The sequence below is a fragment of the Streptomyces bambusae genome, from assembly GCF_020532645.1.
In the GTDB taxonomy this organism is placed as follows: domain Bacteria; phylum Actinomycetota; class Actinomycetes; order Streptomycetales; family Streptomycetaceae; genus Streptomyces; species Streptomyces bambusae.
In genome coordinates this window covers 1-57671 of the sequence record NZ_JAJAUZ010000013.1, presented here as the reverse complement: position 1 = coordinate 57671, position 57671 = coordinate 1, and the positions used below count along the sequence as shown (strand labels likewise).

45 protein-coding genes (1 of these 45 running past the window's edge) are annotated in these 57671 nt (G+C 73.0%); 11 read left to right on the top strand and 34 right to left on the bottom strand.

Features of this window, described 5'->3' with window-relative positions; genetic code table 11:
- Nucleotides 1–2030, top strand: the 3' portion of a protein-coding gene (gene mgtA / locus LG634_RS11920; RefSeq protein ID WP_226733707.1) for a magnesium-translocating P-type ATPase. The gene continues 691 nt to the left of window position 1, outside the view; 2030 of the gene's 2721 nt are visible here — the last part of the coding sequence; its start codon lies beyond the left edge, outside the window; its stop codon occupies nucleotides 2028–2030.
- Nucleotides 2031–2117: 87 nt separating this feature from the next.
- Here the strand turns inward: mgtA and LG634_RS11915 are convergent, their stop codons facing one another.
- From LG634_RS11915 to LG634_RS11895, 5 genes are all read right to left on the bottom strand, one after another.
- Nucleotides 2118–3053: a carbohydrate ABC transporter permease gene (locus LG634_RS11915; protein WP_226733706.1), complete on the bottom strand. Its 936-nt coding sequence runs from the start codon at nucleotides 3051–3053 to the stop codon at nucleotides 2118–2120.
- A 13-nt stretch (nucleotides 3054–3066) separates the two neighbouring features.
- Nucleotides 3067–4011 (bottom strand): carbohydrate ABC transporter permease, encoded by a 945-nt coding sequence (locus tag LG634_RS11910; protein ID WP_226733705.1) that lies wholly within the window; start codon nucleotides 4009–4011, stop codon nucleotides 3067–3069.
- A gap of 39 nt (nucleotides 4012–4050) precedes the next feature.
- Entirely contained in the window at nucleotides 4051–5511 is a 1461-nt protein-coding gene (gene ngcE, locus LG634_RS11905; RefSeq protein WP_226733783.1) for an N-acetylglucosamine/diacetylchitobiose ABC transporter substrate-binding protein, read from the bottom strand.
- A 310-nt stretch (nucleotides 5512–5821) separates the two neighbouring features.
- A complete protein-coding gene (gene acnA / locus LG634_RS11900; protein ID WP_226733704.1) occupies nucleotides 5822–8536 on the bottom strand; it encodes an aconitate hydratase AcnA in 2715 nt (904 codons plus the stop codon).
- 154 nt (nucleotides 8537–8690) lie between these two features.
- On the bottom strand, nucleotides 8691–9698 hold the full coding sequence (locus LG634_RS11895; protein ID WP_226733703.1) for a LacI family DNA-binding transcriptional regulator: 1008 nt from the start codon (nucleotides 9696–9698) through the stop codon (nucleotides 8691–8693).
- A gap of 153 nt (nucleotides 9699–9851) precedes the next feature.
- Here LG634_RS11895 and LG634_RS11890 point away from each other — a divergent pair, with 153 nt between their 5' ends.
- The 4 genes from LG634_RS11890 (at nucleotide 9852) to LG634_RS11875 (ending at nucleotide 15600) form a co-directional block, all read left to right on the top strand.
- Nucleotides 9852–11768, top strand: coding sequence for an amidohydrolase (locus LG634_RS11890; protein ID WP_226733702.1), 1917 nt, complete (start codon nucleotides 9852–9854; stop codon nucleotides 11766–11768).
- A 181-nt stretch (nucleotides 11769–11949) separates the two neighbouring features.
- Entirely contained in the window at nucleotides 11950–13479 is a 1530-nt protein-coding gene (locus LG634_RS11885) for a helix-turn-helix domain-containing protein (protein ID WP_226733701.1), read from the top strand.
- A gap of 154 nt (nucleotides 13480–13633) precedes the next feature.
- Nucleotides 13634–14092, top strand: a complete 459-nt coding sequence (locus tag LG634_RS11880; RefSeq protein WP_226733700.1) for a lamin tail domain-containing protein — start codon at nucleotides 13634–13636, stop codon at nucleotides 14090–14092.
- A 113-nt stretch (nucleotides 14093–14205) separates the two neighbouring features.
- Entirely contained in the window at nucleotides 14206–15600 is a 1395-nt protein-coding gene (locus LG634_RS11875; protein WP_226733699.1) for a cytochrome P450, read from the top strand.
- Between the two features lie 27 nt (nucleotides 15601–15627).
- On the opposite strand, the gene LG634_RS11870 is transcribed toward LG634_RS11875, so the two are convergent.
- Complete coding sequence (locus LG634_RS11870; RefSeq protein WP_226733698.1) at nucleotides 15628–17178, bottom strand: MFS transporter; 1551 nt, start codon at nucleotides 17176–17178, stop codon at nucleotides 15628–15630.
- Between the two features lie 138 nt (nucleotides 17179–17316).
- On the opposite strand from LG634_RS11870, the gene LG634_RS11865 reads away from it, so the two are divergent.
- Complete coding sequence (locus LG634_RS11865) at nucleotides 17317–19371, top strand: S9 family peptidase (protein WP_226733697.1); 2055 nt, start codon at nucleotides 17317–17319, stop codon at nucleotides 19369–19371.
- A gap of 82 nt (nucleotides 19372–19453) precedes the next feature.
- Here the strand turns inward: LG634_RS11865 and LG634_RS11860 are convergent, their stop codons facing one another.
- The 14 genes from LG634_RS11860 to LG634_RS11795 all read right to left on the bottom strand — a co-directional run bounded on the left by LG634_RS11860 (nucleotide 19454) and on the right by LG634_RS11795 (nucleotide 35781).
- Nucleotides 19454–20485: an ABC transporter ATP-binding protein gene (locus LG634_RS11860; RefSeq protein WP_308072447.1), complete on the bottom strand. Its 1032-nt coding sequence runs from the start codon at nucleotides 20483–20485 to the stop codon at nucleotides 19454–19456.
- The gene (locus LG634_RS11855) at nucleotides 20482–21495 is read right to left on the bottom strand and encodes an ABC transporter ATP-binding protein (RefSeq protein ID WP_226733696.1); all 1014 of its coding nucleotides are present in this window, start codon (nucleotides 21493–21495) and stop codon (nucleotides 20482–20484) included. The genes LG634_RS11860 and LG634_RS11855 overlap by 4 nt, the downstream gene beginning before the upstream one ends.
- Complete coding sequence (locus tag LG634_RS11850; protein WP_226733695.1) at nucleotides 21495–22481, bottom strand: ABC transporter permease; 987 nt, start codon at nucleotides 22479–22481, stop codon at nucleotides 21495–21497. The genes LG634_RS11855 and LG634_RS11850 overlap by 1 nt, the downstream gene beginning before the upstream one ends.
- The gene (locus tag LG634_RS11845) at nucleotides 22478–23422 is read right to left on the bottom strand and encodes an ABC transporter permease (RefSeq protein ID WP_226733694.1); all 945 of its coding nucleotides are present in this window, start codon (nucleotides 23420–23422) and stop codon (nucleotides 22478–22480) included. Before LG634_RS11845 ends, LG634_RS11850 begins: the two co-directional genes overlap by 4 nt.
- A 29-nt stretch (nucleotides 23423–23451) precedes the next feature.
- A complete protein-coding gene (locus LG634_RS11840; protein WP_226733693.1) occupies nucleotides 23452–25197 on the bottom strand; it encodes an ABC transporter substrate-binding protein in 1746 nt (581 codons plus the stop codon).
- Between the two features lie 205 nt (nucleotides 25198–25402).
- On the bottom strand, nucleotides 25403–26119 hold the full coding sequence (locus LG634_RS11835; protein ID WP_226733692.1) for a GntR family transcriptional regulator: 717 nt from the start codon (nucleotides 26117–26119) through the stop codon (nucleotides 25403–25405).
- Between the two features lie 41 nt (nucleotides 26120–26160).
- The gene (locus tag LG634_RS11830; protein ID WP_264203021.1) at nucleotides 26161–27087 is read right to left on the bottom strand and encodes an ornithine cyclodeaminase family protein; all 927 of its coding nucleotides are present in this window, start codon (nucleotides 27085–27087) and stop codon (nucleotides 26161–26163) included.
- A gap of 95 nt (nucleotides 27088–27182) precedes the next feature.
- Entirely contained in the window at nucleotides 27183–28223 is a 1041-nt protein-coding gene (locus tag LG634_RS11825; RefSeq protein ID WP_226733780.1) for a proline racemase family protein, read from the bottom strand.
- Entirely contained in the window at nucleotides 28211–29215 is a 1005-nt protein-coding gene (locus tag LG634_RS11820) for a proline racemase family protein (RefSeq protein ID WP_226733691.1), read from the bottom strand. Before LG634_RS11820 ends, LG634_RS11825 begins: the two co-directional genes overlap by 13 nt.
- A gap of 54 nt (nucleotides 29216–29269) precedes the next feature.
- Nucleotides 29270–30181 carry a dihydrodipicolinate synthase family protein gene (locus tag LG634_RS11815; RefSeq protein ID WP_226733690.1) on the bottom strand — a complete coding sequence of 304 codons (912 nt, stop codon included), beginning with the start codon at nucleotides 30179–30181 and terminating at the stop codon, nucleotides 29270–29272.
- A gap of 208 nt (nucleotides 30182–30389) precedes the next feature.
- Entirely contained in the window at nucleotides 30390–31862 is a 1473-nt protein-coding gene (locus LG634_RS11810; protein ID WP_226733689.1) for an FAD/NAD(P)-dependent oxidoreductase, read from the bottom strand.
- Nucleotides 31846–32154, bottom strand: coding sequence for a (2Fe-2S)-binding protein (locus LG634_RS11805; RefSeq protein WP_226733688.1), 309 nt, complete (start codon nucleotides 32152–32154; stop codon nucleotides 31846–31848). Before LG634_RS11805 ends, LG634_RS11810 begins: the two co-directional genes overlap by 17 nt.
- Nucleotides 32151–33329, bottom strand: a complete 1179-nt coding sequence (locus LG634_RS11800) for an NAD(P)/FAD-dependent oxidoreductase (protein WP_226733687.1) — start codon at nucleotides 33327–33329, stop codon at nucleotides 32151–32153. Before LG634_RS11800 ends, LG634_RS11805 begins: the two co-directional genes overlap by 4 nt.
- Nucleotides 33330–33408: 79 nt before the next feature.
- Nucleotides 33409–35781 (bottom strand): collagenase, encoded by a 2373-nt coding sequence (locus LG634_RS11795; protein WP_226733686.1) that lies wholly within the window; start codon nucleotides 35779–35781, stop codon nucleotides 33409–33411.
- A 142-nt stretch (nucleotides 35782–35923) separates the two neighbouring features.
- On the opposite strand from LG634_RS11795, the gene LG634_RS11790 reads away from it, so the two are divergent.
- A complete protein-coding gene (locus tag LG634_RS11790; protein WP_372482412.1) occupies nucleotides 35924–37357 on the top strand; it encodes an aminopeptidase P family protein in 1434 nt (477 codons plus the stop codon).
- Nucleotides 37358–37502: 145 nt separating this feature from the next.
- Here the strand turns inward: LG634_RS11790 and LG634_RS11785 are convergent, their stop codons facing one another.
- Together LG634_RS11785 and LG634_RS11780 are read right to left on the bottom strand one after the other, a co-directional pair.
- Nucleotides 37503–37901, bottom strand: a complete 399-nt coding sequence (locus tag LG634_RS11785; protein ID WP_226733684.1) for a RidA family protein — start codon at nucleotides 37899–37901, stop codon at nucleotides 37503–37505.
- Nucleotides 37898–39007: an acyl-CoA dehydrogenase family protein gene (locus LG634_RS11780; protein ID WP_226733683.1), complete on the bottom strand. Its 1110-nt coding sequence runs from the start codon at nucleotides 39005–39007 to the stop codon at nucleotides 37898–37900. Before LG634_RS11780 ends, LG634_RS11785 begins: the two co-directional genes overlap by 4 nt.
- 327 nt (nucleotides 39008–39334) lie before the next feature.
- Between LG634_RS11780 and LG634_RS11775 the strand changes: the two genes are divergently transcribed.
- The 3 genes from LG634_RS11775 to LG634_RS11765 all read left to right on the top strand — a co-directional run bounded on the left by LG634_RS11775 (nucleotide 39335) and on the right by LG634_RS11765 (nucleotide 42720).
- Nucleotides 39335–40939 (top strand): AMP-binding protein, encoded by a 1605-nt coding sequence (locus tag LG634_RS11775; protein ID WP_226733682.1) that lies wholly within the window; start codon nucleotides 39335–39337, stop codon nucleotides 40937–40939.
- Between the two features lie 4 nt (nucleotides 40940–40943).
- A complete protein-coding gene (locus LG634_RS11770) occupies nucleotides 40944–41777 on the top strand; it encodes a PaaX family transcriptional regulator (RefSeq protein WP_226733681.1) in 834 nt (277 codons plus the stop codon).
- Between the two features lie 130 nt (nucleotides 41778–41907).
- Nucleotides 41908–42720 (top strand): GNAT family N-acetyltransferase, encoded by an 813-nt coding sequence (locus LG634_RS11765; protein WP_308072441.1) that lies wholly within the window; start codon nucleotides 41908–41910, stop codon nucleotides 42718–42720.
- Between the two features lie 17 nt (nucleotides 42721–42737).
- Here LG634_RS11765 and LG634_RS11760 read toward each other — a convergent pair whose 3' ends face one another.
- From LG634_RS11760 to LG634_RS11720, 9 genes are all read right to left on the bottom strand, one after another.
- Nucleotides 42738–45002: a bifunctional salicylyl-CoA 5-hydroxylase/oxidoreductase gene (locus tag LG634_RS11760; protein WP_226733679.1), complete on the bottom strand. Its 2265-nt coding sequence runs from the start codon at nucleotides 45000–45002 to the stop codon at nucleotides 42738–42740.
- A gap of 2 nt (nucleotides 45003–45004) precedes the next feature.
- Nucleotides 45005–45832, bottom strand: a complete 828-nt coding sequence (locus tag LG634_RS11755; RefSeq protein WP_226733678.1) for an enoyl-CoA hydratase family protein — start codon at nucleotides 45830–45832, stop codon at nucleotides 45005–45007.
- 60 nt (nucleotides 45833–45892) lie between these two features.
- The gene (gene argF / locus LG634_RS11750; RefSeq protein WP_226733677.1) at nucleotides 45893–46897 is read right to left on the bottom strand and encodes an ornithine carbamoyltransferase; all 1005 of its coding nucleotides are present in this window, start codon (nucleotides 46895–46897) and stop codon (nucleotides 45893–45895) included.
- 130 nt (nucleotides 46898–47027) lie between these two features.
- On the bottom strand, nucleotides 47028–48257 hold the full coding sequence (locus LG634_RS11745; protein ID WP_226733676.1) for an arginine deiminase: 1230 nt from the start codon (nucleotides 48255–48257) through the stop codon (nucleotides 47028–47030).
- Between the two features lie 50 nt (nucleotides 48258–48307).
- A complete protein-coding gene (locus tag LG634_RS11740; RefSeq protein ID WP_226733675.1) occupies nucleotides 48308–48754 on the bottom strand; it encodes a hypothetical protein in 447 nt (148 codons plus the stop codon).
- A 220-nt stretch (nucleotides 48755–48974) separates the two neighbouring features.
- Entirely contained in the window at nucleotides 48975–51521 is a 2547-nt protein-coding gene (locus LG634_RS11735) for a polynucleotide kinase-phosphatase (protein WP_226733674.1), read from the bottom strand.
- Nucleotides 51518–52987, bottom strand: coding sequence for a 3' terminal RNA ribose 2'-O-methyltransferase Hen1 (locus LG634_RS11730; protein WP_226733779.1), 1470 nt, complete (start codon nucleotides 52985–52987; stop codon nucleotides 51518–51520). Before LG634_RS11730 ends, LG634_RS11735 begins: the two co-directional genes overlap by 4 nt.
- A 43-nt stretch (nucleotides 52988–53030) precedes the next feature.
- The gene (gene mmuM, locus LG634_RS11725) at nucleotides 53031–53909 is read right to left on the bottom strand and encodes a homocysteine S-methyltransferase (RefSeq protein ID WP_226733673.1); all 879 of its coding nucleotides are present in this window, start codon (nucleotides 53907–53909) and stop codon (nucleotides 53031–53033) included.
- On the bottom strand, nucleotides 53909–54856 hold the full coding sequence (locus LG634_RS11720) for an LLM class F420-dependent oxidoreductase (protein ID WP_226733672.1): 948 nt from the start codon (nucleotides 54854–54856) through the stop codon (nucleotides 53909–53911). The genes mmuM and LG634_RS11720 overlap by 1 nt, the downstream gene beginning before the upstream one ends.
- 204 nt (nucleotides 54857–55060) lie before the next feature.
- Here LG634_RS11720 and LG634_RS11715 point away from each other — a divergent pair, with 204 nt between their 5' ends.
- Nucleotides 55061–55333: a hypothetical protein gene (locus tag LG634_RS11715; protein ID WP_226733671.1), complete on the top strand. Its 273-nt coding sequence runs from the start codon at nucleotides 55061–55063 to the stop codon at nucleotides 55331–55333.
- A gap of 46 nt (nucleotides 55334–55379) precedes the next feature.
- On the opposite strand, the gene LG634_RS11710 is transcribed toward LG634_RS11715, so the two are convergent.
- The 3 genes from LG634_RS11710 to LG634_RS11700 form a co-directional block, all read right to left on the bottom strand.
- On the bottom strand, nucleotides 55380–55889 hold the full coding sequence (locus LG634_RS11710) for a DUF6099 family protein (protein ID WP_226733670.1): 510 nt from the start codon (nucleotides 55887–55889) through the stop codon (nucleotides 55380–55382).
- A gap of 125 nt (nucleotides 55890–56014) precedes the next feature.
- Nucleotides 56015–56347 (bottom strand): nucleotide pyrophosphohydrolase, encoded by a 333-nt coding sequence (locus LG634_RS11705; RefSeq protein WP_226733778.1) that lies wholly within the window; start codon nucleotides 56345–56347, stop codon nucleotides 56015–56017.
- A gap of 173 nt (nucleotides 56348–56520) precedes the next feature.
- Nucleotides 56521–57671, bottom strand: a 1151-nt coding sequence (locus LG634_RS11700) for an AAA family ATPase (RefSeq protein WP_226733669.1), incomplete at its 5' end; no start/stop codon positions are given.

The window sequence follows — 57671 nt, the reverse complement described above, 5'->3', positions numbered from 1 at the left end:
CCACCGACCCGGTGGAGGCGGGCAACCTGTGCCTGATGGGCACGTCGGTGACCTCCGGCACCGCCACGGGCGTGGTCGTCGCGACCGGTGGCGCCACGTACTTCGGCTCGATGGCCGGGTCGCTCACCGGCGAGCGCCCGCAGACGAACTTCGACCACGGCGTGCGCAAGGTCAGCTTCCTGCTGATCCGGTTCATGCTGGTGATGGTCCCCGTGGTGTTCGCGCTCAACGGGCTCACCAAGGGCGACTGGGACGAGGCCTTCCTGTTCGCCGTCGCGGTGGCGGTGGGCCTGACCCCCGAGATGCTGCCGATGGTGGTCTCCGCCAACCTGGCCCGCGGCGCGGTCGCGATGGCGAAGCGCAAGGTGGTCGTCAAGCGCCTCAACGCCATCCAGAACCTGGGTGCCATGGACGTGCTGTGCACCGACAAGACGGGCACCCTCACCGAGGACCGGATCGTCCTCGACCGCCACCTCGACGTGACCGGCGCCGAGGACGGCGAGGTCCTGGAGTACGGGTACCTGAACGCGCACTTCCAGACCGGGCTGCGCAACCTGATGGACCGGGCGGTCATCGACCGGGTCTGCGAGGCCGAGGAGGTTGTCGTCGACGCACGGTTCTCGATGGTCGACGAGATCCCCTTCGACTTCGCCCGCCGCCGGATGTCGGTGGTGCTCCGCCGCAACGGACTGCCCGACGCCGCCGGCCGCCCCGACCACGTGATCGTCACCAAGGGCGCGGTGGCCGAAGTGCTCGCACTGTGCACGCATCTGACGCGCCGTGGCGAACGGTCCGCGCTCACCCCGGAGAAGCGCGCCGACGTCACCGGCATCGCCGACGGCCTGGGGCGCCAGGGCCTGCGCGTGCTGGCGGTCGCCACCCGGACCGTCCGGTCGCCGAAGGACGTCTACACGGTGGCGGACGAGGCGGACCTGACCCTGGTCGGCTTCCTCGCCTTCCTCGACCCGCCGAAGGCCAGTGCGGCCGCCGCCCTGCAGGGCCTCGCCGGCAAGGGCATCGCGGTCAAGGTCGTGACCGGGGACAACGAGCTGGTCGCCGAGCGGGTCTGCGCGGACGTCGGCATCGACGTCGGCCGCGTGGTGCTCGGGTCCGAGATCGACGGGCTCGACGAGGCGGAGTTGCGCGCTCTGGCCGCCGGTACCACCGTGTTCGCCAAGGTGAACCCGGTGCAGAAGGCGCGGATCGTACGGGCGCTGCAGGCCGGCGGGCACACCGTCGGGTTCCTCGGCGACGGCATCAACGACGCGGCCGCACTGCGCGAGGCGGACGTCGGCATCTCGGTGGACACCGCGGTGGACATCGCGAAGGAGTCGGCGGACATCATCCTGCTGGAGAAGGACCTGACGGTCCTGGAGCAGGGCGTGGTGCAGGGCCGCACCACCTTCGGCAACACGGTCAAGTACATCAAGATGACCGCGTCGTCGAACTTCGGCAACGTCTTCTCGGTGCTGGTGGCGAGCGCGTTCATCCCGTTCCAGCCGATGCTCGCGATCATGCTGCTGGTGCAGAACCTGGTGTACGACATCGCCCAGCTGGCCACGCCGTGGGACCGGATGGACGAGGAGTACCTGCGGCGGCCGCGGAACTGGGACGCCCGGGGCATCGGCCGGTTCATGGTGACGATCGGACCGGTCAGCTCGGTCTTCGACATCGCCATGTTCCTGATCATGTGGAACGTGTTCGGTGCGGACAGCGAGGCGCACCAGGCCCTGTTCCAGTCGGGCTGGTTCGTCGAGGGGCTGCTCTCGCAGACCCTGGTGGTCCACATGATCCGGACACGGAAGATCCCGTTCGTGCAGTCCCGGGCCTCGTGGCCGGTGCTGGTGATGACGGTGCTCGCGGTGCTGACCGGGCTCTGGCTGCCGTTCTCGCCGCTGGCCGGGGCGCTGGGGTTCGTGCCGCTGCCGGCCGCGTACTTCCCGTGGCTGGTGGGCGTCCTGCTGTCGTACTGCGCGCTGACGCAGCTGGTGAAGACGGCGTACGTCCGGCGGTTCGGCAGCTGGCTGTGACCGCCGCACGGCCGCGGCCCCCGCTCCCCCGCGGTGTGCGAGGGGGAGCGGGGGCCGCGGGATGCCTGCGGGCGGTGCCGGACCGGGCTACTTCAGGGTGGCCGAGGTGAGGCCGGCCTGGATCTGGCGCTGGAAGGAGAGGTAGACGACCAGCATCGGGATCATGGCGATGGTGACGCCTGCGAAGAGCACGGGCAGGTCGGTCTCGTAGCCCATCTGGTACTGGAGCTGGACGAGTCCCTGGGTGAGCATGTACCGCTCGGGATCGCTGCTGCTCTGGGGCTGCATCAGCACGGCCGGGAGGATGTACTGGTTCCACTGGCCCAGGGTGTTGAATATCCCGACGCTGATCAGGCCGGGCTTGGCCATGGGCAGCATCACCTGGAAGAAGATCCGGGTGTGCGAGGCCCCGTCGATCACGGCCGCCTCGTGGACCGCGGTGGGCAGGGTGCGGAAGAACGAGTGCATGAAGAACACGGTGAACGGCATCGAGTACGCGACGTACACGAGGATCAGGCCGTGGTACGTGTTCAGCATGTCGAAGCGCTTGACCATGAAGAACAGCGGCACGAGCGCCAGGAAGACGGGGAACATCGCCCCGCTGACGAAGAAGTAGTAGACGAGCCGGTTCCCGCGGAACGGGTAGCGCGCCAGGACGTACGCGGCCATGGAGCCGAACAGCATGGTGAGCGGGACCGAGAACACCATCACGATGAGGGTGTTGGTGAAGTAGTCACCGATGCCCTTGTCCCAGGCCCGGCCGAAGGCGTCGAAGTGCCAGTTGGCGGGCCAGCTGAGGGCGGATCCGCCGATCTGGGCGTCGGTTTTGAAGGAGCCGAGGACCAGCCAGATCAGCGGCAGGACGATCAGTATGGCCCACACGGCGAGGAAGCCGTGGGAGAAGACGTTGAGGACCGTGCCGTCGGAGCGCCGGCGCTCCTGCTCGCCGGTCCGTCCGGAGCCGCCCGCCCGTTCCGCCGCGGCCTCGCCCGGCGCCTTGATCACAGTGGACTCAGTCGTCATCGGTCACTCCCGCTCAGAACTCGATGCGCTCGCGGCGGGTGGCACGCAGCGTGATGATGGAGAGGATCATGGTGAGGACGAGCATGACCACGCCCATGGCGCAGGCGTAGCCGCTCTTGCCGAGGTAGAGGAAGTTGCGCATCAGGACGGTGGCCATGACCTCGCTGTGGTGGTCGGGGCCGCCGCCGAACTGGCCGGAGGTCATGGTCGAGACCAGGACGAACATGTCCATGGCCACGATGCCGAGGTAGACCGCGGAGGTCTGCACGGAGTCCCACAGCAGCGGCAGGGTGACCTTGAAGAAGGTCTGGCCGCGGCCGGCGCCGTCCAGCAGGGCGGCCTCGTAGATGTCCTTGGGCACGGACTGCATGGCGGCCGAGAAGAGGACGAGGTAGAAGCCCACCCCGTGCCAGACCACGACCAGCAGCAGGCACCAGAGCACGAGGTCGGGCTCGTTCAGCCATTCGATCGGCTCGCTCGCGTCGACCAGGCCGACCTTGGTGAGGACGCCGTTGAGGAGGCCGCCCTCGTCGCTGCGGTACACGGCGCCGAACAGCACGGCGAGGATGGTGAGGGAGAGGACCTGCGGGAAGAAGTAGACGATCTTGTAGAACGCCGATCCGCGGACGCCCTTGACGCCGCCGGCCGCCCCCCGCCCGCCCGCGTTCACCATGAAGGCGAAGAAGAGGGCGAGCAGGATGGTGACCACCGGGACGAACACCAGGAGCAGCAGGTTGTGCCAGATGGCGCTGAGAAAGACCTCGTCCTTCAGCAGGGCCTGGTAGTTCTCCAGTCCGACGAAGTCGAACGTCGGCGACTGGCCGGTCCAGTTGGTGAAGGAGTAGCCGAATGTCTGCACATACGGCCAGATGACGAAGGTCAGGTACAGCGCGAGGGGCACGATCAGGAATCCGGCGATGAAACCGGACCGTCCCCTGCTCTTGGCTACGTGGCTCATGGTGTCCGTCCCTGGTGGTCCCGGGTGGCCGATGGCGCGTCAGTCGCGGTGGTTGTTCTTGGCGTTGGGGTCCTTGGCCGCCTTGTCGACCGCCGCCTGGGCCCGCTTGATCCACTCCTTGGGCTGGATGCGCTTGGCCATCAGCTCGTTCGACGCGTTCTGGATGTCCAGGTCCATCTGGCTGTACCAGTCCGGGTAACGGTAGTTGAAGGTGTTGTCGCCGGCCGCCTTCAACGCCTCGACGGCCGACTTCGTGCCGGACCGCAGCTGCACGTTCGGGTCCACGCCGTCCTTGACGATGGTCAGCGAGTTGGCCTGCTGGGCGAAGAGGGTGGACCATTCGCGCGACAGCATCGAACGGATGAACTCCATGCCGCCGGCCTTGTTGGCGGCCTTCTCCGGGACGATGAACGGCTCGCCGGCGCCGGCCCGGATGGCCTCGAAGGGGAGCTTGCTGCCCGGCAGCAGCGGCATGGGCAGGAAGCGCATGTCGAAGTCGGCCGGGGTCTGCTTGATCTGCTCGTTCTCCAGCCAGGAGCCGCAGGTGATGAACGCGGCCTTGTACTGGTTCCAGCGGGTCTGCGAGTCGGTGTGCGTCAGGCCGTTGGTGCCCGGCATCAGCAGGCCCTTCTCGACCACCTCGTACACGGCCTCGACGGCCTCCAGGGCGACCGGGTTGCCCTCGAAGGCGTTGGGCTCCAGGTTGTCGATGGCCTTCATGGCCTCCAGACCGCCCTTCTTGGCGATCAGGTCCATGATGGCGACGTTGATGTAGTACGGGTACTTGCCCTGGTGGGCGAGGCCGCCGAGGCCGGCCTCCTTGGCCTTGGTGCAGATCGCGAGGAACTCGTCCCAGGTCTTGGGCGGGGTCCAGCCCTTCTCCTTGAAGAGCTTGCCGGAGTACCACAGGCCCCAGACGGTGTAGACGTAGTTCACCGAGACGAACTTGCCGCCCTGCATGCCCTGCTCGACGGTGCCGGGGATGAGCATGTCCCGGACCTTCTTGGTGGGGTCGTCGAGCGAGGGGGCGTCGAGCACCGGGGTGAGGTCGGCGAGCTGGCCGCCCTTGAAGAGCACGTCCAGCTTGATCTGCTGGGCGCCGGAGTCGTCGATGACGTCCGGCGGGTTGCCTCCGTTGAAGCGGGGCTGGAGCTTGGCGGTGATCTCCTGGGTGCCGAGGTGGGACGAGGTGGTGCCCCACTTCTTGTCGAAGGCGGCCTCCCAGGCCTTGGCGTAGTCGTCGCCGTAGCCGCCCTTGAAGACGACCACGTCGAGCTTGCTGCCCTTGACCACGCCGAACGGGTTGTTCTTGTCGGCCTTGCCCGAGGTGTTGGGGTTCGGCTTGTCCTCGCCGCCCCCGGAGGCGCAGGCGGACAGGAAGCCCATCGTGGGCACCGTGATGAGGCCGAGTGCCGCAGAGCGCTTGATCAGATCGCGGCGGCCGAGGCCGGCGGCGTCCTGAACGGACTCGCGCTCACCGTGGGCGGAGGTGGATCCCATGCTCATGTCCTCGCCTTCGTCAGGAGTGTGCAGGAGGGCCGGAAATCACGGCAGTTGCCGTGCATGCGGACATCACCGCAGGTCCCCGCCGTCCCCCGGTCCGGGGCCGCGGAGACCGCGGCGACCCGGACGCGCACAGGTATAGTCCACTTCCGCTCGCCTGAGCAAGATCGTGCACAAGGATGAGCCCCGCCTTTTCCGAGTTGAGACCTGGCCGTCACACCGGAAGCCTTCCCCGAAAAGCGGAAGGGCCGTACCCCCTTAACGGGGATACGGCCCTGTGGTGCCGTCGTCCGGCCGATCAGCGCATTCAGCCGCGGATCAGGTTGCGCAGGACGTACTGCATGATGCCGCCGTTGCGGTAGTAGTCCGCCTCACCGGGGGTGTCGATGCGGACGACCGCGTCGAACTCCACACCGGTGTCGGTGGTGACCTTGACCGTGCTCGGGGTGGTGCCCTCGTTCAGCTCCGTGATGCCCGCGATGGAGAAGGTCTCCTCGCCGGTCAGGCCGAGCGAGTCGGCCGACTGGCCGGCCGGGAACTGCAGCGGCAGGACGCCCATGCCGATGAGGTTCGAACGGTGGATGCGCTCGTACGACTCGGTGATGACGGCCTTGACGCCGAGGAGCGCGGTGCCCTTGGCGGCCCAGTCGCGGGACGAGCCGGAGCCGTACTCCTTGCCGCCCAGGATGACCAGCGGGATGCCGGCGGCCTGGTAGTTCTGCGAGGCGTCGTAGATGAAGGAGACCGGGGCTCCCTCGACGGTGAAGTCGCGGGTGAAGCCGCCCTCGGTGCCCTGCGCGATCTGGTTGCGCAGGCGGATGTTGGCGAACGTACCGCGGATCATGACCTCGTGGTTGCCTCGGCGCGAGCCGTAGGAGTTGAAGTCACGACGCTCCACACCGTGCTCGGTGAGGTACTTGCCGGCCGGGGTGTCGGCCTTGATGGCACCGGCCGGGGAGATGTGGTCGGTGGTGACCGAGTCGCCCAGCTTGGCCAGGACACGGGCGCCGGTGATGTCGGTGACCGGGGTGGTCTCCATCGTCATGCCCTCGAAGTACGGGGGCTTGCGCACGTAGGTGGACTCGGCGTCCCACTCGAAGGTGTTGCCGGTCGGGATGGACAGCGCCTGCCACTGGGCGTCGCCCGCGAAGACGTCCTGGTAGGACTTGGAGAACATGTCCTCGCCGATGGCGTTGGCGACGACGTCGTTGACCTCGGCCTCCGACGGCCAGATGTCCTTCAGGAAGACCGGGTTGCCCTCGGTGTCGGTGCCCAGCGCGTCCTTGGTGATGTCCACCTTCATGGAGCCCGCGAGGGCGTACGCGACGACCAGCGGCGGGGAGGCCAGGTAGTTCATCTTGACGTCGGGGTTGATCCGGCCCTCGAAGTTGCGGTTGCCGGAGAGGACCGAGGTGACCGCGAGGTCGTGCTCGTTGACGGCCTTGGAGACCTCCTCCGGCAGCGGGCCGGAGTTGCCGATGCAGGTGGTGCAGCCGTAGCCGACCAGGTTGAAGCCGACCTTGTCGAGGTACGGGGTCAGGCCCGCCTTGTCGAAGTAGTCGGTGACGACCTTCGAGCCAGGGGCGAGGGTGGTCTTGACCCACGGCTTGCGGGTCAGGCCCTTCTCCACGGCCTTCTTCGCCACGAGCGCGGCGGCGACCATGACGTACGGGTTCGAGGTGTTGGTGCAGGAGGTGATCGCGGCGACGGTGACGGCGCCGTGGTCGATCGTGTAGGTGGTGCCGTCGGGGGCGGTCACCTGGACCGGGTTCGACGGGACGCCGTTGCTGACGGCCGGGGCGTCGGAGGCCGGGAAGGACTCCTCGCCGGCCTCGTCGGCGGTCGACACGTAGTTGCGGACGTCCTGGGCGAACTGCGCGGCGGCGTTCGCGAGGACGATGCGGTCCTGCGGGCGCTTCGGGCCGGCGATCGACGGGACGACGGTGGAGAGGTCGAGCTCCAGCTTCTCGGAGAAGTCGGGCTCGGCGGCCGGGTCGAGCCAGAGGCCCTGCTCCTTGGCGTACGCCTCGACGAGCGCGACCTGCTGCTCGGAGCGGCCGGTCAGGCGCAGGTAGTTCAGGGTCTCGCCGTCGATCGGGAAGACCGCGGCGGTGGAGCCGAACTCCGGCGACATGTTGCCGATGGTGGCGCGGTTCGCGAGCGAGGTGGCGGCGACGCCCTCGCCGTAGAACTCGACGAACTTGCCGACGACGCCGTGCTTGCGCAGCATCTCGGTGATCGTGAGCACGAGGTCGGTGGCGGTGGTGCCGGTGGGCAGCTCGCCGGTCAGCTTGAAGCCGACGACGCGCGGGATCAGCATGGAGACCGGCTGGCCGAGCATCGCGGCCTCGGCCTCGATGCCGCCGACGCCCCAGCCGAGCACACCGAGGCCGTTGACCATGGTGGTGTGGGAGTCGGTGCCGACGAGGGTGTCGGGGTACGCCTGGCCGCCCCGGACCATGACCGTGCGGGCCAGGTGCTCGATGTTGACCTGGTGGACGATGCCGGTGCCCGGCGGGACGACCTTGAAGTCGTCGAACGCGGTCTGGCCCCAGCGCAGGAACTGGTAGCGCTCCTTGTTGCGGCCGTACTCCAGCTCGACGTTCTGCGCGAAGGCGTCGTTGGTGCCGAACTTGTCGGCGATGACGGAGTGGTCGATGACCATCTCGGCCGGGGAGAGCGGGTTGATCTTCGCCGGGTCGCCGCCGAGGGCGGCGACGGCCTCGCGCATGGTGGCGAGGTCGACGACGCAGGGCACGCCGGTGAAGTCCTGCATGATCACGCGGGCCGGCGTGAACTGGATCTCCTGGCTCGGCTGGGCCTGGGAGTCCCAGCTGCCGAGCGCACGGATGTGGTCGGCGGTGATGTTCGCGCCGTCCTCGGTGCGGAGCAGGTTCTCCAGCAGCACCTTCAGGCTGTAGGGCAGGCGGGCGGAGCCCTCCACCTTGTCCAGCTTGAAGATCTCGTACGACTCGTCGCCCACCTGCAGGGTGGTGCGGGCGTCGAAGCTGTTCGCCGACACGACAGTCTCCTTCAGTGCATGAATTCGCGCGTTCTACCGCATCCTGCCGCCACGCCCTGTGGCCAATCCGCTAAGGTAAGGCTAAGTTAGGTAACCCTTACCACGGGGGCGGCTGCGGTGCGCCTTCGGCAGATATCTCGATGTCGAGATAACTCTAGTACATGTCCGGGCGGCGGGACGAAGCGCGCACCCGCAGACCTGCCGGAACGGTGAGCTGGCCGGGCGATTCCGGGTGCCCCGACTCGACGAGGGCCACCAGGGCCGCGACCGCCGACTCGCCCAGCAGCTCGGGCCGCAGGGTGACGGTACTGACCGCCGGGTCCCCTTCCCCGTAGGCCGGATCCTCACTCGCGCACACCAGCAGCAGATCGCCGGGGACGGTCAGGCCGTGCCGGGCGGCGGCGGCCAGGGCCTGGCGGCCGCCGGGGTCGTAGGCGCAGTGGACGGCGTCGGGGCGCTGTCCGGCCGGGGCGGCGAAGAGCGCGTCGAAGGCGTGTCCCGGCGTGTCGTCCGGGCCGAAGGGGACCAGCAGCGGGCGCTGTCCCCTTTCTCCGCACCACTGCTCGTACGCCTCCGTGACGGCGCGCGTGTAGTGCTCCCCGCCGTAGCCGCAGTGCAGGGCGGGGCGCCGGGCGCCGGCGGCGGCCAGGTGGTCGAGGACCTCGCGGGTGGTGGCCGCGTGGTCGTTGTCCACCCACACGTCGGCCGGCTGCGGATCGGCGGGCCGGCCGTCGAAGACCACCGGCATCCGGCGGGCCCGCAGCGCCCGGAGCACCGGGTCGCCGGCCGGGCTGTCGAGCAGCAGCATTCCGTCCACGGCGAGGGTGTGCCACAGCGCTTCGGCGCAGCGTTCGGCCGGCAGGGTGGTCAGGGCGTAGCCGCGGGCGTGGGCGGCGGAGGTGGCGGCGGTGATGAGCCGGGAGAAGTAGGCGATGCCGGCGAAGTCCCAGGGCAGGCCGGCGTACGTGGTGACGGCGAGGCCGAGGGTGCGGGTGCGGGGGCCGCGGGTGCCGTAGCCGAGGGCGGCGGCGGTCTCGCGGACCCGGCGCCGGGTGCTCTCGCCGATCCGGCCGGTGCCGTTGAGGGCGTGGGAGACCGTCGCGGTGGACACCTCTGCGGCGCGCGCGATGTCGGCGATGGTCGGTCCGGGCACGGGCGCCATCGTACGGAGGTTCCCGTGGCGGGTGCCGGGGCGGCGGGCGGCGGTTCGCGCAGCCGGTGCCGCGGCGGGGTGCGGAATCCGTCGCCGGGGACCGCTTCTGGTTAAGGGCTTAATCATCGAGTGTCCCCTGTCACAGCGACGTTTGGAGGGGCCATGGAGGTCAAGAAGTCAGCTCTGTCCCGCAGGGGGCTGCTCGCCGCGGGGGCGGCGGGACTGGCCGGGGCGGCGGTGGGGACGGCCGGTGCGGCGCCCGCCGCGGCCGCGCCGGCGGGGGCCCGCGGTGCCGGGTCCGCCTCGCTGATCATCCACAACGCGCAGGTGTTCACCGGGGTGCCGGGGGCGCGGCCCGTGGAGGCGGTCGCGGTGGGCCGGGACGGCCGGATCCTGGCGGCCGGCACCGGTTCGGCGGTGCGGCGGCTGATCGGGCGGGACACCGAGGTGGTCAACGCCCGGGGCAACACGGTGATGAGCGGCATCCACGACGGTCACGTGCATCCGCTGGGCGCCGGGGACCGGTCGCTGCGGCCGTCGCTGGAGGGCGCCGAGACCACGGTGGCGGAACTCCAGGAGATCCTGCGCGGGTTCCTCGCGGACACCGGCGGCGCGGGTGCGGAGCCGGACACCTGGCTGGTGGTCGAGGACTGGAACCCGGTCGGGCTGCTGCCGACGGGGACCGCCCCGCACCACGCGATGCTGGACGCGCTGCCGACCCGGCGGCCGGTCGCGCTGGTCGGCGGCGACGGGCACAACCTGTGGGCCAACCGGCGGGCGCTGGAGATCGCGGGCATCACCGCGGCCACTCCGGACCCGGTCGGCGGCAAGATCGTGAAGGGCGCCGACGGCAAGCCGACCGGCGTGCTCAAGGACGACGCGCAGGGCCTGCTGACCCGGCACGTGCCGGAGCCGACCACGGCGGAGCTGGTGGCGGCCTGCGCCAAGGTGCTGGCCGAGGCGGCCGCGTCGGGTGTCACCACGATGATGGACGCCCTGGTCGGACGGCACGAACTGGAGCTCTACCGGGAGCTGGCACGGGCCGGGAAGCTGCCGCAGCGGATCGTGCCGGCGATCCGGCTGGACGCCGCCCAGGCGAAGGACCCGGCGGGTTCGCTGGCGTACGCGCGGGGCCTGCGCAAGGAGTTCGAGGGCGTGCGCGGGCTGCGGTTCGGGATGGTCAAGGTGTTCCTGGACGGGGTCATCGAGTACCCGGCGCAGACGGCCGCGCTGCTGGAGCCGTACCTCGACGGCAACGGGAAGCCCACCTCGAACCGGGGCGAACTGTATGTTTCGGGGCGCGCTTACGGGAAGCTGGCGGCCGCGTTCAACAGGGCGGGCTGGCAGATGCACGCGCACGGCCTGGGCGACCGGGCGGTGCGGACCGCGCTGGACGGCTACGCGTACGCCCGCAAGGTGACGGGGCGTACGGACGCCCGCAACGCGGTGGCGCACCTGCAGCTGGTGGACCCGGCGGACCTGCGGCGGTTCGCACAGCTGGGGGTGGCCGCGTGCCTGCAGCTCCAGTGGGCGGCCCAGGACACGTGGACGATGGACGCGCTACTGCCGTACATCGGGCCGGAGCGGCACCGCTGGATGTACCCGGCGCGCAGCCTGGAGAAGGCGGGGGCGCGGCTGGCGGGCGGCTCCGACTGGCCGGTGGACGCGCTCCAGGTGTGGAACCAGATCCGCACGGCGGTCGACCGCAAGGGCGCGCACGGGGACGGGCCGCTGTACCGGGAGCTGGAGGGGCTCAGCCGGGCCTCGGCGCTGCGGATGCACACGTCGGGCACGGCCTGGCAGCTGCGCCAGGAGCGGCTGACGGGCACGGTCGAGCGGGGCAAGGCGGCCGACCTGGTGCTGCTGGACCGCGATGTGACGCGCTGCCCGGTGAAGGACGTCAGTGGCACGCAGGTGGAGCTGACGCTGGTGGGCGGCCGGGCGGTGCACGACGCGCACTCGGCGACCGGCCGGGCGGCGGCGGCCCGGCTGGCGCGGGCGGCGGCCGGACCGCGGCCGGCGTCGTACGCGGCGGTGCACGGCGGCCGGCACCGGGCGTGCGGGTGCACCGAGCAGTGAGCGCCGAGGACTGACGACTGAGCGCCGAGCACCGAGTGCCGAGTGCCGAGTGCCGAGCAAAGAGGGAGATACCAAAGGGACAAACGGGTGTGAACGTGGTCAGATTCGATCTGACGCTCCATAACACCCGTTTGCCCCACCCATGGCTGGCGGCATCTCATATCTGAGATACGGTGCACCCATGGCAGACGACTACCTCGTACGCATCGGCAAGCTCATCCGTGACGCCCGGCAGCACCGGGGCTGGACACAGAGTCAGCTTGCCGATGCGCTCGGCACGAGCCAGAGCGCAGTGAACCGCATCGAGCGCGGCAACCAGAACATCAGCCTTGAGATGATCGCCCGCATCGGCGAGGCCCTCGACAGCGAAATCGTCTCGCTGGGCTACGCCGGTCCGATGCACCTGCGCGTCGTGGGCGGCCGCCGGCTGTCCGGTGCCATCGACGTCAAGACCAGCAAGAACGCATGCGTCGCGCTGCTGTGCGCCACCCTCCTCAACAAGGGCCGCACGGTGCTGCGCCGGGTCGCCCGGATCGAAGAGGTCTACCGCCTCCTGGAGGTCCTCGGCTCCATCGGCGTCCGCACCCGCTGGATCAACGGCGGCGTCGACCTCGAAATCGTCCCGCCGGCCCGGCTGGACATGGACGCCATCGACGCCGAGGCGGCCCGCCGGACCCGCAGCATCATCATGTTCCTCGGCCCGCTGCTGCACCGCATGGACCGGTTCCGGCTGCCGTACGCCGGCGGCTGCGACCTCGGTACGCGCACCATCGAGCCGCACATGATCGCGCTGCGGCGGTTCGGCCTGGACATCACCGCCACCGAGGGCCTGTACCACGCCGAGGTCGAGCCGGGGGTCTCCCCCGAGCGTCCGATCGTGCTGACCGAGCGCGGGGACACCGTCACCGAGAACGCGCTGCTGGCCGCCGCCCGGCACGACGGCGTGACCGTCATCCGCAACGCCTCCTCCAACTACATGGTCCAGGACCTGTGCTTCTTCCTGGAGGCGCTGGGCGTACGGGTCGAGGGCATCGGCACCACCACGCTGACCGTGCACGGTGTCCCGAACATCGACGTGGACGTGGACTACTCCCCCTCCGAGGACCCGGTCGAGGCGATGAGCCTGCTGGCCGCCGCAGTGGTCACCGAGTCGGAGCTGACCATCCGCCGGGTGCCGATCGAGTTCATGGAGATCGAGCTCGCGGTCCTGGAGGAGATGGGCCTGGACCACGACCGCTCCGCCGAGTACACGGCGGACAACGGCCGCACCCGGTTGGTGGACCTGACGGTCCGCCCGTCGAAGCTGGAGGCGCCGATCGACAAGATCCACCCGATGCCGTTCCCCGGGCTGAACATCGACAACGTGCCGTTCTTCGCGGCCATCGCCGCCGTCGCCCAGGGCAAGACGCTCATCCACGACTGGGTGTACGACAACCGCGCCATCTACCTCACCGACCTCAACCGCCTCGGCGGCCGCCTCCAGCTCCTCGACCCGCACCGGGTCCTGGTGGAGGGCCCCACCCGCTGGCGCGCCGCCGAGATGATGTGCCCGCCGGCCCTCCGCCCGGCCGTGGTCGTCCTCCTCGCCATGATGGCCGCCGAAGGCACCTCGGTCCTCCGCAACGTGTACGTCATCAACCGCGGTTACGAGGAACTCGCCGAGCGCCTCAACTCGGTGGGCGCCCAGATCGAGATCTTCCGGGACATCTAGGACGACGTCCACGGCATACGCCCCCGGCACGCACGTGCCGGGGGCGTATTTTTTGGTTTAGGCGTAAATCGCATCGTCCGTTTGTGTAGGTTGAGCGCGCTCCAGGCTGCTGCGTCACAGCAACCGCACCAGTACCACCAGGGAGGGGACCCCCGTGAAGAAGGCTGCCGTCTTCGTTTCCGCCGCCGCGCTCGCCGCCGCCGCGTTCACCGTGCCGCAGGCCGGTGCCGCCACCCACCAGGGCGGACTGCACTTCGGTGCGCTCCAGTTCGACGGTCCGGGCGCGGACCTGCCGCGCACCAACGCGAAGCTGAACGCCGAGTTCGTCGACCTGCACAACAACAGCCGGACCCCGGTCGTGCTGACCGGCTACACGGTCAAGACCGCCTCCGGCTTCACGTACAAGTTCGGCTCGTTCAAGCTGGGCGCCTACGCGACCGTGCGGCTGCACAACGGGCAGGGCGGCAACACCGCCAAGCACGTGTACCGCAAGAAGGACAACTACTGGTTCAACAACAGCAGCGGCTCGGTGACCCTCTACGCCTCGAACGGGGTCAAGAAGGATTCCTGCTCGTGGCGTGCCAACGGGCGGGGCTACACCACCTGCCACTGATGCCGGGCGGGCCGCACGGGACGATTTCCGGCCGGGGAGTCCGGAAAACGCCCTCCCGTGCGGCCCCTGCCGCGCACAGACTTGCCGCAACGGCCACCAGGTGAGGGAGTCCCATGGCAAGCGTGCGCACGAAGGTTCCGGGACCCGCGGGAAATCCGCTGCTCGGATCGCTGCTCGACCTCGTGAACGACCCGCTGGGCACCTACCTGCGGATCCACCGTGAACACGGTGACGTGGTGCGGATCCCCGTCGGCCCGCCGGGACTGCGCACCGAGCTGTACGCGGTGTACTCCGCCGAGGGGGCCCAACAGGTGCTGGGCGGCGCCTCGGCGGCGAACTTCCGCAAGGACAACGCCATCTACCAGGAGATCCGCGAGTCCCTCGGCAACGGGCTGCTGACCAGCCAGGACCAGGACTACCTGCGGCAGCGGCGGCTGGTGCAGCCGCTGTTCACGCGGCGCCGGGTGGACGGCTACGCGGCCGCGGTGGCCGAGGAGACCGCCCGGGTGCTGGACGCCTGGCCCGGTCTCACCGGGCCGGACGGCGGGATCGTGGACGTCGGCGGGCAGATGATGGGCCTGGCGCTGCGCACGGTGGCGCGGATCCTGTTCGGCGCGGACGTGGACGCCGCCGCCGACGTCGTGGACCGCTCCTTCCCGCAGATCACCGAATACACCATCCGGCGCGGCTACGCCCCGGTGAAACCGCCCCGGCACTGGCCCACCCCCGGCAACCGGCGCGCGGCCGCCGCGATCGCCGAGCTGTACGGCGTGTGCGACCGGATCATCGCGGAACGGGGGCCGGCCGGCGCCGGGGACGAGGGCGAGGACCTGCTGAGCCTGCTGGCCGCCGCGCGCAGCGCCGAGGACGGCGCGTTCGACACGGCCGAACTCCGCGACCAGGTGCTGATCTTCCTGCTGGCCGGGCACGAGACCACCGCCGTCTCGCTGGCCTTCACCCTGCACCTGCTGGCCCGGCACCCCGCCGAGCAGGACCTCGTACGCACCGAGATCGCCGAGGTGCTGGGCGGCCGTACGCCGGAGGCGGCCGATCTGGAGAAGCTGCCGCGGCTGAACCGGGTGCTGAAGGAGTCCATGCGGTTGTACCCGGCGGCTCCGCTGCTGGGCCGGCGGGCGGTGGCCGAGGCCGAGGTCGGCGGGCAGGTGATCCCGGCGGGGGCCGATGTGATCCTCTCGCCGTGGGTGACGCACCGCCACCCGCGCTACTGGCCGGACCCGGAACGCTTCGACCCGGACCGGTTCCTGCCGGAGGCGGAGGCGGAGCGGCCGCGGTACGCCTGGTACCCGTTCGGCGGCGGTCCGCGCGCCTGCATCGGGCAGCACTTCTCGATGCTGGAATCGGTGATCGCGCTGGCGATGCTGCTGCGCGACTATGCGTTCGAGCCGGTGACGCACCCGGAACACGGGGACGCGGTCCCGGTCACCGCGGGCATCACCCTGACCCCGCAGGTCCCGATCCGCTGCCGGGTCCGCCCCCTGAACCGCTGACGGCCCGGCCTCGCTCCCCCATGGGCCTCAGCCGCCCATGGGGGCCGCCCCGTTGCCCTTGAGGCGTTCGATGTCGTCGGGGCGGACCTGGATGGCGAACAGGGCGATGACCGCGCCGACGCCGGCGAAGATGGCCGCGGCGACGAAGGAGCGGCTGACGCCGTAGGTGAGGACCTGGTCGCCCCACGGGTCGGGGAGCTGGCCGGTGCGCTGGAAGGCCAGCTTCTCGAGCGGGGTGGCCTGGGCGAGGAACGCCGGGACGGCCTTGTCGGCCTCGGACGCGGTGGCGGTGCCGAAGACCGTGACCAGGATGGACAGGCCGAGCGAACCGCCGACCTGCTGGGTGGCGTTGAGGAGTCCGGAGGCGGCTCCCGACTCGTGGTCGGGCACACCGGACAGGGCCATCAGGGTCAGCGACACGAACTGCAGGCCCATGCCGAGGCTGAAGACGAGCATCGGGCCGAGGATGCTGCCCAGGTAGGTGGAGTGGATGCCGGTCTGGGTCAGCCAGGCCAGACCGCCGGCGGACAGCAGGGCGCCGATCACCATGAAGGGCTTCGGCCCGTACTTCGGCAGCAGTTGCGAGGTGACGCCCGCGCCGACCGCGATCACGGCGCTGACCGGCAGGAAGGCGAGTCCCGCTTCCAGCGGACTGAAGTCCAGCACGTTCTGCACGAACAGGGTGAGGAAGAAGAACATACCGAAGATCGCGCAGGCGAGCATCAGCATGATGCCGTACGTGCCGGCACGGTTCCGGTCGGCGAACATGTGCAGCGGCGTGATGGGCTGCGCGGACCGGCGTTCGATGAGGACGTACGCGGTCAGCAGGACCACGGCGGCCACGAACGAGCCTAGCGTGAGCCCGTCCCGCCAGCCGTCCTGGGCCGCCCGGATGAACCCGTAGACCAGGGCCACCATGCCGACGGTGGCGGTGATGGCACCGGTGAAGTCGAAGTGACCGGGGTGCCGTGCGGACTCGCGCAGGACCCGGGGCGCGGCGAAGGCGACGATCAGCGCGATGGGCACGTTCACGAAGAAGATCCAGCGCCAGTCGAGCCATTCGACGAGGATGCCGCCGAGCAGCAGGCCGATCGCGCCGCCGCCGGCCGAGACGCCCGCGAACACGCCGAACGCCCGGTTGCGGGCGGGTCCTTCGGTGAAGGTCGTGGTGATCAGGGCGAGCGAGGTCGGGGAGGCGATGGCGCCGCCGACGCCCTGGAGGGCGCGCGCGGCGAGCAGCTGGCCGGAGTTCTGGGCGAAGCCGCCGAGCAGGGAGGCCAGGCCGAACAGGAGGACGCCGAAGATGAACACCCGGCGCCGGCCGAGGATGTCGCCGGTGCGGCCGCCGAGGAGCAGCAGTCCGCCGAAGGTGAGCGTGTACGCGTTGACCACCCAGGAGAGGCTGGTCGTGGAGAACCCCAGCGCCGTCTGGATGTGCGGCAGCGCGATGTTCACGATGGTGATGTCGAGGACGATCATCAGCTGGCAGGAGGCGATGACGAGCAGGGCGAGCCCGCTCCCGTCTCCTCGGACCTTGCCGTCGGTCCCGGTGGTGGTCGGCACAGTTTTCCGGTCCACCCTTTCGACGCTAAGCCCGCCCTCCGGGGGCCACCACTCGAACGGGCTAACGGCGGGCGGCGAGCCCGCCGGGCGCACGGCGGTGTCTGAAGGAAGCCGGGGATCCTCAAGTAGAATTTCACATGTCACACTGCTTTCATGGACTCCTTCCTCCAGCTCTCCGCCCGGACCGGGCGCTTCGCCTTCGGCGCCCCGCGCGCCGCCGCCTTCGGCGACCACGGACGGCTCCTGTGGTTCCTGCGTTCCGGCGGCCCCACCGACCCGGTGGACTCGCTCTGGGTGCTCGACACCGCGGACGGCACCGAGCGGCTGCTCGCCGACCCCGCCGCCCTCGTCCCCGGCGGCGGTGAGCTGCCCGCCGCCGAGCGCCGGCTGCGCGAGCGGATCCGGCTGACCGCCCCCGGCATCGGCTCCTTCGCCCTCTCCGGCGACGGCCGGACCGCCGTGTTCGCCCTGTACGGGCGGGTCTTCCGGACCGCCGCCGACGCCGGCGCCCCCGAGGAGGTGCCGGTCGCGGGCCCCGCCTTCGACCCCCGCCCCAGCGCCGACGGCTCGGCGGTCGCCTACGTCACCGGCGACGCCCTGTACGTCTCGCCCGGCGGCCGGGTCAGCCCCGCCGACGGGGCCCGCTGGGGCGTGGCCGAGTTCGCCGCCGCCGAGGAGCTGGGCCGCTCCCGCGGCCACTGGTGGTCGCCGGACGGACAGGCCCTGCTGGCCGCCCGGGTCGCCGAATCCGCCCTGCCGCGCCGCTGGTTCGCCGACCCGGCGCACCCCGAGCGGCCCGCCGAGGACTTCGCGTACCCGCAGGCCGGCGGGCCCAACGCGGACGTCCAGCTGTGGGTGCTCGGCGGCGACGGCGGCCGGGTCCGGCTCGACTGGGACGCCGGCGAGTTCCCGTACGTCTCCGACGCCGGCTGGGACTCCGCCGGCGAGATCCTGCTGACCGTGCAGGACCGGCTGCAGCAGACCGTGCTGCTGCTCTCCGCCGACCCGGCCACCGGGCGCACCCGCGAGCTGTCCCGTACCGTGCACCCGCTCTGGGTGGACCCGCTGCCCGGCACCCCGGCCCGGCTGCCCGACGGCCGGCTGCTGACCTCCGCCGACACCCCCGGCGGGGCCGCCCGCGGCCTGGCCGTGGACGGCGGGCTGCGCACCGGCGACGGGATCCAGGTCCGCCGGGTGGAGGGGGTGCACGACGGCGCGCTGCTGGCCGAGGCGGGCGTGCGCGGCCCGGCCGAGCAGCAGGTGGTGCTGATCGACCCGGACACCGGCGAGGTGCGGCCGGTCGCCGACGGGCCCGGCGTGCACACCGTGCTCGCCCAGGCCGGCAGCCTGCTGGTCACCTCGGCGGACGCGGACGGCGTCCGCCGGACCCTGCACACCGCGGACGGCCGCACGTTCGCCCTCGGGAACCTCGCGGAGCCGCTGCCGTACCGGGTCGCGCCGCTGCTGGAGCGGGTCACCGAGCACGGGCTGCCGACCGCGCTGGTGCTGCCCCGCGGCCACCGCGCCGGCGAGCGGCTGCCCGTCCTCCTCGACGTCTACGGCGGTCCCGGCTACCAGGCGGTGTCCGCCGAACCGCGCCGCTGGCAGCACCGCCAGTGGTGGGCCGACCAGGGGTTCGCGGTGGTCACCACCGACAACCGCGGCACCCCGTTCGTCTCCCCCGCCTTCACGCACGCCATGTACCGCGGCTTCTCCGAGGTCACGCTGGCCGACCAGGTCGGCGCCCTGCACGCACTCGCCGCCCGCCACCCCGAGCTGGACCTCGGCCGGGTCGGCGTCCGCGGCTGGTCGTACGGCGGCTACCTGGCGGCCATGGCGGTGCTGCGCCGCCCGGACGTCTTCCACGCCGCCGTCGCCGGCGCCGCGCCCACCGACTTCCGACGGTACGACACCGCGTACACCGAGCGGTACCTGGGCCTGCCCCAGGAGCACCCGGAGGTGTACGAGCAGGACTGCCTGCTCGGGGACGCGCCGGAGCTGACCCGGCCGCTGATGATCGTGCACGGTCTGGCCGACGACAACGTGCACCCCTCGCACAGCCTGCTGCTCTCGCAGGCGCTGACCGACGCCGGCCGGCCGCACCAGATGCTGGCGCTGCCCGGGGTGACCCACATGACCCCGGGCGGGGTCGACGAGAAGCTGATGGCGCTCGAACTCGACTTCCTGCGCCGCTCGCTGGCCGGCTGACCCGGCGCCCGGTGCGCCCGGGCACGCGAAAGGGCCCCGGAGACGTCCTCGTCTCCGGGGCCCTTCTTCCCGTGGTACCCCGTCAGTCCCCCGGGAAGTGGCAGGCCACCTCGCGCGTCTCACCGGGTGAGGCGATGCGCAGCAGCGGCCGTTCGGTGCGGCAGACCTCCTGGGCCTTGGCGCACCGGGGATGGAAGGTGCAGCCGGGCGGCGGTGCGGCCGGGCTCGGCGGGTCGCCGAGCAGGGTGATCCGTTCCCGGCGGCGCTCGGCCGCCGGGTCGGGCAGGGGTACGGCGGACAGCAGTGCCCGGGTGTAGGGGTGCTGCGGGTCGGCGTACAGGGTGTGCTTGTCGCCGATCTCGACGATCCGGCCGAGGTACATGACGGCGACCCGGTCGCTGACCCGCTTGACGACGGACAGGTCGTGGGCGATGAACACGTAGGCCAGGCCGAGTTCGCGGCGCAGCCGCTCCATCAGGTTGACGATCTGCGCCTGGACGGAGACGTCGAGTGCGGAGACCGGCTCGTCGGCGACGACCAGCCGCGGGTTGGTGGCCAGGGAGCGGGCGATGCCGATGCGCTGGGCCTGGCCGCCGGAGAACTCGTGCGGGTAGCGGTCGATGTGCTCCGGGATGAGGCCGACCAGGTCCATCAGCTCGGCGGCGCGGCGGCGGGCGTCGTCGGCGCTCCAGCCCTGCACCAGCAGCGGTTCGGAGATGATCCGGGCCACGGTCTGGCGGGGGTTCAGGGAGGAGTGCGGGTCCTGGAACACCATCTGGAGGTGCTTGCGCAGCGGCCGCAGCTGCCCCTGCGAGAGCCGGCTGATGTCGCGGCCCTCGAAGGCGATGCTGCCGGAAGTGGGCTCCAGCAGCCGGACGAGCATGCGGCCGGTGGTGGACTTCCCGCAGCCGGACTCGCCCACCAGGCCCAGGGTCTCCCCCGCCGACAGGCTGAAGGAGACGCCGTCGACGGCCTTGACCGCGGCGCCGCGGCGGCCGGTGGCGCTGCGGCGGCCGGGGAAGGTCATGGTGAGGTCGCGGACGTCGAGCAGCGGCGGGCCGTCCGGGGTGCCGGGTACGGGCGCGGTGGCCGTGCCGGGTTCGGTGGTGGTCATCGGGCCGCCTCCTGAACGGCGCCCGCGAAGTGGCAGGCGGTCATGCGGGAGCCGTCCCCGTACGGCCGGAACGCGGGCTGTTCGGTGGCGCAGCGCTCCCGCTCGTCCGGGGTGCCGGCGGCGGCGCGGGCGCAGCGGGGTGCGAACGCGCAGCCGGGGGTCCGGGCGGTCAGGGAGGGCGGGGCGCCGGGGATGGCCCGCAGGGGTGCGTCGTCGGCGTCGTCGAGCCGCGGCAGCGAGTCGAGGAGGCCTCGGGTGTAGGGGTGGGCGGGGTCGGCGAACAGCTCGTCGGCGGTGGCCTGTTCGGCGGCCCGGCCGCCGTACATCACGAGCACCTCGTGGGCCACCCGGGCCACCACCCCGAGGTCGTGGGTGATCATCACGACGCCGAGTCCGCGTTCCTGCTGGAGGCGGGCGATCAGGTCGAGGATCTGGGCCTGGACGGTGACGTCGAGGGCGGTGGTGGGCTCGTCGGCGATCAGCAGGTCCGGCTCGCAGGCCAGCGCCATGGCGATCATGGCGCGCTGGCGCATGCCGCCGGAGAACTGGTGCGGGTACTCCCCGGCCCGGCGGGCCGGCTCCGGGATGCCGACCTCGGCGAGCATCTCCACGGCCCGTTTGCGGGCGGCGGCCCGCCCGGAGCGGAAGTGCACCCGGTGGTGTTCGGCGATCTGCTCGCCGACCGTGTAGTAGGGGTGCAGGCTGCTCAGCGGGTCCTGGAAGATCATCGCCATCCGGCGGCCGCGGAGCCTGGACAGCTCCTTCTCGGGCAGGCCGATCAGCTCCCGGCCTTCGAGGGCGATGGAACCGGTGGTCTCGGCGCCGCGGTGCAGGCCCATGACGGCGAGCGAGGTGACGGACTTGCCGGAGCCGGACTCGCCGACGATGCCGAGGGTCCGGCCGGCCTCGACGGTGAACCCGATGCCGTCGACGGCCCGCACGGTGCCGCGCGGGGTGCTGAACGTGACCTGGAGGTCGCGGACTTCCAGGAGGGGTTTCGGCTCGGCCATCAGTACCTCACCCGGGGATCGACGACGGCGTACAGGAGGTCCACCACGAGGTTGGCGACGACGATGAAGAAGGCGGCGAGCAGGGTGACGCCGAGCACCACCGGCTGGTCGGAGTTGACCAGCGCGCCGTAGAACAGCCGGCCGATGCCGGGCAGTCCGAAGATCGACTCGGTGATGACGGCGCCGGCGAGCAGGCCGCCGAGGTCCATGCCGAAGATGGTGAGGATGGGCGTCATCCCGGAGCGCAGGCCGTGCTTGACGACGACGGTGCGTTCGGGCATGCCCTTGGCGCGGGCGGTGCGGATGTACGGCTCGGCCATCGACTCGATCATCGAACCGCGGCTCTGCCGGGCGTAGATGGCCGCGTACAGCAGGGCCAGGGCGATCCACGGCAGCAGCAGGTTGGACGCCCAGCCGACCGGGTCCTCGGTGAAGGGCCGGTAGCTGGGGTACGGCAGCAGGCCCGCGATCCGGATCACTCCGTAGATCAGCATCACGGAGGTGAAGTAGACCGGCAGCGAGGCGGCGGCGACCGCGCCGACCATCAGGGTCTTGTCGGCGAGGGTGTCCTTGCGCAGGGCGGCGGTGACCCCGGCGCCGAGACCGAGGACGAGCCACAGGACGGCCGCGCCCAGGGCGAGCGAGGCGGAGACCGGCAGCCGGTCCATGAGCAGGTCCCACACGGGCAGCGAGTTCTCGTACGAGTAGCCCAGGCAGGGGAAGTCGCACTGGACGGCGTACTGGCCGGTGCCGAGGGTGCGGCCGGTGAAGATGCCGGTGAGGAACTCGGTGAACTGGCTCCACACGGAGCGGTCCAGGCCCAGGTACTCGCGGACCACGGCGAGCCGTTCGGGGCTGCACGTCTTGCCGCAGGCGGCGGCGGCCGGGTCGTTGGGCAGGACGTAGAAGATGACGAAGGTGACGCCGGCGATGGCCAGCAGCACCCCGGCGAGGGCGGCGGTGCGGCGCAGCAGGTAGAGGATCACGTGCGCCCGCCCCTCGGGTCGAGGATGTCGCGCAGGGCGTCGCCGAGCAGGGTGAAGGCCAGCACGGCGAGGAAGAGGAAGGTGCTCGGGATGACGAAGTACATCGGGTCGGTCTCGTAGAAGGCGACGCTCTCGGCGATCATCTGCCCCCAGGAGGGGGTGGGCGGGCGGACGCCGACGCCGAGGTAGCTGAGGGCGGCCTCCGTGCTGATCATGCCGGGGATGAGCAGGGTGGTGTACGCGATGACGGGCCCGGAGACGCCGGGGAGGATGTCGCGGGTGAGGATCCGCCAGGCGCCGGCGCCGCCGACGCGGGCGGCGTCGACGTACTCGCGGTGCTTGAGGGAGAGGGTCTGGCCGCGGACCACGCGGGCCACGCCGGGCCAGCCGAACAGGCCGATGACGGCGGTGATCAGCAGGATCCGGTTGACGTCCTTCGCCACGGAGAGCATCGCGATCATGAAGATCAGCGAGGGGAAGGACATCGTGAGGTCCATCAGGCGGGAGAGCACGGCGTCGGTGCGGCCGCCGAAGTAGCCCGCCGCGATGCCGGCGGCGGTGCCGACGAGGACCACGATGGCGGTGGCGGCGAAGGCGATGAGCAGGGAGACCTGGGCGCCGTGGATGACGCGGGCGAACAGGTCGCGGCCGGTGACGGGTTCGACGCCGAGCCAGTGCTCGGAGCTGATCCCGCCGAAGGAGCCGATGGGCAGGCCGCCGAGGTAGGAGTCGACGGCGGACTTGTCGAACTCCTCGGGCGACCAGCCGCCGAGCGCACCCAGCCAGGGGGCGGTGGCGGCCATGAGGACGAAGAGGACGACGACGGTGAGGCTGATGCGGACGGCGGGGCGGCGGCGGAGTTCCCTCCGGGCGAGCTGCCAGGGGCTGCTGCCCGGAGGGACCGCCGCGGCCGGCGCGGTGCCGGCTGCGGTGGTGGTCACGGTGACGGGGTTCTCGTGGTGCTGCCGGCTCAGCCCTGGCCCTTGGCCGGGTCCTTGAGGCCGACGGTGGCGTAGTCGATGGCGCCCGACCAGACCGGGTGGCCGAAGGCGCCGGCGACGTTGGTGCCGATGAGCAGCGGCTTGCGCTCGAGGAGGACCGGGATGGCCGGGGCCTTCTTCATGATCTCGGCGTCGAGGTCGATCCAGCCCTGGCGGGCGAGCTGGGCGTCGTCGAGGGCGCTGACCTCGTCGATCCGCTTCATCGTCGCGTCGTCCTTGAACTGGGAGTAGTTGCCGCTGTTGCCCTTGACCTTGATGGTGCGGCCGTCGAAGACGAACGGCAGGAAGGTGGAGCCGGACGGGTAGTCGGGGCACCAGCCGGAGTACGTCATGTCCGGGGCGGTGGTGGTGTCGCCGATGATGTCGTAGAAGGCGCCCGGGTCCACGGTGTCGATGACGACCTGCACGCCGGCCCGGCCCAGACCCTGCTGGAGGGCTTCGGCGACGCCCTTGTCGCCGCTGGAGACGGTGAGGGAGACCTTGAGTTTCTCCTTGCCGGCGGCCTTCAGCAGCTCCTTGGCCTTCTCCGGGTCGCCGGACGGGGCGATCTTGAGGGTGTCGGCCTGGACGCCGCCGGTGAGGGAGGACGGCAGGTAGGCGGTGGCGATCTCGTTGAGGGCGGGGCCGCCGCTCGCGGTGACGACCGACTCCTTGTCCACGGCGTACTGGAGCGCCTCGCGGACCTTGGGGTCGTTGAAGGGGGCGCGCGAGGTGTTCAGCTGGAGCATGGACGTACAGCCCTGGGACTCGGCCAGCAGGCGGCTCTTGACGTCCGCCTTGGGCAGCACCTTGGGGGCGCTCTCGGGGCGCATGTCGGCGTAGGCGACGGTGGAGGCGTCGGGGCCGGCCGAGGCGATGATGCGGTCGTCGATCTGGCCGCCCTTGAGGCCCATCACCACGACGAACTTGTCCGGGTAGGCCTTGCGGACGGTGTCGGTGCCGGCGTCCCAGTGCTCGTTGCGGACCAGGACGAGCTTCTTGTCGCGGTCGTAGGACTCGATCTTGTACGGGCCGGAGGAGAACGGGCGGGAGTCGTACTGGGTGCCCTTCTCCTTGGCCTGCGGGACCGGCGAGAAGGTCGGCAGGGTGGCGGTGGCGGAGAACTCGGCGACCGGGCGGTTCAGTTCGAAGACGATGGTCTTGTCGTCGGGGGTCTTGATCGAGTCGAGGTGCTTGCCCTCCAGCGGGCCGGTGTAGCCCTTGGTGCCGGCGAGGTAGCGGGCCGCGTAGTCGGGGCCGCCGGTGAGGTCCGGGGAGAAGGACCGCTCGACGTTGTACTTGATGTCCTGGGCCTTGATCGGGCTGCCGTCCTCGTACTTGAGGCCGTCCTTGAGGGTGAAGGTCCAGGTGCGGCCGCCGTTGGAGGGCTTGCCGAGGTCGGTGGCGAGGTCGGGGACCAGCTCGCTGCCGGCCTTGCCGGGCTCGGCCTTGAAGGTGACCAGCGTGCGGTAGAGGAGGCGGGTGCCGAAGTCCATGGCCGGCATCACCCAGTTGCGGGCCGGGTCCAGATGGGAGAAGTCCTGGTTGGACAGGACGGTGAGGGTGCCGCCCTTGACGGGGGTGCCGCCGAGGATCTTGCCGTCGTTGGCGGCGGCCGGGTTGGAGCGGGGCTTGCCGCCGTTCTTGCCCTTGTCCGAGTCGGAGCAACCCGTGACGCCGAGTGCGAGTGCGGCCACCAGGGTCGTGGCGAGGGCGAGTTGGGTGCGCTTGGTCATAGGTCACTCCAAGGAAGGGCGGCGCTCTGCAACGCTCTGAGATGTGACCCGTAACATAGTAATGTGAAATTGTACTGACAAGAGATCTGTCGCCTCGTTATCCAGCCGTGTCCAAAAGCGGAGGCGTGTGGTTCCAACTGCCCCCGGAAACAAGGAAATCGGGGCACGGACCGGCAGGTCCGTGCCCCGATCCGGGCAGATCTCGTCAGGCTCCGGCGGAGCCCAGGCTGCGCTTCGGACGCTGCCCCACCGGCTCGTCGCGGCCCTGCGCCCACAGCGAGCGCACGTGCCCCAGGTGCCGGCGCATGCACTCCTCCGCCGCCTCGGCGTCGCCGGACAGCATCAGGTCGAGCAGTTCCAGGTGCTCCTCGGCCGAGGACACCAGCTTCCCGGCCTCGTCCAGGCCGGTCAGCCCGTACAGCCGGGACCGCTTGCGCAGGTCACCGACCGTCTCGACCAGCCGCTCGTTGCCCGCCAGGGCCAGCAGGGTCAGGTGGAAGCGGCGGTCGGCCTCCAGGTAACCGATCAGGTTGTGCTCGCGCGCGCTGGTGACGATCTCCTCGGCGATGGGGCGCAGCGCCTCCAGGTCCGCGGGGGCCGCCGTACGGGTGATCCGGCCGATGGTCGGCACCTCGATCATCGTGCGCAGCTCGGTGTACTGGTCGAGGTCGCGCTCGGAGACCTCGGTGATGCGGAAGCCCTTGTTGCGGACGGGTTCCACCAGGCCCTCGCGAGCCAGGTCGAGCATCGCCTCGCGCACGGGCGTGGCGGAGACGCCGAGTTCGGCGGCGAGGCCCGGCGCCGAGTAGACGTTGCCGGGCCGCAGCTCACCCGCTATCAGGGCGGCCCGGAGGGCGTGGCCGACCTGGTCGCGCAGCCGCTCCTGGGCCTTGATGAGACTGTGCTGCTTCAGGTCACCCATCGCTGTTCCTCCGTGAATCCGCGGGGCAACAGCGTACAATGTCACGTTTCCACGCTCGCCCCGGCCGCGAGGTACACGGCCACCGCCACGGCGAGATCCTCCCAGGCCATGCCCACGCTCTTGAAGAGCCGGGGGCCGGCCGGACCGCCGTACGGCAGCCCCCGGACCAGGTCGGCGAGCGTGCCGGCGACGTGGCCGGGGCCGATGGCCCCCTCCGCCTCCGGGATCAGCAGGTCGCCGGCCTCCCGCAGCGCGGCCGTCCGGGACTCGACGTACACCGCGGCCCGGCGGACCAGGGCGGTGTCGGTCTCGCGGGCGTCCGGCTCGTGCGAGCCGACGGCGACGACCGTGGCGCCGTCGGGGACCAGGCGGCCGTCGAAGAGCGGTTCGCGGGCCGTGGTGCAGCACACCACCAGGTCGGCGCCGGCCACGTCGGCCGGGGTGCCGGTGGTGGCGGGCACGCCCAGGGCGCGGGCGCGGGCCGCCAGGGCCGCCCCGCCGGCCGCGTTGCGGGCGACCACCACGACCTCGGCCAGCTCCCGGACCGCGAGCAGGGCCTCCAGGTGGCCGTGGGCCTGCGGGCCGGAGCCGAACAGGACGGTCCGCAGCGGCCGCCCGGGCTCGGTCAGCCGGCTCACCGCCAGGGCGGAGACGGCGGGGGTGCGCAGCGCGGTGAGCGCCGCACCGTCCATGAGGGCCAGCGGTTCCAGGGTGGTGCCGTCGAGCAGCAGGTAGCTGCCGGTGATCCGGGGCAGTCCGCGGGCCGCGTTGCCGGGGGCCACGCCGGCGATCTTCACACCGGCGTAGCCTCCGGCCGCGGCGGGCATCAGCAGCAGTTCGCCCGCGGGCACGTCGACGCTGGTGCGGTGCGGGCAGCTTTCGGGATCGAGGCCCTGACCGAGCACGGCGGCCAGGGCCTCGACCGCATCGGCGGGGGTGAGGAGCCCGCCGATGTCCTCCGCGCCCAGCCGCACCGGGGCGCGGTCCCCCCGCGACCGCGCCCCGGCCGGCCGGGCGGCGGTGTCGGCCGCCGCCGGGGTACCGGCCGTCACCGGAACGGCGGTCACAGCAGGAATCCGTGGCCGAGGGAGTCGTGCGGGTCGAGCACGAAGGCGTGTTCGCCCGTCCGGTAGGCGGTGCCGGTGACCTCGGTGACGCCCTGGCCGAGGTGGCGGCCGGTGAACACGGTGCCGGTCACCGATTCGTGGAGCAGGTCGTCGCCGGGGCCCAGCAGGCCGTCCTCGGCGAGGAGCGCGAGCCGGGCGGAGGTGCCCGATCCGCACGGCGAGCGGTCGATCTGCCCGTCGGCGAACACCGTGACGTTGCGCTGGTGCGGGCCGAACGGGGTGTCGGGAAGCGCGTCGTGGAGGATCACCCCGTACACGCCGGACAGCAGCGGGCTCTCGGGGTGCCAGGTGCCGGGGTGGGTGGCGAGGGCGGCGCGGATCTCCTGCCCGGCGCGGACCAGTTGCGGCAGCGCCTCCTTCGTGACGGTCAGGCCGAGGGAGCGGGCGGAGACCGTGGCGTAGCAGGCGCCGGCGTGCGCGATGTCCACCTCGGCGAGTCCGAACCCGGTGGCGACGGGCACCTTGCGGGCCGTCACGCGGGCCGGGACGTTGCGGAAGGTGACGCCGGAGGTGCGGCCCTCGATGCGGTGCACGGTCGCGGTGACCCGGCCGGACGGCACGTCGATGCGGACCTGGGCGTCGCCGTCGTCGGGGGCGGCGACCAGGCCGCTGTCGACGGCCCAGGCGCCGAGCGCCATGGTGCCGTGGCCGCAGGCGGTGGAGTAGCCGTCCTTGTGCCAGAACAGCACGCCGAGGTGGGCCCCGTCGTCGTCCGGCGGCACGAGGAAGCCTCCGTACATCCCGGCGTGGCCGCGCGGCTCCTGCACGAGGAGCCGGCGTACGTCGTCCAGCGCGCCGCGGCGGGGTGCGGTGCCGGAGCCGCCGGGGCCGATGGCGGTGGCGCAGCGCTCGGCGACGGTGTCGCCGGGGACCGGCGGCAGCCCGCCGGTGACGATCCGGAACGGCTCGCCCGCGGTGTGGTAGTCGGTGGTGTGCACGGTGTTGGTGACCCGCGCGGCGGCACTCACAGCAGGAATCCTCCGGGGAACGGGTCGGTCGGGTCGAGGAAGTACTGGGCGGTGCCGGTGATCCAGGCCCGTCCGGTGACGGTCGGGATGACGGCGGGCAGTCCGCCGACGGTGGTCTCGCCGACCAGGCGGCCGGTGAACTCGGTGCCGATGAAGGACTCGTTGACGAAGTCGCGGTCCAGCGGGAGTTCGCCGCGGGCGTGCAGCTGGGCCATCCGGGCGGAGGTGCCGGTGCCGCACGGGGAGCGGTCGAACCAGCCGGGGTGGATGGCCATGGCGTGGCGGGAGCGGACGGCGTCGGAGCCGGGGGCGGCGAGGTAGACGTGCTTGACGCCGGCGATCCCGGGGTTCTCTGGGTGGACGGGCCGCTGCGGGGAGGCGTTGATCGCGTCCATGACGGCCAGGCCGGCGGCGAGCAGTTCCTGCTTGTGCTCGCGGCCGAACGGCAGTCCGAGGGAGTCGAGTTCGACGAAGGCGTAGAAGTTGCCGCCGTAGGCGAGGTCGTAGGTGACCGTGCCGAGGCCGGGGACGTCCGCCTTGAGGTCGAGGCCGACGCTGAAGGCGGGCACGTTGGTGAGGGTGACGGAGGTGGCCGCGCCGTCGTCCACGGCGACGTCGACGCTGACCAGTCCGGCGGGGGTGTCCAGGCGGACGGTGGTGACCGGTTCGGTGACCGGCACCATGCCGGTCTCGACGAGGACGGTGGCGACCCCGATGGTGCCGTGCCCGCACATGGGCAGCAGTCCGGAGACCTCGATGTAGAGCACCCCGTAGTCCGCGTCGGGGCGGGTGGGCGGCTGCAGGATCGCGCCGCTCATCGCGGAGTGCCCGCGGGGCTCGAACATGAGCAGCCCCCGGAGCTCGTCCATGTGATCGATGAAGTGCAGCCGCCGCTCGGCCATCGTGGCGCCGGGGATGACCCCGACGCCGCCGGTGATGACCCGGGTCGGCATGCCCTCGGTGTGCGAGTCCACCGCGTGGTAGATGTTCCGGGTGCGCATGGGTCCCCCCTCGTCCTCTCGTCGTCGCCTGATCGTGTCGAACCGGTGCGGACCCTAGTTGAGGCCCTCGGCGAGGGCCTTCTCGGTGGCGGCGCGGACCGCGGCCTCGACTTCGCCCGTGAGAGGGAAGCGCGGCGGGCGGGTGGCGCCGCCGGGGCGGCCGGCGAGGTCCATCGAGAGCTTGATGGCCTGGACGAACTCCGTCTTGGAGTCCCAGCGCAGCAGCGAGTGCAGGGACTTGTAGAGCGGCAGGGCGGTCTCCAGGTCCCCGGCGACGGCCGCGTGGTACAGGGTGGCGCAGGAGCTCGGCAGGGCGTTGGGGTAGCCGGCGATCCAGCCGACGGCGCCGGCGAGGGCGAGCTCCAGGAGGACGTCGTCGGCGCCGATCAGGAGGTCGAGGCCGGGGGCGAGCTCGGCGATCTCGTAGGCGCGGCGGACGTCGCCGCTGAACTCCTTGACGGCGACGATGCTGCCGTCGGCGTAGAGGCGGGACAGCAGGCCGGGGGTGAGGTCGACCTTGGTGTCGATCGGGTTGTTGTACGCGACGACGGGCAGGCCGGCGCCGGCGACCTCGGCGTAGTGGGCGCGTACGGCCTCCTCGTCGGCGCGGAAGGCGTTCGGGGGCAGCAGCAGCACGGAGCCGGCGCCGGCCTCGGCGGCCTGCTCGGCCCAGCGGCGGGATTCGGCGCTGCCGTAGGCGGCGACGCCGGGCATCACGCGGGCGCCGTCGCCGGCCGCCTCGACGGCGGTGGTGACGACGCGGGCGCGCTCCTCGTCGGTGAGGGTCTGGTACTCGCCGAGCGAGCCGTTGGGGACGACGCCGTCGCAGCCGTTGGCGATCAGCCAGGCCACGTGCTCGGCGTACGCGTCGTAGTCGACGGAGCGGTCGGCGCGCATGGGGAGCGCGGTGGCGACCATGATCCCGTGCCAGGGACGGGTGCGGGTGGGGGTGGGCGCGACGGTCATGGCAGGAAACTCCTCAATGTGGTGTGTGACATTTTACTAGCTGCCGCAGCCCGGCCACAAGGGCCGGGGTGGGTCCGATCGGAGGCGGACCTGGGGATTTCGGGGCGCCGGCGGGAACGGCCGGGGCTCCGTTGCGGCGGGGCGGCGGCCGGTGCGGGACCGGGCGCCGCCGGGCGGGCGCGGGTTCGGAGGGCGTGCGGCCGGCCGCTCAGGGGGCCGTGCCGCCGTCGGCGGGCAGCTCGGCGAGGACCTTGAGCGGGACCGGGCAGGACAGCGGGCGCCGGTCGGGGCCGGGGGCGCAGCCGGCCAGGGCGGCGACCGCCTGGCCGCACATCCGCCCCTGGCACCAGCCCATGCCGGCCCGGGTGAGCAGCTTGACGGTACGGGCGTCGGTGGCGCCGAGGTCCGCGACGGCCTCGCGGATCAGACCGGCGGGCACCTCCTCGCAGCGGCACACGTCGGTGTCGTCGGAGAGCCAGCCGGTCCAGCCGGTGCCGGGGCGGTGGGCGGCGCCCATCGCGTCGGCGAAGGCGCGCAGCCGGGAGCGGCGGCGGACGAGTTCGGCGGGCAGCGGCCGGCCGGCGATCGACCGGGCCGCCAGCTCGCCCTCGGCGAGGGCGAGCTGGGCGCCGCCGATGCCGCCGGTCTCGCCGGCCGACCAGATGCCGGTGACGGAGGTGCGCTGCTGCTCGTCGAGGACGAGGGCGGCGGTGCCGTCGGCGGTGGTGCGGGTGGCGCAGCCGAGGCCGGTGGCCAGTTCCAGCTGGGGCACCAGGCCGTGGCCGACGGCGAGGGCGTCGCAGGGGATCCGGCGGGCGGTGCCGGGCACCGGCCGCCAGTCGCGGTCCAGCCGGGCGACGGTGGCGGCCTCGACCCGGTCGGTGCCGTGCGCCTCGACGACGGCGTGCCGGGTGAGCAGCCGGATGCCGTGGCGGACCAGGGCGCCGCCGTACACGGCTCCTTCCGCGAGCTTGGCGGGGTTGCGGAGCAGGGCGGGCAGCCGGCCGGCGTACCCGGTGTACGAGGCGGCCTCGACGACGGCGGGGACGGCGGCTCCGGCGGCGGCCAGCGAGCCGGCGACGGCGAGCAGCAGCGGGCCGCTGCCGGCGACGACCACGCGGCGGCCGGGCAGCACGAGCCCGGCCTTCAGCATGGCCTGGGCGCCGCCTGCGCCGACGACGCCGGGCAGGGTCCAGCCGGGGAAGGGCAGTTGGCGCTCGTAGGCGCCGGTGGCCAGCAGGACGGCGCGGGCGCGCACGGTGACGGCCTGCTCCTCCGGGCCGGCGAGGGCGTGCAGGTGCCACTCCCCCGCGGCGTCCTCGTCCTTGCGGACCACGGTCCAGACGTGGTGGCCGGCCAGGTGGCGGATCCGGCCGGCGCGCTCGTGGTCGCGCAGCCGCCGGGCCCGGGAGGCGAAGGCGGCCCAGCCGTGGTGCAGTGCCTCGGGCCGCTCGGCGCCCAGTTCGGGGGCGGGGTGCCGGTAGTACTGGCCGCCGGGCCGGTCCCCGGCGTCCAGCAGGGTGACGCGCAGCCCCAGGTCAGCCGCGGTGACGGCCGCCGCCAGCCCGGCGGGCCCGGCCCCGACCACGGCGAGGTCGGCCGCGGAGGCGACGGCACCGGTGCCGTCGCCGGGGGCCGGCGCGGCGGTGCGGGCCGGGCGGGGGTCAGACGAGGGCGCCATGGCCGGTGCCTTCCTGGGGGGTGACGGTGTCGCCGGGGCGGGCGGGGAGCAGGCAGGCCCGCTGGTTGGGGCGGCCGTTGACGGTGACGAGGCAGTCGTAGCAGCTGCCGATCCCGCAGAACGCGCCGCGCGGCGCGCCGCCCTGACGGGTGGTCCGCCAGGCGGTGATCCCGGCGCTCCAGAGCACGGCGGCGATGCTCTGGCCGCTGTGTGCGGGCAGCTTCCGGCCGTCGAAGTCCAGGGTGAAGGACGTCTCGGGGGCGCCCCCGACGAGGTCGCGCGGCTCGCTCATGCGCCCGCTCCGTTCGCAGCGTGGGAGGTGGTGCCGTCGCCGAACCGCTCGGGGCGGAACGGGGCGAGGTCGAGGGCCGGCCGGGCGCCGGTCAGGACGTCGGCCAGCAGCAGGCCGGTGGCCGGGGCGAGGCCGATGCCCGCGCCCTCGTGCCCGCAGGCGTGGAACAGGCCGGGCGCCCGCGGGTCCGGGCCGACGGCCGGGAGGTGGTCGGGCAGGTAGGGCCGGAAGCCGTGGTAGGTGCGCAGGGCCCTGACCTCGCCGAGCACCGGGAAGAGCGCGGCGGCCTGGCCGGCGAGCCGGCGGAGCGCCTCGGTGGACAGGCTGCGGTCGAAGCCGACCCGTTCGCGGGTGGCGCCGATCAGCACGGGCCCGCCGGGGGTGCCCTCGACCACGGCCGAGGACTGGAGGGCGGCGGAGTCGCTGGCCACGTCGGCGATGTAGTCGGCGGCGTACACCTTGTGGCGGACCAGCCGCGGGAGCGGTTCGGTGACGAGGACGAAGCCGCGCCGGGGCAGGACCGGCAGGCGGACTCCGGCGAGTTCGGCGATCCGGCCGCCCCAGGTGCCGGCGGCGTTGACGACGGCGCGGGCGGCGATCTCGCCCCGGGTGGTGCGTACTCCGCGGACGGTGCCGTCGGGGCCGGTGAGCAGGGCGGTGACCTCTTCGCCGAGGCGGGTGGCGGCGCCGGAGGCGTGCAGCAGCCGGGCGGCCGCCTGGGCGGGCTGCACCTGGGCGTCCTGCGGGTAGTGGAAGCCGCCCGCGAAGCCGGCGGCCAGGTGGGGTTCGAGGGCGGGGAGGTCGTCGGGGGCGATCTCGCGGGCGTCGACGCCGGCCGCCCGCTGGCCCTCCGCAAAGGTGCGCAGGGCCTTCAGGGTGGTCTCGTCGGGCGCGACGACGAGACCTCCCTTCGGCTCGTACTCGGTCTCCGGTGGGAGCTCCGTGGCCAGCTCGCGCCACAGTCGGGTGGACAGCAGCGCGAGGTCGAGCTCGGGACCCGCCTCCTTGTCGGAGACGAGCAGGTTTCCTTCCCCGGCACCCGTGGTGCCGCCCGCGACGGGACCGCGGTCGACGACGGTGACGGAGAGGCCGGCGCGGGCGGCGTAGTAGGCGCACGCCGCTCCGACGACGCCGGCACCGATGATCACGACGTCCGGGGAGTGTCTGTTGGGCACGACAGTAATATGTCACATTCTTCAGAGGCCGCCAAGACGGTCGGCGGCCGTTTCCGGAGGCAGCCGGTCCGGCCGGGGGTCAGCCGCGGAGCGGGCCGTCGCAGGAGTAGGGCGCGGTGCCGGCGACCCGGTTGGCCCAGATCTCCACCCCGCCGAACGAGCAGTTCATGTCGGCCAGGTTGTCGGACGCCGCGCCGGCCCGGTCGAGGATGAAGTAGTCGACCGTCTCGGACATGTCCTTGAAGACCTGGTCGGGGTTGCGCCAGTCCTTCAGGTTCGCGGTGATGCGGCCGGTGCAGACGAACCGGCGCTTGCCGGGCTCGCCGTTCTCCACGCAGTCGGGGGTGTTGTACGTCGCCTGCGCGAAGCGCGCCTTCACCTCGCCCAGGGCCGAGTCCCGCAGCTGGTCGACCGGGGTGAAGACGGTGTTCGGCACGTACAGCGTGTCCACCTTCGCGATCTGCGCGTCGAGGAACCGGTCGTAGTCGCGCTGGAGGTAGGTGTCCGCGCCCATGCGGTGGCGCCAGGCGTCGAACGCCGCCGGGTCGTCGGCGCGCAGGTGCCGGTACATCTCCTGGAGCAGCGAGGGCCGCTCGGTCCACAGGAACTCGAAGAACGTGCCCGCGTAACTGTAGAAGCGGAACCCGTCGCCCTCGTAGGTGGCGTGCAGGAGCTGCTCGACCGTCATCCGGGGGCCGCCGCCGGCGGTGTCGGCGATGATGCTCTTGACCAGCGACTTGCGGACGGCGATGCCGTCGTCGCGGGTGGCGCCGTCGAAGAACTCGGCCGTGCCCTCGTCCATGGAGGTGGTGCGGTCGCCCTGGTACCAGGGGCCCTGGCCGAAGGAGCCCGGCACCGCGTAGCGGCCGTTGAGGTAGTGGACGTACTCGTGGCGGAACAGCTCTTCCAGCGTGAGCTGGGAGTCCTGCGGCACCCGGCGCTGGTAGGTGTAGAAGGTGGCGCCGTTCTCGATGTAGACGCCGCCGTTCGCGGTGCCCATGCCCGTGAGGATCGGGTGCAGGTTCGCGTAGTCGGCGCGGGAGGCGTAGAGGACGATGTTCAGCGTCGCGTTCGGGTCTCCGGCGAGCGGCTGCTCGGTGCCGAGGACGCGGTGGAACTGGGCCTTGACCCGCTTGCTCGCGTAGTACAGCTGGTCCACGGTGGCCCGGTCGAGGGCGGTGCGGACCTTGATGGCGCCGTTGTCGTAGGTGTACAGGTTCGGGAACAGCCAGGCTTCGATGTCCTGCTTGCACACGGCGAACTGCTGGCATGCGCCGTAGTAGCCGATCCACGAGACGATCGCGGTCCACTGCTCGGAGCCGCGGCCGTAGGTGTCCGCGATCCGGCCGAGGGCCCAGCCGAGGTCGGCGACGGTCTGGTCGCGCAGGCCCTCGATCTGGCCGAAGCGGCCGAGTTCCTTCATCGCGTCGCGCACGACCCAGGCGTTCTCCGAGCCCTTGAGGTGCGCGTAGGTCGCGAAGGCCTTGAACCCGGCGCGGTACGAGGCGTCCTGGCCGGCCGCGGCGTGGAAGGCGGTGTCCCGGTTGCCCGGGTAGACGCCGAGGTAGTTCACGGACAGGGCGGCGAGGGCGGCGCCCGCCCAGGCCTTGTCGTGGTGGGTGGCCGGGCGGTCCGGGCCCATCGTGGCGAGCACCTTGCCGATCAGACCGAGCTGGTGGTGGCGCAGGCCGGGGCCGCTGCCCGTGTAGAGGGCCTCGCGCAGGGTGTTGGCGTTGGAAGCCGTCGCGTCGAAGGTGCGGGCGGCGGCGGCGAAGTCGGCGATCGCCCGGCGGACGGCGTCGACGGTGGGGGCGTCGGTGATGTCGATCTCACCGCGCGAGAAGTCGTGGTAGACGACCGCGTGGAGGTAGGTGAACATCTCCTCCAGGTTGCTGCCGTTCCGCCCGTCGTGGGCGGCGGCCACGGCGGATATCCGGCGGGCGACGGCCTGCACGTGGGCGTCGGACATGACCGGCGCCAGCCGGGCGTCCCAGGTCCACAGCACCGACCGCAGGCAGACGTTCGCGGTGACCGCGCGGTCGGCGAGGAAGTCGGCGAACTGCTCGGGGCCGAGCCCCGTGATCCCGTCGAGGGTGCAGGGCACCCCGGCGGCCGTCGCGGCCGGGGCGAGGAGGGCGCCCTTCGCGTTCCCGGCCTTGGCCGGCAGATCGGTCTGCGGGCCGGCGATCCGGCCGGCGGCCTGCTTGCCCGGGGCGGCGGGGGCGACGGCCTTGGCCTTCGGCGCCTTCGCGAGGCGCTGGACCTCGTCGAACGGGTTGGCGGGGGCGGGTGCGTGCTGCGCGGCGGCCGGCGCGGGCCGGGCGGCGAGCGAGGCGGGTACGGAGGGCGCGCTCTCGGCGGCCTGCACCACGGCCTGCCCGGCGGAGGCGAGGAGGGTGGCCGCGATGGCGGCGGCGAGGAACGGCTTGCGCAGAGCGCTGTGCTTCGACACCAATGACTCCTGGTCGTAAAGCCGAAATGTGGGGGCGGGGAGGCCGAACTCCCCTGGGCGACCGGGCAGTTGACGGGGATGGAGACCGCCGCGGTGTGAGCTGTAACATAGTAATGTGAAATTGCACTGACAAGACCTGTGCATGCCACGTTTTCCGGAGCTTCACATTCCGTCCGCCGCCGCCCCGTTGGGAGTCCCCGTGTCCGACCGCCCCGCCGGCCTCCACATCGGCAGTCACGACCTGCCCGTCTCAGCCGAGTTGTCCCGGTTCATGGCCGGCGGCTGGACCCCCTCGCCGCTGCCCGCCGACGCCCGGGTGTCCGCGTACGACGTCACCCCGGCCCGCCGCGCCCGGCTGTCGGCCCGCTTCCCGGGCGAGCGCCTGATCATCCCGGCCGGCGAGCTGAAGGTCCGCTCCAACGACTGCGACTTCCGCTTCCGCCCGCACAGCGCGTACGCCTGGCTGACCGGCCTGACCGGCGAGGACCAGGTCGGCCACGTCCTGGTCCTGGAACCGGCCGGCCCGCACGGCCACGAGGCCGTCCTCCACCTGCGCCCCCGCTCGCCGCGGGCCGAAGGCAACGAGGAGTTCTTCCGCGACCGCCGCCACGGCGAGTTCTGGGTGGGCCGCCGCCCCGACGTCGCCGAGGCCGAACGGCTCACCGGCATCCGCTGCGAGCACCTGGACCGGCTCGGCGCCCCGGCCGGCCGCAACGCCGCCGAAGACCCCGAACTGGCCGCCGCCCTCTCCGAACTCCGGCTGGTCAAGGACGCCTGGGAGGTCGGCCAGCTCCAGCTGGCCGTCGACCACACCACCGCCGGCTTCGAGGACGTGGTCCGCGCCCTGCCGCAGGCCCTCGCCCACCCGCGCGGCGAGCGCTGGATCGAGGGCGTCTTCGGCCTGCGCGCCCGCGCCGAGGGCAACGGCACCGGCTACGACACCATCGCCGCGGCCGGCGCACACGCCTGCGTGCTGCACTGGATCCGCAACGACGGCAGGCTCGACGGCGACGACCTGCTCCTGCTCGACGCCGGAGTCGAGACCGACAGCCTCTACACCGCCGACATCACCCGCACCCTGCCGCTGTCCGGCCGCTTCTCCCCGGTCCAGCGCCAGGTCTACGAACTGGTGCTGGCCGCCCAGGACGCCGGCATCGCCGCACTGCGCCCCGGCGCGAGCTTCCGCGACTTCCACCGCGCCGGCATGCGGGTCATCGCCGAGGGGCTGGCCGGCTGGGGCGTCCTCAAGGACCCCGCCGGCGACCTGTACCGCCGCTACACCCTCTGCAGCAGCGGCCACATGCTCGGCCTGGACGTCCACGACTGCGCCAGGGCCCGCGCCGAGACGTACCTCGACGGCGTCCTGGAGGAGGGCCAGGTCCTCACCGTCGAGCCCGGGCTCTACCTCCAGCCCGACGACGAGACCCTCCCCGCCGAGCTGCGCGGCATCGGCGTACGCATCGAGGACGACCTGGTCGTCACCTCCGACGGTGCCCGCCTGATGTCCGGCGCCCTGCCCCGCACGGTGGCCGGCATCGAAGAGTGGATGGGCGCCCTCCTGGACGGGGTCCGCTGAGCCCGCACCGGGCAGGCACGGACCCCGGGCCGGCCGGTCCCTCAGCCGGGCGGTCCACCCGGTCGGCCCGCGGCGGAGGCCCTCCCACCGCCGCGGGCCGCACCTTTGCGGGCCCCGCCCGCACGTTCCGTACGGGCGGGCCGCCTCAGTCGAGCACCGCCAGCCCGTCGAGTTCGACCAGCGCCTCCTCGTCCCACAGCCGGGTGGTTCCGATCACCGCCATCGCCGGGTAGTCGCGGCCCGCCAGGGCCCGCCAGATCCGCCCGAGTTCGGGGGCGTGCGCCCGGTAGTCGGCGACGTCGACCGCGTACACGGTGACCCGGGCCAGCCGGTCGGGGGTGCCGCCCGCCGCCGCCAGCGCCGCGAGCAGGTTGCCGAGCGCGGTCTCGAACTGCTCCGGCAGGCTCTCCCCCACCACCTTCCCCGCCCCGTCCAGCGCGGTCTGCCCGGCCAGCAGCACCAGCCGGCCGCCGGTGGCGACGACGGCGTGCGAGAAGCCGGTGGCCGGGGACAGCCCGTCGGGGTTCACGCGTTCCAGGCTCATCGGTACAGCTCCTTCGCGATGATCGTCCGCTGGACCTCGCTGGCGCCCTCGTAGATCCGGGGCGCACGCACCTCCCGGTAGAGGTGTTCGAGCAGGTGGCCGCGCTGCAGCGCGGCCGCCCCGTGCAGCTGCACGGCGTGGTCGACGACGTACTGCGCGGTCTCGGTGGCCAGCAGCTTCGCCATCGCGGCCCGCTTGGGCACGTCCGCGGCGCCGCTGTCGTACGCACCCGCCGCCGCGTACACCAGCAGCCGGGCCGCCTCGGTACGGGTGGCCATCTCGGCGACCCGGTGCGCGACGGCCTGGAGGTCCCCCAGCACCCCGCCGAACGCGCTCCGGTGCGCGGTGTGCCGGACCGCCGCGTCGAGCGCCGCCTGCGCCATGCCGACGGCGAACGCGCCGACGCTGGGCCGGAACAGGTTGAGGGTGTCCATGGCCACCGCGAACCCCCGCCCCGGCTCGCCGAGCAGGTCCTCCGGCCCCACCGGCACCCCGTCGAAGGCGAGGCTGCCGATCGGGTGCGGGGAGAGCATCTCCAGGGGCTCCCCGCCGAGTCCGGGCCGGTCCGCGGGGACCAGGAAGGCGGTCACCCCGCGGGAGCCGGGCGTCTCGCCGGTCCGCGCGAACACGGTGTAGAAGTCGGCCTCGGGCGCGTTGGAGATCCACCGCTTCTCCCCCGTCAGCCGCCAGCCGGCGCCGTCCGGTTCGGCGCGCAGCGCCAGGGCGGCCGCGTCCGAACCCGCGCCCGGCTCGCTCAGCGCGAAGGCCGCCACCGCCCGCCCGGCCCGTACCTGCGGCAGCCAGCGGGCCCGCTGGGCGTCCGTGCCGGCGCGCAGCACCGGGTGGCTGCCCAGCCCCTGGAGCGCGAGCGCCGTCTCCGCCTCGGTGCAGGCGTACGCGAGCGACTCGCGCAGCAGGCAGAGTTCGAGCGCTCCCGAGGTGAACAGCCGGTCCAGCAGGCCGGCTTCGCCGAGCGCGGCGAGCAGCGGGCGGTTGACCCGGCCCGGCTCGCCCTTCTCGGCGAGCGGCCGCAGCCGCCCGGCCGCCAGGGTGCGCAGTTGCGCGCACCACTGCTCCTGGTCCGGTCCGAGCACGAACCCCGCCATCGTGGCCCTCTTCCTCTCGCCCGTGCGGCGAGTGCCGTCCCGTGCCTGCCGTGCCTGCCGTGCCTGCCGTGCGGGGGAACGCGCCCCGGGTGCCGCGGCGCGCCCTGGTGGATCCGGGTGAACCGGTGGCGCTCCTCCCCTGCCGCGGCCGGGTGCCGTGGTCTGATCCTGCCGCGCGTCCCGCGGCGCGCGCCGTTTCGGTGCCGTACCCGGTCTATCGCGTCTCGTTGATTGCCGTCACCATAACGCTACGCTCGTTTTCGCGACTGCACGGCCGCCGGCACCACATCTCCCTTTCCGGACGACGCCGCAAGGGGGCGAACCGCCTTGGAGTTCACGCCTTCCGCTCACACCGACACCTTCGCGCGCGACCATCTGCCCGCCGTGGAGGACTGGCCCGAACTGCTCTTCCAGCTGCCCGGACTCGCCTATCCGGACCGCCTCAACTGCGCCGCCGAGCTGCTGGACGCGACGGTGGCCCGGCTCGGGCCGGACCGCCCGGCCTTCCGCACCGCCGACGGCGGCGTCTGGTCGTACGGCGAACTGCAGGACCGGGTGGACCGCATCGCCCGGGTGCTGACCGCCGACCTGGGGGTGGCGCCGGGCAACCGGGTGCTGCTGCGCGGGCCCACCGGCCCGTGGCTGGCGGCCTGCTGGCTGGCGGTGGTGAAGGCCGGCGCGGTGGCCGTCACCGTGCTGCCCCAGCAGCGCTCCCGGGAGCTGGCCACGGTCTGCGAGATCGCGCAGGTCGGCCATGCGCTGTGCCACGCGTCGGTGCAGGAGGACCTGGAGCGGGCCGCCGTGCCGGGGCTGCGCATCGTCCCGTACGGCGGGACCGGCCCGGACGACCTGCTGCGGCGCGCCGAACGGCAGCCGGGCCCCTTCGCGGCCGTGGACACCGCGGCGGACGACGTGGCGCTGATCGCCTTCACCTCGGGCACCACCGGGCGGCCCAAGGGCTGCATGCACTTCCACCGGGACGTGCTGGCCGTCGCGGACACCTTCTCGCGGCAGGTGCTGCGGCCGGAGCCCGACGACGTGTTCGCGGGCAGCCCGCCGCTGGGCTTCACGTTCGGGCTGGGCGGGCTGGTGGTGTTCCCGCTGCGGGCCGGCGCCTCGGCGCTGCTGCTGCCGCAGGCCGGGCCCCGGCAGCTGCTGCCGGCGCTGGCGGAGCACCGGGTGTCGGTGCTGTTCACGGCGCCGACGGCGTACCGGACGATGCTCGACGAGCTCGACGGGCACGACCTGGGCGCGCTGCGCCGCTGCGTGTCCGCGGGCGAGAACCTGCCGGCCGCCACCTGGGAGGCCTGGTACGAGCGGACCGGGCTGCGGATCATCAACGGCATCGGCGCCACCGAGCTGCTGCACATCTTCATCTCGGCCGCCGACGGGGACATCAGGCCCGGCACCACCGGGCTGCCGGTGCCCGGCTGGCAGGCCCGGGTGGTGGACCCGGAGGGCAAGCCGGTCCCGGACGGCGAGCCCGGGCTGCTGGCCGTCCGCGGCCCGGTCGGCTGCCGCTACCTGGCGGACCCCCGGCAGCGGGAGTACGTACGGGACGGCTGGAACCTCACCGGGGACACGTACGTGCGGGAGCCGGACGGGTACTTCCGGTACGTGGCCCGCGCCGACGACATGATCATCTCGGCCGGGTACAACATCGCGGGCCCCGAGGTCGAGGAGGCCCTGCTGCGCCACCCCGACGTGCTGGAGGCGGCGGTGGTGGGGCGGCCCGACGAGCGGCGCGGGCAGGCGGTGGTGGCGTACGCGGTGCTGCGCGAAGGCGCCGCGGCGGGCGCGGAGGAGCTGCGGGCCTTCATGAAGGCCGAGCTGGCACCGCACAAGTGCCCGCGGGCGTTCGTCTTCCTGCCCGAGCTGCCGCGGACCGGAACCGGAAAGCTTCAGCGCTTCCGGCTGCGCGATCTACAGTGATCACGTGGCCGAGCAGCACACCCCGCGATCCCTGATCGTCACGTTCTACGGCGCCTACGGGCGGCCGGAGCAGGGCCCGGTCCCGGTGGCCGCCCTGATCCGGCTGCTGGGTGCCGCGGGCGTCGACGCGCCCTCCGTCCGCTCGTCGGTGTCGCGGCTCAAACGCCGCGGCTTCCTGGTGCCCGCGAAGGCGGCGGACGGGGCGGCGGCGTACGCGCTGTCGGAGGAGGCCCGCGAGCTGCTCGCGGACGGCGACCGGCGGATCTACCGGGCCCCGGGCGGCGCGGACCCGGACGGCCCGGCGGGCGCCGAGTGGCTGCTCGCCGTGTTCTCGGTGCCCGAGCAGGAGCGGCACAAGCGGCACCTGCTGCGGTCCCGGCTGGCCCGCCTCGGCTTCGGCACGGCGGCGCCCGGCGTGTGGATCGCGCCCGCCCGGCTGTACGAGGAGACCCGGCACACGCTGGACCGGCTGCACCTGGGCGGGTACGTGGACCTGTTCCGCGGCGCGCACCTGGGGTTCGCCCCGACCGCGGAGGCCGTGTCGCGGTGGTGGGACCTGGCGGCGATCGCGAAGCAGCACGAGGAGTTCCTCGACCGGCACGAGCCGGTGCTGCGCGGCTGGCAGGCGGGCGGGCCGGGCGACCCGCAGGCCGCGGCGGCGCAGGCGTACCGGGACTACCTGCTGGCGCTGGACTCCTGGCGGCGGCTGCCGTACGCCGATCCGGGACTGCCGACGGAGCTGCTGCCCTCGGACTGGCCGGGCGAGCGGGCGGCCGCGGTCTTCGCGGAGCTGCACGAGCGGCTGCGGGACCCGGGCGCGGCGTTCGTGGCGGGCTGAGCCGCCCGTCGTACCACCGGCCGGCCGTCGTCCCCCGGTCGGTCAACTGTCGTACGTGTGGCCGAAATCCGGTGCAGGCGGGTGCGGGATCCGGTCATCATGTCCCATGACGTGGACATTCACTGAGGACATGGCGGAGTACCGGGCGGCGACGGACGCGTTCGTCGCCGCCCGGCCCGATTCCCACACCATGATGCTGACGGTCGTCGACGGCCTGACCCGGCGGGGCCCGCAGGCCTTCGGCGCGGGCACCCCCTTCTTCGGCTGGTGGCGGGAACCGGACGGCACGGTGGCCGGGGCGCTGGTGTGCACGCCTCCGTACCCGCTGATGCTGAGCACGCTGCCGGCGGCCGCGGTGGCCGCGCTGGGGGCCGCGTTCGCCACCGACGCCCGGGTGGCGGGGGCGGGCGGCTTCAACGCGCGGCGGGCCGATGCGCAGGCGTTGGCGGCGGCCTGCGGGCGGCCGACGAAGGTGGCCGAGGAGCTGCGGCTGTACCGGCTGGAGACCCTGGTGCCGCCGGACCCGGCGCCGTCCGGTGCGGCCCGCCCGGCGACCCCGGACGACCTGCCGCTGGTGCGGGAGTGGTACGACGCGTTCAGCCGCGACACCGGCCAGCCGGCTCCGGTCCCCGACACCGCGGTCCTGGACCGGATGTCGTTCGGCGGGCTGCTGCTGTGGGAGGACGGGGGTGTGCCGGTGTCGATGGCCGGCTGGTCCCGGCCGGTGCAGGGCACCAGCCGGATCGCGCCCGTCTACACCCCGCCGGAGCTGCGCGGCCGCGGGTACGCGGCCGGGGCGACGGCCGCTGCGACGGTGGCGGCTCAGCGGGCCGGCGGCACGGAGGTGCTGCTGTTCACGGACCTCTCGAACCCGACGAGCAACGGCATCTACCTGCGCATCGGCTACCGCCCGGTGGAGGACCGGCTGTACGTGCTGGCGTAGGAAAGGTCCTGGCGGGTCTACAGGGTGAGCCGCGGTTTCGGGGCGTCGGTGCGGCCGGTCGGGGGCCGGCGGGAGCCGGCCCGGTAGGGGGCGGGCCACGGGGCGGCCAGTCCGGTGTACTCCTGCTCGGCGGCCGCGTGCAGGGTCCAGTGCGGGTCGTACAGGTGCGGGCGGCCCAGCGCGCAGAGGTCGGCACGGCCGGCCAGGAGCAGCGAATTGACGTCGTCCCAGGAGGAGACGGCGCCGACCGCGATGACGGGGACGCCCGCGGTGTTGCGGATCCGGTCGGCGAACGGGGTCTGGTACGAGCGTCCGTACTCGGGGCGCTCGTCGGGCACGACCTGGCCGGTGGAGACGTCGATGGCGTCGGCGCCGTGTTCGGCGAAGGCCCGGGCGATGGCGACGGCGTCGTCCGCGCCGGTGCCGCCGGGGGCCCAGTCGGTGGCCGAGATCCGGACGGTCATGGGGCGGTCCTGCGGCCACACCTCCCGTACGGCGTCGAAGACTTCGAGCGGGAAGCGGAGCCGGCCGGCGAGCGGGCCGCCGTAGGCGTCGGTGCGCCGGTTGGTGAGCGGGGAGAGGAAGCCGGACAGCAGGTAGCCGTGCGCGCAGTGGAGTTCGAGCAGGTCGAAGCCGCAGACCGCGGCCCGTCGGGCGGCGTTGACGAACTGCTCTCGGATCAGCGGGAGTTCGTCGGCGGTGAGTTCGTGCGGGACCTGGTTGACGCCGTGCCGGTAGGGCAGCGGGGAGGCGGCGGCCAGCGGCCAGTTGCCGTCGGGCAGCGGGTCGTCCATGCCCTCCCACATCCGCCGGGTGGAGCCCTTGCGGCCGGCGTGCCCGAGCTGGATGCCGAGGGCGGTGCCGGCGGCGGAGGTGTGCACGAAGTCGACGATCCGCCGCCAGGCGGCGGCCTGCTGCCCGGTGTACAGCCCGGCGCAGCCGGGGGTGATCCGGCCCTCGGGGCTGACGCACACCATCTCGGTCATCACCAGCCCGGGCCCGCCGAGGGCGCGGGCGCCGAGGTGCACGAGGTGGAAGTCGCCGGGCACGCCGTCGACGGCCGAGTACATGTCCATCGGGGAGACCACGACCCGGTTGCGCAGGGTGAGGCCGCGCAGCCGGTACGGGGTGAACATCGGCGGGGTGCCGTCGGGGCAGCCGAAGTCCCGTTCGACCAGGCCGGTGAAGCGCGGGTCGCGCAGCCGCAGGTTGCCGTGGGTGACCCGGCGGCTGCGGGTGAGCAGGTTGAAGGCGAACTGCCGGGGCGGCTGGTCGACGTACCCGGCGAGGTCCTCGAACCAGCGCAGGCTGGCGGCGGCGGCCCGCTGGGTGGATTCGACGACGGGGCGGCGCTCGGTCTCGTAGGCGGCGAGGGCGGCCGGCAGGTCCGGCTGCTCCTCGATGCAGGCGGCGAGGGCGAGGGCGTCCTCGACGGCGAGTTTCGTGCCGGAGCCGATGGAGAAGTGGGCGGTGTGCGCGGCGTCGCCGAGCAGCACGGTGTTGCCGTGCGCCCAGCGCTCGTTGACGACCGTGCGGAAGGCGGTCCAGGCCGAGCTGTTGCCGCGCAGCGGGCGGCCGCGCAGCGTCTCGGCGAAGATCTTGGCGCACCGGGCGGCGGATTCGGCCTCGTCGCACAGGTCGAGTCCGGAGGCCTGCCAGACCTCTTCGCGCATTTCGACGATGACGGTGGAGGAGTCCGCGGAGTAGGGGTAGCCGTGCAGCTGCATGACCCCGTGCGGGGTTTCGGCGATCTCGAAGCGGAAGGAGTCGAGGGCGAAGTCGGCGGCCAGCCAGATGTAGCGGCAGCGGTGGGTCTCGATCCGCGGCCGGAAGGCGGCGGCGAAGACCTCGCGGGTGCGGCTGTGGACGCCGTCGGCGGCGACGACCAGGTCGTGGGAGGCGGCGAGCGCGGCCGGGTCGGGTGCTTCGCAATGGGTGCGGAGCTCCACTCCGAGAGCGGTGCACCGCTCGTGCAGGATCTCCAGGAGCCGGCGGCGGCCGACGGCGGCGAAGCCGTGGCCGCCGGAGGTCAGGATCCGGCCGCGGTGCACGATGTCGATGTCGTCCCAGCGGACGAACTCCCGGCGGAGGGCGTCGAAGACGGCCGGGTCGGCCTGTTCGATCCCGCCGAGCGTCTCGTCGGAGAGCACCACGCCGAATCCGAACGTGTCGGCGGGGCTGTTGCGCTCCCACACGGTGACCTGCCGGTCCGGGTCCAGCCGTTTGAGGAGGGCCGCCGCGTACAGTCCGCCGGGTCCGCCGCCGGCGACGGCGATCCGCACGGCTACCGCCCCCGCCACTGCGGCGGCCGTTTGGCCGTGAACGCGGCGTGGAACTCGGCGTAGTCCTCGCCGTTCATCAGGAGCGCCTGGGTGGCCGCGTCGAGTTCGACGCTGGCGGCCAGCGGCATGTCGAGTTCGGCGGTCAGCAGGGCCTTGGTCTGGGCGTGGGCGAGGGCGGGCCCGTCGGCGAGCCGGGCGGCCAGCTCGGCGGCCCGTGCGTCGGCCTTGCCCTCGTCGGTGAGTTCGCTGATCAGGCCGATCCGCTCGGCTTCGGCGGCGCGTACCGGTTCGCCGAGCATCAGCAGCCGGGTGGCGTGGCCGAGGCCGACGACCCGGGGCAGCAGGTAGGCCGCGCCCATGTCGCCGCCGGACAGGCCCACCCGGGTGAAGAGGAAGGCGAACCGGGCGGACGGGTCGGCGATCCGGAAGTCGGCGGCGAGCGCGAGCACGGCCCCGGCCCCGGCGGCGACCCCGTGCACGGCCGCGATCACCGGGAAGGGGCATTCGCGCAGGGCCCGGACGACCTGCCCGGTCATCCGGTTGAAGTCGAGGAGTTGCGCCGTGTCCATGGCGAGCGTGGCACCGATGATCTCGTCCACGTCGCCGCCGGAGCAGAAGCCGCGCCCCTCGCCGCCGAGGACGAGGGCGCGCACGGAGCGTTCGCGGGACAGTTCGGCCAGCAGATCGCGCAGGTCGGCGTAGGCGCCGAAGGTGAGCGCGTTCAGCTTCTCGGGACGGTCGAGGGTGACGGTGGCGACCCCGTCCCGGCTGCTCAGCCGGAGGTGGCGCCACCGTTCCGTACGGGCTGCGGAACCGGTGAAGGGGCTCACCCGACGAACGTATCACCTTGTTGTGACTGTCGTCATGGGAACGCGACACGCCGCGTGGGCTCAGTCCGCCGACAGCGTGGCCACCAGTACGGCCTTGATCGTGTGCAGCCGGTTCTCCGCCTCGTCGAAGACCACGGAGTGCGCGGACTCGAACACCTCGTCCGTCACCTCCAGCGAGTCCAGCCCGTGCCGCGCGTGGATCTCCCGCGCCACCGCCGTCCCGAGGTCGTGGTACGCCGGCAGGCAGTGCAGGAACTTCACGTCCGGGTTGCCGGTGGCCCGCAGCACGTCCATGGTGACCGCGTACGGGGACAGTGCCGCGATCCGCTCGTCCCAGACCTCCTTCGGCTCCCCCATCGACACCCAGACGTCGGTGGCGACGAAGTCCGCCCCGGCCACCGCCTCGGACACGTCCTCGGTGAGGGTGATCCGGGCCCCGCTGGCGGCCGCCAGCTCCCGGGCCCGCGCGACGACCTGCTCGGCCGGCCAGTACGAGCGCGGCGCGGCGATCCGTACGTCCATGCCGAGCAGGGCGCCGGTGACCAGGTAGGAGTTGCCCATGTTGAAGCGCGCGTCGCCGAGGTAGGCGAACGCGATGCGCTCCAGCGGCTTGGTGCAGTGCTCGGTCATGGTGAGCAGGTCGGCGAGCATCTGGGTGGGGTGCCAGTCGTCCGTGAGCCCGTTGTAGACCGGCACGCCGGCATGGGCGGCGAGCTGTTCGACGCTGTCCTGGTGGTCCCCGCGGTACTGGATCGCGTCGAACATCCGGCCGAGCACCCGGGCGGTGTCCTTGACCGACTCCTTGTGCCCGATCTGCGAGCCGGAGGGGTCCAGGTAGGTGGTGGACGCGCCCTGGTCCGCGGCGGCCACCTCGAACGCGCAGCGGGTGCGCGTCGAGGTCTTCTCGAAGACCAGGGCGATGTTCTTCCCGCGCAGCCTCGGGACCTCCGCACCGGCCCGCTTGGCCGCCTTGAGCGCGGCGGACAGCTCGATCAGGCCGCGGAACTCGGCGGCGGTGAAGTCGAGCTCCTTGAGGAAACTGCGGCCGGCCAGGTGGGGGGCCATGAGGGCACTCCTAGGTCGCACAGACAGGGGACTTTGGAAGTGTATACGAATCGTCGTATTGATATGCAGCCCGGTTCCGGCATGCGGTCACCACCGGGCCCACCTCTTCCGCCGCCCCTCCGAGCGTGCCTCAGTCCACCGCGTCCCGCTCCACGGGACAGCTCATGCAGCGCGGCCCGCCCCGCCCCCGGCCCAGCTCGCTGCCCGGGATCTCGATCACCTCGATGCCCTGCTTGCGCAGGTGCGTGTTGGTGGTCACGTTCCGCTCGTAGGCCACGACCACACCCGGCTCCACGGCCAGCACGTTGCACCCGTCGTCCCACTGCTCCCGCTCGGCGGAGTGCACGTCCTGGGTGGCGGTGAGCACCCGGATCGCGTCCAGGCCCAGGGCCGCGGCGATCGCCCGGTGCATGTGCTCCGGCGGGTGGTCGGTCACCTTCAGCTCGGCCTCGCCCGCCCCCGGCTCGATGGTGTACGAACGGAGCATCCCGAGCCCCGCGTACTGGGTGAAGGTGTCCCCGTCGACCATCGTCATCACCGTGTCCAGGTGCATGAACGCGCGCCGCTTCGGCATGTCGAGGGCCACGATCGTCCGGGCCGATCCCGCGGCGAACAGGCCGCGCGCCAGCATCTCCACGGCCTGCGGGGTGGTGCGCTCGCTCATCCCGATCAGCACCGCCCCGTTCCCGATGACCAGCACGTCGCCGCCCTCGATGGTGGAGGGGTAGTCGGCCTGGCCCTGGGACCAGTAGTGGAAGGCGCCGGAGGCGGTGAACAGCGGGTGGTGCCGGTAGATGGCCTCGAAGTGCACCGTCTCGCGCTGCCGGGCCGGCCAGCGCATCGCGTTGATGGACACCCCGTCGTAGATCCAGGCGGAGGTGTCCCGGGTGAAGAGGTGGTTGGGGAGCGGGCCGAGCAGGAAGCCGTCGAGCTCCAGCGCGTGGAAGCGCACGGACACCGGCTCCTCGAACCGCTCCAGGTACTCCCGCTTGGTCATGCCGCCGACCAGCGCGTCCACCAGGTCGGCCGCGGGCAGGTCCTCGAACGCGGCGCGCAGGTGCCCGGTGGCCAGCGGCCCGTACTCCTTCTCGTCGAACACCCGGTCAAGGACCAGGTGTCTGGCCTCCGGCACCTCCAGCGCCTCGCGCAGCAGGTCCCCGAAGAGGTGCACCTCCACCCCGCGGTCCCGCAGCACGTCCGCGAACCCGTCGTGCTCCTGGCGGGCCCGGCGCACCCAGAGCACGTCGTCGAAGAGGAGGGCGTCCTTGTTGCTGGGCGTGAGCCGCTTCAGCTCCAGGTCGGGCCGGTGGAGGATGACGCGGCGAAGCCGCCCGGTCTCGGAATCGACATGGAATCCCATGTGTACACGGTCGCAGACCGGGCGGCCTTTGGGAGCAGGGCGGCTGACGGTCAGTGCAGTCGCAGCAGCGCCCCCGGGTCGCCCTGCAGCGCCGGGGCGACCACGCCCAGCTTGGGGGTGACCAGTTCCGGCAGGCCCATGCGCGAGCCGTCGGGCATGCTCAGCGGGGCGCCGACGACCGCGCCGGGGGTCTGCGCGAGCAGCGGCGAGCGGGTCGAGGTGACGTCCGCCTCGTCCGGCTTGCCGTTGTTGAGGGCACCGGGCAGTTCGGACCCGATCAGGGTGGGTGCCAGCTCCCCCGCCAGCGGGACCGGCGGCAGCAGCGGGTTGGGGAGCAGCTCGCCCTGGTGGTGCGTCGGGCCCTCGATGGCACCGGGCGTCAGCAGCGGCACCCCGCTCGCGATCTTCGGGGCGGGCAGGCCCACGGCGCTCTCCACGGCGTCCAGGGGCACCGCGACCGGCACATGTCCGTCGGCCGCGGCCGGCGACGCTGCCACGGCCGTGGCCATACACGTCATGAGCGCCGCAATGCTTCCGCGCGCGGTCATTTTCATACTGGCGTTCCGTCCTTCCAGGCATGCGGACACTCCGCTTCCCTGGAAGAAACGAGCCCGCACCCCGATTCCCCGAAAAGTTCCCCCATTTGCCGTAACGGAGGGCTGGACCGGCCGGAATGCGTGCGGCCCCTGCACCGGTGTCACAGGGGCCGTACGGCAGCTACAGCCGCGGGTCGACCGGCTCCGATTCCAGGGCCAGCACGGCGAACACGGCCTCGTGGACCCGCCACAGCGGTTCCCCGGCGGCCAGCCGGTCCAGGGCCTCCAGGCCGAGCCCGTACTCGCGCAGCGCCAGCGACCGCTTGTGGCCGAGGTGCCGGCCGCGCAGCCGGGCGAGGTTCTCCGGGCGGGTGTACTCGGGGCCGTAGATGATCCGCAGGTACTCGCGGCCGCGGACCTTGACGCCCGGCTGGACGAGCCGGCCGTCGGCGCCGCGGGCGTACGCCTGCAGCGGCTTGACGACCATGCCCTCGCCGCCGGCGGCGGTCAGCCGCAGCCACCAGTCGGTGCCGGCCCGCACCGACTCCGGGTCGGCCGGGTCCACGAGGATCCGGCCGGTGGCGCGCAGCAGTCCGGTGCCGGCCTTCTCGTCGGCGGCGACCAGCCGGTCCAGCCAGGCGAGCTGCTCGTCGTGCGGGACGGCCGCCAGGCTGCGGCCCTCGGCGGCCAGCAGCTGGAACGGTGCGAAGCGCACGCCGTCCAGGCCGTCGACCGGCCAGCAGTAGCGGCGGTAGGCGTCCGTGAACGCGGCCGCGTCGGCGGCCCGTTCGCGCAGCAGGCCGGTCAGGCCGCCGGTGTCCACGCCGCGGGCGGCGGCCGCCTCCACGGCGGCGAGCGCCGGCGGGAACGCGGCGGCCGCGGCCGCGCCGACCGCCGCGTACTGGGTGCGCAGCAGCCCGGTGGCCTTCAGCGACCAGGGCAGCAGTTCGCCGTCGAGGAGCAGCCAGTCGGTGTCCAGCTCGTCCCACAGACCGGCGTCGCCGACGGCCGTCCGCAGCCGGGCCAGCACCTCCTCGGTGACCTGCGGGTCGTCGAAGAAGGGCCGCCCGGTACGGGTGTACAGCGCGCCGGTCACCCCCTCCGCGTCGAACCGGCGTACGGCCGCGCCGGTGTCCCGGCACAGCAGCACCACGGCGCGCGAGCCCATGTGCTTCTCCTCGCACACCACCTGCGCGATGCCGTCGGCACGGTACTGGGCGAACGCCTCGGCGGGGTGCTCCAGGTAGCCGTCCTCCCGGGAGGTGGCGGTGGGCGCCATGGTCGGTGGCAGGTAGGGGACCAGCCGCGGGTCGACGGCGAACCGGCTCATCACCTCCAGCGCGGCGGCCGCGTTCTCCTCCCGTACGGTGACCCGCCCGTGGTGCCGGGTCTCGACGGCCCGGCGGCCCTGCACGTCGGCGAGGTCCAGCGGGCGGGCGTCCGCCGCGCCGGGCACCGGCGGCACCAGCGGGCGCACCGGCTCGTACCAGACCCGCTCGGCGGGCACGTCGACGAGTTCGCGCTCGGGCCAGCGCAGGGCGGTCATCCGGCCGCCGAACACCGCGCCGGTGTCCAGGCAGATGGTGTTGTTGACCCAGGCGGCGCCGGGGACCGGGGTGTGCCCGTAGACCACGACGGCCCGGCCGCGGTACTCCTCGGCCCACGGGTGGCGCACGGGCAGCCCGAACTCGTCGGTCTCGCCGGTGGTCTCGCCGTACAGGGCGTGCGAGCGGACCCGGCCGGAGGTGCGGCCGTGGTACTTCTCGGGCAGTCCGGCGTGGCAGACCACGAGCCGGCCGCCGTCGAGGACGTAGTGGCTGACGAGCCCGTCGATGAAGGTGCGGACCCGGGCGGTGAAGGCTTCGTCCTCCCGGCCGAGCTGCTCGACGGTCTCGGCGAGCCCGTGGGTGAGCTGGACCTTGCGGCCCGCCAGCCAGCGGCCGAGCTTGTTCTCGTGGTTGCCGGGCACGCACAGGGCGGTGCCCGCGTCGACCATGTCCATGACCCGGCGGAGCACGCCGGGGCTGTCGGGTCCGCGGTCGACGAGGTCGCCGACGAACACGGCGGTGCGGCCCTCGGGGTGCACGCCGTCCCGGTAGCCCAGTGCGGCGAGCAGGGTCTCCAGTTCGGAGCTGCAGCCGTGGATGTCGCCGATGATGTCGAACGGGCCGGTGAGGTGGCGCAGGTCGTTGAAGCGGCGCTCGCGGACCACCTCGGCCCGCTCCACTTCCTCCTCGGTGCGCAGGACGTGGACCTTGCGGAAGCCCTCGCGTTCCAGTCCGCGCAGCGAGCGGCGCAGGTCGCGGCGGTGCCGCTGGATGACCCTGCGGGGCAGGGCGGCCCGGTCGGGCCGGGTGGCGTTGCGGGCCGCGCAGACCTCCTCGGGCAGGTCGAGGACGATGGCGACGGGCAGGACGTCGTGGGCGCGGGCCAGTTCGACGAGCTGCCGGCGGGCCTCGGGCTGCACGTTGGTGGCGTCGACCACGGTGAGCCGGCCGGCGGCGAGCCGCTTGCCGGCGATGTAGTGCAGGACGTCGAAGGCGTCCTTGCTGGCGCCCTGGTCGTTCTCGTCGTCGGCGACCAGACCCCGGCAGAAGTCGGAGGAGACCACCTCGGTGGGCGCGAAGTGGCGTCGGGCGAAGGTGGACTTGCCGGATCCGGTGGCGCCGACCAGGACCACGAGGGACAGGTCGGTGACGCCCAGGGTGCGCGGGTGCTGCTCGGTCATGCGGCCTGCTCCTCCTTCGGTGCGGCGGCCGCCGTGAAGACGGCCATCTGGGTGGGGGGACCCACCTCGGGGTCCTCGGGTCCGACGGGCTCGTGCCGGACCGTGTAGCCGTGGCGGCCGGCGACGGACTCGGCCCAGGCCCGGAACTCGGCGCGGTCCCATTCGAAGCGGTGGTCGCGGTGCCGGACGTGTCCGGCGGGCAGCGACTCCCAGCGGACGTTGTACTCGCGGTTGGGGGTGGTCACGATCACGGTGCGGGGGCGGGCCGCGCCGAACACCGCGTACTCCAGGGCCGGCAGCCGCGGCAGGTCGACGTGCTCGACTACCTCGCAGAGCACGGCCGCGTCGTAGCCGGCGAGCTGCCGGTCGGTGTACGCGAGGGAGCCCTGGCGCAGGGTGACGCGGGCGCGCTGCCGCTCGCCCATCCGCTCCAGGCGCAGCCGCCGGGCGGCGACGGTCAGGGCCCGCACGGACACGTCGACGCCCACGATCTCGGTGAACTGCACGTCCTTGAGCAGCTCCTGCACGAGCTGGCCCTGGCCGCAGCCGAGGTCGAGGACCCGCTGGGCGCCGGCCGCCTTGAGGGCGGCGAGGATCGCGTCGCGGCGCTGCACGGCGAGCGGCACGGGCCGGTCCTCGGTGTCCTCGGCCTCGTCGACGGCGTTGTCGAGCTGGTCGGCCTCGACGTCGTCGACGTCCGCGAGCCGGGCCAGTTCCAGGCGCTCCATGGCGGTCCGGGTCAGGCCGGGGCGGCGGGCCAGGTAGCGGGCGGTGATCAGCCGGTGTTCGGGGTGGCCGGCGAGCCAGCCCTCGCCGGCCCGCAGCAGCTTGTCGACCTCGTCGGGGGCCACCCAGTAGTGCTTGGCGTCGTCGAGGACCGGCAGCAGGACGTACAGCTGGCGCAGGGCGTCGGCGAGCACCAGCTCGCCCTCCAGCACCAGGCGCACGTACCGCGAGTCGCCCCATTCGGGGAACTGCGCGTCGAGCGGCACCGGTTCGGCGTCGACGGTGTGCCAGCCGAGCGGCGCGAACAGCCGGCGCACCAGGTCGGCGCCGCCGCGGGCCGGCAGCGCGGGGATCTCGATGCGCAGCGGCCGCACCTGCCCGGCGAGTTCGGGACGGGCCTTGCAGGTGCCGCCGAGCGCGGTGCGGAACACCGCCGCCAGGGCGACGGCCAGCAGCGAGGACGCCGCGTACGGCCGGTCGTTGACGTACTGCGCCAGCGCCGTGTCGGCCTGCCCGGAGCCCCGGCCCTGCTCCCGGCCCTTGCGGACGAGCGCGATCGCGTCCACCTCCAGCATCAGCGCCGCGGTGCAGCGCGCGTCGGAGGCCTCGGGATACAGCACGTGCGCCGTGCCGTGCGAGGTGCTGAACGACTGGGCGCTGCCGGGATGCTTGTGCAGCAGGAAGCCCAGGTCGGTAGCAGGACGGTCAGGGGTGCCGGTGGTGGAGATCGTCAGGAACACCCGTACGAGTATTGCCATGCCGCTTCCGCACCACCACGGGTTTTCACTCGGTGCCGGGCTCCGGTCCGGCGAGGGTCGTGGCCAGGGCGGCGATGCGGTCGGGGCCGACCCGGCAGCAGCCGCCGATGAGCCGGGCGCCGTCCCGCTGCCACTGCCCGGCGTCCCACGGCACCGCCCGGGACGGCGCCCGCCACACGCCGGCTGCGGCGTCCCACTCCGAACCGTCGTTGGGATAGGCCACGACCGGTTTCCCGGCGGCGGCCGCGGCGGCCCGCACCGCCGGCCCGACCTCCCGCGGGTCGCAGCAGTTCACTCCGACGGCGACCACCCCCGGCACACCGGCCACCAGCCCGAAGGCCTCGTCCAGCGGCTGCCCGGCCCGGGTGCGGCCGCCCTCGACGGTGTACGAGAGCCAGGCCGGGACGGGACAGTCCGCGAGCACCCGCAGCAGGGCCCGGGCCTCGTCGGTGTCCGGCACGGTCTCCACCGCCAGCAGGTCGGCGCCCGCGGCCGCCAGCGCCTCGATCCGCGGCCGGTGGAAGTCCGCCAGCTCCGCCTCCGTCAGCCCGTACCGGCCGCGGTACTCGGACCCGTCGGCGAGCACCGCCCCGTAGGGCCCGACGGAACCCGCCACCCACACCGGCCGGTCCGCCGCGGCCGCCGCCCCGGCGGCGAGGTCCACGCTGCGCCGGACCAGGGCGGGGTCGGTCACCTGGTAGCTCGCGGTGATGAGCACCTCGGCACCCGCCCGCAGATAGGCCGTGTGGGCGGCGGCCACCTCCCCGGGCGCCCCGGCCAGCACCCGCCCCGTCCAGAGCGCGCCCGACAGGTCGCATCCCTGCGCGAGCAGCTGGTTGCTCAGCCCGCCGTCGAGGAGGACGGTCCGCCGGTGCAGCGGCGGCGGCCCGGACGCGCGGGCCATCAGCCGAGCCGGCCCATCACCTCGGAGGCGATGAGCTCCAGGTGGTCCAGGTCGTGCAGGTCGAGCACCTGGAGGTAGATCCGCGAGGATCCCACCGCCCGGTAGGCGCCGATCTTCTCGACGACCTCGGCGGGACTGCCTGCGAGGCCGTTCGCCTTGAGTTCCGCCACCTCCCTTCCGATGGCCGCCGCCCGGCGGGCCACCTCTGCGTCGTTCCTGCCCACGCACACCACGAGGGCGTTGGAGTACACAAGCCCCCCGGGGTCGCGGCCGGCCTCCCGGGCAGCCGCCCGCACCCGCCCGAACTGCCGCTCGGTGTCGGCGACCGACGCGAACGGGATGTTGAACTCGTCCGCGTACTGCGCGGCCAGCCGCGGGGTGCGGCGGGCCCCGTGGCCGCCGACCAGGACGGGCACCTTGTCCTGGAGCGGCTTGGGCAGCGCCGGGGAGTCGGTCAGCCGGTAGTACTTGCCGCTGTGGCTGAACGTCTCCCCCGGCCGGGTCGCCCACAGGCCGGTGACGATGGCCAGCTGCTCCTCCAGCCGGCCGAACCGCTCGGCCGGGAACGGGATTCCGTACGCCTCGTGCTCCCGCTCGAACCAGCCCGCACCGAGCCCGAACTCGACCCGGCCTCCGGACATCCGGTCGACCTGGGCGACCTGGATGGCCAGGACGCCCGGGAGCCGGAAGGTGCCGGCCGTCATCAGGGTGCCGAGCCGGATCCGCCGGGTCTCCCGGGCCAGGCCGGCCAGGGTGATCCAGGCATCCGTCGGCCCGGGCATCCCGGGCGGGCTGCCGTCCGGGCCGGGCCGCCCGGCGCCCATCCGGACATAGTGGTCAGAGCGAAAAAATCCTCCGAACCCGAGGTCCTCGGTGGCCTTGGCCACCGCGAGCAGGGTGTCGTAGTCGGCGCCCTGCTGGGGCTCCGTGAAGATGCGAAGATCCATACCTCCATCCTGCCGCCCGGGCACCCCGGCAGGGTGAATCTCCGTCAACCAGGCTGTCGGGCGCCGTCCCCGCCAGTGACCGGGGCCGACGGTGATCGTTGGCTCGGACGGAGCCGGACCGCCCGGCCCGCGCGCCGGCGGCACGTCGCCGGTGCGTCCACCGCACCCTTCCCCTGCGGAAGGGCCCGGGCCGAGGAGGCCGCCATGTCCCAGGAATCCGTGCCCGAGCACACCGGACAGGCAGCGCACGACCACGTACGGCCGGAGCACACCGTGCCCGCGCAGAGCGCGCCGCAGAAGGGTCTGCTCCAGCAGATGGAGGAGCTGATGGCCGCCCTCAACGCCGACCTGTCCCAGCTCGACGCCGATCTGCAGTCCTCCGCCGAGCGTCCCGCCGCCGCACCGGTACCGCACCACGGGGCCGGGCAGCCCGCCCCGGAGGCCGCCCCCGAGCGCCCCTCCTACCGCGCTTTCTGAATCCGCCGCGGCCTGCGGTCCCGCCGGCGCCCCGGGCGCCGGCCGGTCAGGTCGCGCCGGCAGTCGAATCGCGGGCGGCGCCGGGAGCGCCGCCCCGCTCGCGGACCGCGAGCCGGCGCAGGATCGCCCGTACCCGGTCGCTCGACTCGTCGGCTGCGTCCATCGCCTCTATGCACTGCCAGTACAGGCCCTCTTCGTCCGTCGCGCAGGCCACGCCGACCAGGGCTATGCCCACTTCTCCGAGGAGCGCGCCGAGTCCCAGCAGCGCCTGCCTGATGTCGGACACCGACGTCAGCTGCGCCGCCCGGGGCACGCAGTCGCCGGATCTGCCCTCCTGGGCGAAGGCGGTCCGGTCCAGGACTCCGCAGCCCCGGCCGCCGGCTTCGCCCAGCCCCCTTGCCTCCGCTCTCAGTTCGGGCGGTCCGGTGACCGCCAGCCAGCTTCCCACCGCCTGGGCGAGCGCTTGCGCCTGCCAGGCCTCCACCATGATGTCCAGTGCCGCCCGGCTCTGTGCCAGAGCATGGCGGCCGGCTGCGATGAGCCGCACCGCATCCATGAGCCGTCCCCCGTCCGTACGACTTGCGCCGTCCCTCCATCACTACCCAGCGTGAAGGCAATGGGACCGTAAAGCCAGGGGTATTCGGAAATCTGTGGACACTCTCGCGGTTGTGGACGACCTCGTCACTCCGAAGAGTGACGATCATCCTCATTTTCGGCGTCCTGACCCGCTTCGGGGCCGGTTCCCGGCACGGGGAAGCGGGTTTCGTTCCGTTCGATCTTTGCGGCGAGTGCGGCCAGCGCGTCCACGCCGAGGACCTCGCAGAACTGGAGCAGGTAGGCCAGGACGTCGGCCACCTCGTCGGTGACCCGGTGGGCGGCCTCGGGGTCGGACATGATCCGGGCGGACTGCTCGGGCGTCAGCCACTGGAAGATCTCGACCAGTTCGGACGCCTCGACGCTGAGGGCCGCCGCCAGGTTCTTGGGCGTGTGGTACGGCTGCCAGGAGCGGGCCACGGCGAAGGCGGCGAGCCGCTGCTGGAGCTCGCCGAGGGTGGGTGGCGGCCCGGCCGGGCCGGCACCGCCGGCCGCGGGGGCGGCCGGCGGGTGCGGTGGGTCCGGCCGGGTCGGCCGGGTCGGCCGGATCGGCCGGGGTGCGGGCGGCTGGTGGGGCGTGTCTTCGGGTCGGCTCACGCCACCAGGTCTACCACCGAGACCCCGGGCACCCCGCGGGCGAGGGCCGCCCCGGCGGCGCCGACGGTGCCGGCCAGCCGGATGTGGCCGCGGGCACAGGAGGCCAGGGCCAGGCGCAGCAGTTCGCCGGTCTGGCGGTGGTCGAGGCGGTGGTCGAGGCCGTCGGCGAGCACGGTGAGGGCCTGGCGGGCGGGCAGGAGTTCGGCGGCTGGGTCCACGGCGAGCACGCCGGGGCCGGTGAGCAGGACCAGGGCGAGGGCGAGGAAGCGGAGTTCGCCGTCGGCGAGCCGGCCGAGCGGGGTGCCGTCGGCTGCGCCGTCGCGGCCGAGGACGGCGCGGATGCGTCCGTCGGGGAGGGTTTCGGCGTCGAGGGCGAGCACCGGGCCGGTGCAGCCGCGGCGGGCGGCTTCGACGAGGGCGGCGTGCCGGGTGGTGCACTCGTGGCGGGTGCGGCGCAGGACTTCGGCGAGGTTGTCGCAGCCGCTGCGCAGCCGGCCGGTGCCGGCGGGCACCGGTTCGCGCATCCGGCGGGGCTGCGGGTCGCAGGGGAAGACCGAGCGGAGTGCGACGACGAGTTGTTCGGCCGCGTCCAGCACCTGGCGCTGGCCGGCGGTGGAGCCGGCGACGCGGAGCGGCAGCAGGGCGGTGCCGAGGCGGTCGTCGGGCAGCGGGGCGCGGGTGACGCCGACGGCTCCGCCGGTGAACCAGGCGGCCTGTACGGACCGGCGGCCGGGGTCGCGCAGGGCGGTGGTGAGCAGGGTCTGGGCGCCGGCCGTCAGGCGTTCGCCGACGATGCGGAGTTCGGGGTCGGCCTGGACCGCCAGGTCGAGCCGGACGGGTCCGGCGGGGCCGTCCACGGTGCAGCCGATCCGGAAGCCTCGTCTGCCCTGCGCGTCGGGGGCGGCCCGGTCGGGCACGCAGGCCTCGGGATCCGGGAACACGTCCGCGAGCGCGGCACCGGAACCGAGCCGCGCCAGCGCCTCGTACGCCTCCATCACCTGCGACTTCCCACTCCCGCTCGCGCCGGCGAACAGCGTCACGGCCCCCATCCGGAACGCGGCCCCCCGGTGCGATTTGAAGGCGGACAGCCGCAGCTCGGTGACGGACGGCCGCGCGGGCCCGGCGGCCGGCGCCGCGGGCCGGCCGG

What these genes read in the sequence shown, in the direction of transcription:
- LG634_RS11915 (WP_226733706.1), bottom strand. Translation starts at nt 3,053, where the DNA reads ATGACGACTGAGTCCACTGTGATCAAGGCGCCGGGCGAGGCCGCGGCG.
- LG634_RS11910 (WP_226733705.1), bottom strand. Translation starts at nt 4,011, where the DNA reads ATGAGCCACGTAGCCAAGAGCAGGGGACGGTCCGGTTTCATCGCCGGA.
- ngcE (WP_226733783.1), bottom strand. Translation starts at nt 5,511, where the DNA reads ATGGGATCCACCTCCGCCCACGGTGAGCGCGAGTCCGTTCAGGACGCC.
- LG634_RS11895 (WP_226733703.1), bottom strand. Translation starts at nt 9,698, where the DNA reads ATGGCGCCCGTGCCCGGACCGACCATCGCCGACATCGCGCGCGCCGCA.
- LG634_RS11890 (WP_226733702.1), top strand. Translation starts at nt 9,852, where the DNA reads ATGGAGGTCAAGAAGTCAGCTCTGTCCCGCAGGGGGCTGCTCGCCGCG.
- LG634_RS11885 (WP_226733701.1), top strand. Translation starts at nt 11,950, where the DNA reads ATGGCAGACGACTACCTCGTACGCATCGGCAAGCTCATCCGTGACGCC.
- LG634_RS11875 (WP_226733699.1), top strand. Translation starts at nt 14,206, where the DNA reads ATGGCAAGCGTGCGCACGAAGGTTCCGGGACCCGCGGGAAATCCGCTG.
- LG634_RS11865 (WP_226733697.1), top strand. Translation starts at nt 17,317, where the DNA reads ATGGACTCCTTCCTCCAGCTCTCCGCCCGGACCGGGCGCTTCGCCTTC.
- LG634_RS11860 (WP_308072447.1), bottom strand. Translation starts at nt 20,485, where the DNA reads ATGACCACCACCGAACCCGGCACGGCCACCGCGCCCGTACCCGGCACC.
- LG634_RS11855 (WP_226733696.1), bottom strand. Translation starts at nt 21,495, where the DNA reads ATGGCCGAGCCGAAACCCCTCCTGGAAGTCCGCGACCTCCAGGTCACG.
- LG634_RS11840 (WP_226733693.1), bottom strand. Translation starts at nt 25,197, where the DNA reads ATGACCAAGCGCACCCAACTCGCCCTCGCCACGACCCTGGTGGCCGCA.
- LG634_RS11835 (WP_226733692.1), bottom strand. Translation starts at nt 26,119, where the DNA reads ATGGGTGACCTGAAGCAGCACAGTCTCATCAAGGCCCAGGAGCGGCTG.
- LG634_RS11820 (WP_226733691.1), bottom strand. Translation starts at nt 29,215, where the DNA reads ATGCGCACCCGGAACATCTACCACGCGGTGGACTCGCACACCGAGGGC.
- LG634_RS11815 (WP_226733690.1), bottom strand. Translation starts at nt 30,181, where the DNA reads ATGACCGTCGCGCCCACCCCCACCCGCACCCGTCCCTGGCACGGGATC.
- LG634_RS11810 (WP_226733689.1), bottom strand. Translation starts at nt 31,862, where the DNA reads ATGGCGCCCTCGTCTGACCCCCGCCCGGCCCGCACCGCCGCGCCGGCC.
- LG634_RS11805 (WP_226733688.1), bottom strand. Translation starts at nt 32,154, where the DNA reads ATGAGCGAGCCGCGCGACCTCGTCGGGGGCGCCCCCGAGACGTCCTTC.
- LG634_RS11790 (WP_372482412.1), top strand. Translation starts at nt 35,924, where the DNA reads ATGCCACGTTTTCCGGAGCTTCACATTCCGTCCGCCGCCGCCCCGTTG.
- LG634_RS11785 (WP_226733684.1), bottom strand. Translation starts at nt 37,901, where the DNA reads ATGAGCCTGGAACGCGTGAACCCCGACGGGCTGTCCCCGGCCACCGGC.
- LG634_RS11780 (WP_226733683.1), bottom strand. Translation starts at nt 39,007, where the DNA reads ATGGCGGGGTTCGTGCTCGGACCGGACCAGGAGCAGTGGTGCGCGCAA.
- LG634_RS11765 (WP_308072441.1), top strand. Translation starts at nt 41,908, where the DNA reads ATGGCGGAGTACCGGGCGGCGACGGACGCGTTCGTCGCCGCCCGGCCC.
- argF (WP_226733677.1), bottom strand. Translation starts at nt 46,897, where the DNA reads ATGGCCCCCCACCTGGCCGGCCGCAGTTTCCTCAAGGAGCTCGACTTC.
- LG634_RS11745 (WP_226733676.1), bottom strand. Translation starts at nt 48,257, where the DNA reads ATGGGATTCCATGTCGATTCCGAGACCGGGCGGCTTCGCCGCGTCATC.
- LG634_RS11735 (WP_226733674.1), bottom strand. Translation starts at nt 51,521, where the DNA reads ATGACCGAGCAGCACCCGCGCACCCTGGGCGTCACCGACCTGTCCCTC.
- mmuM (WP_226733673.1), bottom strand. Translation starts at nt 53,909, where the DNA reads ATGGCCCGCGCGTCCGGGCCGCCGCCGCTGCACCGGCGGACCGTCCTC.
- LG634_RS11720 (WP_226733672.1), bottom strand. Translation starts at nt 54,856, where the DNA reads ATGGATCTTCGCATCTTCACGGAGCCCCAGCAGGGCGCCGACTACGAC.
- LG634_RS11715 (WP_226733671.1), top strand. Translation starts at nt 55,061, where the DNA reads ATGTCCCAGGAATCCGTGCCCGAGCACACCGGACAGGCAGCGCACGAC.
- LG634_RS11710 (WP_226733670.1), bottom strand. Translation starts at nt 55,889, where the DNA reads ATGGATGCGGTGCGGCTCATCGCAGCCGGCCGCCATGCTCTGGCACAG.